The 41,712-nt window shown below is 65.5% G+C and carries 36 protein-coding genes and 1 pseudogene; 27 read left to right on the top strand and 10 right to left on the bottom strand.

The annotated features are described in order from the left end of the window. Nucleotides 1-340: 340 nt before the first annotated feature. Nucleotides 341-877, top strand: a complete 537-nt coding sequence (locus BVH03_RS11055; protein WP_075961203.1) for a sterol desaturase family protein — start codon at nt 341-343, stop codon at nt 875-877. On the opposite strand, the gene crtB is transcribed toward BVH03_RS11055, so the two are convergent. The 5 genes from crtB to fni are packed head-to-tail and all read right to left on the bottom strand — an operon-like array spanning nt 759 to nt 6,727. After that, complete coding sequence (gene crtB / locus BVH03_RS11050) at nt 759-1,757, bottom strand: 15-cis-phytoene synthase CrtB (RefSeq protein WP_075961202.1); 999 nt, start codon at nt 1,755-1,757, stop codon at nt 759-761. The genes BVH03_RS11055 and crtB overlap by 119 nt on opposite strands. Beyond that, nucleotides 1,754-3,244, bottom strand: coding sequence for a phytoene desaturase (locus BVH03_RS11045; protein ID WP_075961201.1), 1,491 nt, complete (start codon nt 3,242-3,244; stop codon nt 1,754-1,756). The genes crtB and BVH03_RS11045 overlap by 4 nt, the downstream gene beginning before the upstream one ends. After that, entirely contained in the window at nt 3,241-4,407 is a 1,167-nt protein-coding gene (gene crtY, locus BVH03_RS11040) for a lycopene beta-cyclase CrtY (protein ID WP_075961200.1), read from the bottom strand. Before crtY ends, BVH03_RS11045 begins: the two co-directional genes overlap by 4 nt. Next, nucleotides 4,404-5,675 (bottom strand): glycosyltransferase, encoded by a 1,272-nt coding sequence (locus BVH03_RS11035; RefSeq protein WP_075961199.1) that lies wholly within the window; start codon nt 5,673-5,675, stop codon nt 4,404-4,406. Before BVH03_RS11035 ends, crtY begins: the two co-directional genes overlap by 4 nt. Further along, nucleotides 5,672-6,727: a type 2 isopentenyl-diphosphate Delta-isomerase gene (gene fni / locus BVH03_RS11030; RefSeq protein WP_075961198.1), complete on the bottom strand. Its 1,056-nt coding sequence runs from the start codon at nt 6,725-6,727 to the stop codon at nt 5,672-5,674. The genes BVH03_RS11035 and fni overlap by 4 nt, the downstream gene beginning before the upstream one ends. A 248-nt stretch (nt 6,728-6,975) precedes the next feature. On the opposite strand from fni, the gene BVH03_RS11025 reads away from it, so the two are divergent. After that, the gene (locus BVH03_RS11025) at nt 6,976-7,863 is read left to right on the top strand and encodes a polyprenyl synthetase family protein (RefSeq protein WP_075961197.1); all 888 of its coding nucleotides are present in this window, start codon (nt 6,976-6,978) and stop codon (nt 7,861-7,863) included. Here BVH03_RS11025 and BVH03_RS11020 read toward each other — a convergent pair whose 3' ends face one another. Further along, nucleotides 7,864-8,325: a hypothetical protein gene (locus tag BVH03_RS11020; RefSeq protein ID WP_075961196.1), complete on the bottom strand. Its 462-nt coding sequence runs from the start codon at nt 8,323-8,325 to the stop codon at nt 7,864-7,866. It abuts the gene before it with no gap. Nucleotides 8,326-8,531: 206 nt separating this feature from the next. On the opposite strand from BVH03_RS11020, the gene BVH03_RS11015 reads away from it, so the two are divergent. The 16 genes from BVH03_RS11015 (at nt 8,532) to BVH03_RS10940 (ending at nt 28,150) form a co-directional block, all read left to right on the top strand. Then, nucleotides 8,532-9,044: a sigma-70 family RNA polymerase sigma factor gene (locus BVH03_RS11015; protein ID WP_075961195.1), complete on the top strand. Its 513-nt coding sequence runs from the start codon at nt 8,532-8,534 to the stop codon at nt 9,042-9,044. Further along, nucleotides 9,038-9,988 carry a FecR domain-containing protein gene (locus BVH03_RS11010; protein WP_083640039.1) on the top strand — a complete coding sequence of 317 codons (951 nt, stop codon included), beginning with the start codon at nt 9,038-9,040 and terminating at the stop codon, nt 9,986-9,988. Before BVH03_RS11015 ends, BVH03_RS11010 begins: the two co-directional genes overlap by 7 nt. Nucleotides 9,989-10,053: 65 nt before the next feature. Further along, the gene (locus tag BVH03_RS11005; RefSeq protein ID WP_075961194.1) at nt 10,054-12,498 is read left to right on the top strand and encodes a TonB-dependent receptor; all 2,445 of its coding nucleotides are present in this window, start codon (nt 10,054-10,056) and stop codon (nt 12,496-12,498) included. Nucleotides 12,499-12,708: 210 nt separating this feature from the next. Beyond that, a complete protein-coding gene (locus BVH03_RS11000) occupies nt 12,709-14,094 on the top strand; it encodes a diaminobutyrate--2-oxoglutarate transaminase (RefSeq protein ID WP_075961193.1) in 1,386 nt (461 codons plus the stop codon). Between the two features lie 85 nt (nt 14,095-14,179). Beyond that, a complete protein-coding gene (locus BVH03_RS10995; RefSeq protein WP_075961205.1) occupies nt 14,180-15,940 on the top strand; it encodes an IucA/IucC family siderophore biosynthesis protein in 1,761 nt (586 codons plus the stop codon). Then, on the top strand, nt 15,933-17,132 hold the full coding sequence (locus tag BVH03_RS10990) for a type III PLP-dependent enzyme (RefSeq protein ID WP_075961192.1): 1,200 nt from the start codon (nt 15,933-15,935) through the stop codon (nt 17,130-17,132). The genes BVH03_RS10995 and BVH03_RS10990 overlap by 8 nt, the downstream gene beginning before the upstream one ends. Continuing rightward, complete coding sequence (locus BVH03_RS10985) at nt 17,132-18,544, top strand: DHA2 family efflux MFS transporter permease subunit (protein WP_075961191.1); 1,413 nt, start codon at nt 17,132-17,134, stop codon at nt 18,542-18,544. Before BVH03_RS10990 ends, BVH03_RS10985 begins: the two co-directional genes overlap by 1 nt. A gap of 11 nt (nt 18,545-18,555) precedes the next feature. Beyond that, the gene (locus tag BVH03_RS10980) at nt 18,556-20,421 is read left to right on the top strand and encodes an IucA/IucC family siderophore biosynthesis protein (RefSeq protein ID WP_143485944.1); all 1,866 of its coding nucleotides are present in this window, start codon (nt 18,556-18,558) and stop codon (nt 20,419-20,421) included. Continuing rightward, nucleotides 20,415-21,188 carry an HpcH/HpaI aldolase/citrate lyase family protein gene (locus BVH03_RS10975; protein ID WP_075961190.1) on the top strand — a complete coding sequence of 258 codons (774 nt, stop codon included), beginning with the start codon at nt 20,415-20,417 and terminating at the stop codon, nt 21,186-21,188. Before BVH03_RS10980 ends, BVH03_RS10975 begins: the two co-directional genes overlap by 7 nt. 4 nt (nt 21,189-21,192) lie before the next feature. Beyond that, nucleotides 21,193-23,064, top strand: a complete 1,872-nt coding sequence (locus BVH03_RS10970; protein WP_075961189.1) for an IucA/IucC family siderophore biosynthesis protein — start codon at nt 21,193-21,195, stop codon at nt 23,062-23,064. Further along, the gene (locus BVH03_RS10965) at nt 23,054-23,965 is read left to right on the top strand and encodes an ABC transporter substrate-binding protein (protein WP_075961188.1); all 912 of its coding nucleotides are present in this window, start codon (nt 23,054-23,056) and stop codon (nt 23,963-23,965) included. Before BVH03_RS10970 ends, BVH03_RS10965 begins: the two co-directional genes overlap by 11 nt. Next, entirely contained in the window at nt 23,962-24,951 is a 990-nt protein-coding gene (locus BVH03_RS10960) for an iron ABC transporter permease (RefSeq protein ID WP_075961187.1), read from the top strand. The genes BVH03_RS10965 and BVH03_RS10960 overlap by 4 nt, the downstream gene beginning before the upstream one ends. Then, nucleotides 24,944-25,975, top strand: coding sequence for an iron chelate uptake ABC transporter family permease subunit (locus BVH03_RS10955; RefSeq protein WP_075961186.1), 1,032 nt, complete (start codon nt 24,944-24,946; stop codon nt 25,973-25,975). Before BVH03_RS10960 ends, BVH03_RS10955 begins: the two co-directional genes overlap by 8 nt. A gap of 11 nt (nt 25,976-25,986) precedes the next feature. Then, nucleotides 25,987-26,778, top strand: coding sequence for an ABC transporter ATP-binding protein (locus tag BVH03_RS10950; protein ID WP_075961185.1), 792 nt, complete (start codon nt 25,987-25,989; stop codon nt 26,776-26,778). Beyond that, complete coding sequence (locus BVH03_RS10945) at nt 26,775-27,545, top strand: IucA/IucC family C-terminal-domain containing protein (RefSeq protein ID WP_075961184.1); 771 nt, start codon at nt 26,775-26,777, stop codon at nt 27,543-27,545. The genes BVH03_RS10950 and BVH03_RS10945 overlap by 4 nt, the downstream gene beginning before the upstream one ends. Further along, nucleotides 27,542-28,150, top strand: coding sequence for an RraA family protein (locus BVH03_RS10940; RefSeq protein WP_075961183.1), 609 nt, complete (start codon nt 27,542-27,544; stop codon nt 28,148-28,150). The genes BVH03_RS10945 and BVH03_RS10940 overlap by 4 nt, the downstream gene beginning before the upstream one ends. Nucleotides 28,151-28,298: 148 nt before the next feature. Here BVH03_RS10940 and BVH03_RS10935 read toward each other — a convergent pair whose 3' ends face one another. Further along, the gene (locus tag BVH03_RS10935; protein ID WP_075961182.1) at nt 28,299-28,610 is read right to left on the bottom strand and encodes a hypothetical protein; all 312 of its coding nucleotides are present in this window, start codon (nt 28,608-28,610) and stop codon (nt 28,299-28,301) included. Beyond that, on the bottom strand, nt 28,600-29,376 hold the full coding sequence (locus BVH03_RS10930) for a VacJ family lipoprotein (RefSeq protein ID WP_075961181.1): 777 nt from the start codon (nt 29,374-29,376) through the stop codon (nt 28,600-28,602). Before BVH03_RS10930 ends, BVH03_RS10935 begins: the two co-directional genes overlap by 11 nt. A 164-nt stretch (nt 29,377-29,540) precedes the next feature. Between BVH03_RS10930 and BVH03_RS10925 the strand changes: the two genes are divergently transcribed. Both BVH03_RS10925 and BVH03_RS10920 read left to right on the top strand, forming a co-directional pair. Continuing rightward, nucleotides 29,541-30,254, top strand: coding sequence for a response regulator (locus BVH03_RS10925; RefSeq protein WP_075961180.1), 714 nt, complete (start codon nt 29,541-29,543; stop codon nt 30,252-30,254). After that, nucleotides 30,251-31,597, top strand: a complete 1,347-nt coding sequence (locus BVH03_RS10920) for an ATP-binding protein (RefSeq protein ID WP_075961179.1) — start codon at nt 30,251-30,253, stop codon at nt 31,595-31,597. Before BVH03_RS10925 ends, BVH03_RS10920 begins: the two co-directional genes overlap by 4 nt. Before the next feature lie 20 nt (nt 31,598-31,617). On the opposite strand, the gene BVH03_RS10915 is transcribed toward BVH03_RS10920, so the two are convergent. Then, nucleotides 31,618-32,802, bottom strand: a complete 1,185-nt coding sequence (locus tag BVH03_RS10915; RefSeq protein ID WP_075961178.1) for an N-acetylmuramoyl-L-alanine amidase — start codon at nt 32,800-32,802, stop codon at nt 31,618-31,620. 164 nt (nt 32,803-32,966) lie between these two features. Between BVH03_RS10915 and xth the strand changes: the two genes are divergently transcribed. The 6 genes from xth (at nt 32,967) to BVH03_RS10885 (ending at nt 39,145) form a co-directional block, all read left to right on the top strand. Then, nucleotides 32,967-33,767 carry an exodeoxyribonuclease III gene (xth, locus tag BVH03_RS10910; RefSeq protein ID WP_075961177.1) on the top strand — a complete coding sequence of 267 codons (801 nt, stop codon included), beginning with the start codon at nt 32,967-32,969 and terminating at the stop codon, nt 33,765-33,767. 150 nt (nt 33,768-33,917) lie between these two features. After that, nucleotides 33,918-35,228, top strand: coding sequence for an MmgE/PrpD family protein (locus BVH03_RS10905; RefSeq protein ID WP_075961176.1), 1,311 nt, complete (start codon nt 33,918-33,920; stop codon nt 35,226-35,228). A gap of 9 nt (nt 35,229-35,237) precedes the next feature. Then, complete coding sequence (locus BVH03_RS10900; protein WP_075961175.1) at nt 35,238-36,587, top strand: LLM class flavin-dependent oxidoreductase; 1,350 nt, start codon at nt 35,238-35,240, stop codon at nt 36,585-36,587. Between the two features lie 4 nt (nt 36,588-36,591). Continuing rightward, entirely contained in the window at nt 36,592-37,488 is an 897-nt protein-coding gene (locus BVH03_RS10895; RefSeq protein ID WP_075961174.1) for an ABC transporter substrate-binding protein, read from the top strand. Next, on the top strand, nt 37,485-38,387 hold the full coding sequence (locus BVH03_RS10890) for an amino acid ABC transporter permease (protein WP_075961173.1): 903 nt from the start codon (nt 37,485-37,487) through the stop codon (nt 38,385-38,387). The genes BVH03_RS10895 and BVH03_RS10890 overlap by 4 nt, the downstream gene beginning before the upstream one ends. Further along, complete coding sequence (locus tag BVH03_RS10885; protein WP_075961172.1) at nt 38,384-39,145, top strand: amino acid ABC transporter ATP-binding protein; 762 nt, start codon at nt 38,384-38,386, stop codon at nt 39,143-39,145. The genes BVH03_RS10890 and BVH03_RS10885 overlap by 4 nt, the downstream gene beginning before the upstream one ends. Before the next feature lie 42 nt (nt 39,146-39,187). Here the strand turns inward: BVH03_RS10885 and BVH03_RS10880 are convergent, their stop codons facing one another. Then, nucleotides 39,188-40,294 carry a YheT family hydrolase gene (locus BVH03_RS10880; RefSeq protein ID WP_075961171.1) on the bottom strand — a complete coding sequence of 369 codons (1,107 nt, stop codon included), beginning with the start codon at nt 40,292-40,294 and terminating at the stop codon, nt 39,188-39,190. A 190-nt stretch (nt 40,295-40,484) separates the two neighbouring features. Here BVH03_RS10880 and BVH03_RS10875 point away from each other — a divergent pair. Further along, a pseudogene (locus tag BVH03_RS10875) lies at nt 40,485-41,442 on the top strand (GNAT family N-acetyltransferase). Nucleotides 41,443-41,712 lie beyond the last annotated feature (270 nt).

The raw sequence follows: 41,712 nt of genomic DNA, 5'->3' as shown, positions 1-41,712 counted from the left end.
TGCTCACCTGAAAGGTTGGTCGCGACCTTTCGAATCGTACAAAAGCAAACGCCCCGAACAATGTCGGGGCGTCTGATGGGATCACTACCTGCATCAGCGAGTTTTCACACGCTCTGCATGGCCCGGTTTTTTATGGCCTGCACTTTGTTGACCTGGGCCGTACGGCTTTCACCATCTGCGGATACAATCGCCACAGCCCTGGCAGCTGCAAACAGATGGATCGGATGGCCGAGCGCAGGGTCGATAACAGACGCCGATGCGCAGCGATCTCGCTTGGTCACTGCCCAGCAAGTTGGCAAACTGCTTCTCTACCTCTTCAGCTCTCGCGCACCGGTACCCGATGATCATCAACGCACTGGTTTTTCTTGCCACCCTCACCGCCATGGAAGGCGTGGCCTATCTCGCCCACAAATACGTGATGCACGGTTGGGGCTGGGGCTGGCATCGCTCTCACCACGAGCCGCGCGAAGGCTGGTTCGAGAAGAACGACCTGTACGCCGCGGTGTTCGCCGGGCTGGCCATCGTGCTGATTGCTCTGGGCACCCAGGGTTGGCACCCGCTGGAGTGGATCGGCGCGGGCATGACCGCTTACGGCTTTCTGTATTTCGTCGTGCACGACGGCCTGGTGCATCACCGCTGGCCGTTTCGTTTCGTACCACGCAGCGGATATCTCAAGCGCCTTTATCAGGCGCATCTGATGCACCACGCGGTGGAGGGCAAGGAGCGCTGCGTGTCGTTCGGTTTTCTCTATGCGCCAACTACGGCGCGTCTGAAGGCGCAGCTGCGGGCGATGCATGATGGCCCGCTGCGCAAGCCGGATGCGGACGTTGCCACAGCTCAGCGGAACGAGCCGGCCAGCGCGCGAAGCGACTCGTGATCGCCTGCCAAAGGCCGATCGCCACCGCGCCGATCTTTTCCGCCTTGGAGGTGGAAATCCGCTCGTCCCAGGCGTGATCACCGGCTTCCAGCACCTTCATGCCAATCTGCCGATACACCCCCGCTGCCGTCGCCACCGCCCAGGCCGAGCGCCAGGGCAGGGCGCTCAGGCCTGCCTGAGCGCTGGCGTAGTAGGGCTCGGCCAGTTCGACCAGGCGCTGGCCGAGCATCGCCACCGCCGGGCGGTGATGGATATCCGCGACCCGGTCACGGGGCACCTGGTATTGCTCCAGCCATTGCTCGGGCAGGTAGCAGCGGCCCACGGCGGCATCGTCGATGATGTCACGGGCGATATTGGTCAGCTGGAACGCCAGGCCGAGGTCGCAGGCGCGATCCAGCGTCGCCTCGTCACGCGTGCCCATCACCCGCGCCATCATCAGGCCCACCACGCCGGCGACGTGGTAGCAGTACTCGAGGGTGTCATCGATGCTCAGGTAGCGGCGCTCCAGCACATCCATCTCGAAGCCAGCCAGGTGCTCGAGGGCGTGCTGTTGGGGGATGTCGTGGGCCAGCACCACCTGGCGAAAGGCGGCGAATGCCGGGTCGTCCAGAACGGCGCCGGCATAGACCGCTTGGGTCTGCGCCTTGAGATGTGCCAGACGCCGCTCGGCTTCTTCACGGCTGATGGAGACGGCGTCGTGTCCGGCCTCCTGACCGTCGATCACGTCATCGCAGTGGCGGCACCAGGCGTAGAGCATCACTGCACCGCGCCGGGTCTGCTCGTCGAACAGTTTGGAGGCGGCGGCGAAACTCTTCGAGCCTACGGCGATGCTCTGGTTGGCATGCTCGATCAGCGCGTCGTCCTGCGGCGCGCCCGTCATGGCAGCAGGTCCTCGAGCATCAGGCTGGCAGTGGCCTTGGCCGAACCGATCACGCCGGGCACTCCTGCGCCCGGGTGCGTGCCGGCGCCGACCAGATATACGTTATTGAGCTGGGCATCACGGTTGTGCGGGCGGAACCAGGCGCTCTGCTGCAGCACCGGCTCCAGCGAGAACGCCGAGCCCTGGTAGGCATGGAGCTCGTCGCGGAAGTCGTCAGGGGTGAAGATCCGGCAGGTCACCAGATCCTCACGCAGCCCCGGCATGTAGTGCTCTTCGAGGTAGGCGAGGATGCGATCCCGGTAGCGCGGGCCTTCCACGCTCCAGTCGATGGGCGCGTTGCCCAGGTGCGGCACCGGCGACAGCACGTAATGGCTGGAGCAGCCCTCGGGCGCCAGGCTCGGGTCGGTCACGCAGGGCGCATGCAGATAGAGCGAGAAATCCTCGGCCAGGGTCTGGCCCTTGAAGATTTCTTCGATCAGCTCGCGATAGCGCGGCCCGAAGCACACCGTGTGGTGCTGCAACTGGGGTTGTGGGCGCTTGAGGCCGAAATGGATCACGAACAGCGAGTTGCTGAAGCGTTTGCCCTTCAGGCGCTTGCCTTCCTGGCGCCCACGCGGGTGGCCGGCCAGCAGCTTATCGTAGGTGTGCACCACGTCGCCGTTGGAGGCCACGCTGTCGGCCTTGAAAAGACGGCCGTCCTGCAGGCGTACCCCAGTGGCGCGATTGCCCGTGGTGTCGATGGCCGCCACGTCGGCATTGAGTTCCAGCTGGCCGCCCAGGTCCTCGAACAGCTTGACCATGCCCTGCACCAGTGCGCCGGTGCCGCCCTTGGGAAACCACACGCCCCATTCGCGCTCCAGTGCGTGGATCAGCGTATAGATCGACGAAGTGGCGAACGGGTTGCCGCCTACCAGCAGCGAGTGAAAGGAGAACGCCTGGCGCAGTTTGTCGTGCTCGACGAAGCTCGACACCATCGAATAAACGCTGCGCCACGCCTGCAGGCGGGCCAATTGCGGGCCGACCTTGAGCATGTCGCCAACCGACAGGAATGGCACCGCGCCGAGCTTCAGGTAGCCTTCCTTGAACACGGCCTTGGAGTAGGCGAGGAAACGCTGGTAACCGGCCACGTCAGCCGGATTCAGGGTGGCGATCTGGCGATCCAGCTCGGCCTGGTCGTTGGCATAGTCGAACTGCGTGCCGTCTTCCCAGCACAGCCGATAGAACGGCGTAACCGGTAGCATCTCGACGTAATCAGCGAGCTTGCGACCGCTGAGAGCGTAAAGCTCCTCGATGGCGCTGGGGTCGGTGATCACCGTCGGGCCGGCATCGAAGGTGAAGCCCTGGTCGCGATAAACGTAGGCACGGCCGCCCGGCTGGTCACGCTTTTCCAGCAAGGTGGTCTGCACGCCGGCGCTCTGCAGGCGGATGGCCAGGGCCAGCCCGCCGAAACCCGCGCCGATGACGATGGCTGTTTTCGCTTGGTTCATGAACGCGTCTCGAAATGCCGAGGCGAGTGGCGCAGGGCCGCCCGCATGGCTTGATCAACAGGGACCGGCGGTTTGCCGATGAGAATTCGTGCGCGGTCGTACCAGGGGTTGCTGGCGGCGTAGAAACGCTCGATCAACCCGGCTGGCAGGCCGTAGAAACGTTGCATCACCTGCCAGCGGTCCTGCGGCCGACCGGCCAGGAACAGCATGCGGTTGAGCAGGCGATAGAAGCCCTGGTTACGCCATTCGCCACGGGCGTGCTCGCGCAAGTCGCGGGCCAGGGTGGCGGCATCTTGCAATCGATAGTTCACCAGCCACTCGGCCAGGCGCACGGCATGGGGGAGGGAATAGCCGGTGGTGCAGTGGAACAGCCCGGCGCGCAGGCCCGATTGCGGCTGGCCGGCGGCCTCGTCCCAGAACGCGTCGAAATCGCCGGCCAGGGTGATTGGCAGCACGCCCTGTTCCTCGCGCAGGCACTCGGCCACCTGCCAGCCATGCTGCTGCGCATATGCCGCGATGTGCTCGCGAAGCTGTTCGGTCGTGGCGCGGTGCTGGTCGACGTAGTGGGTGTCCTCGATCAGCAGCGTGTCGGCGGAAAAAGGCAGCACGTAGACGAACCGGTAGCCATCGCCCTGGGGCACTCGTGCGTCCATGATGATCGGCGCGGTCAGGCCGTGGGGCCGCTCCAGGCGCAGCAGCTGGCCGACGAAGGCCTGCTGGCCGAGTACCAGGTGGTTACTGGGGCGTGCACCGCGCCCGTCGATGACTGCACGTGCTTGCAGACGCTCGCCGTTTTCCAGGGTGACGTGAGTCGGGCTGATTTCGGTGATGCGGCAGCCGAGCCGCAGCCCGTCGCCCAGCGCCGGGGTCAGCACCTCGGCGAAACGTTCGCCGGTGATGCTCGCGTAGCCGCTGTTGAGGGCTCGCGACAGATAGGGGAACTGCACCTGGTAGCTGGGCCAGCGCTTTACCACCAGTGGCTCCAGCCAGCGGTGCTGGGTTTCGCTCAGGTCGCCGTCATGGAACGACCAGGTGTGATTACCGCCCAGGCTTTGCCGTTCTTCGATGCACAGTACCTTGAGGTCCGGGCGTTGCTGCTGCAGGCGCCAGGCGATCAGGCCGTTGGCGAGGCCGCCGCCGGCGAGAATCAGGTCATGGCTCATAGGGTGTGCGCCTGTGCGGTGGCATGGCTGACCACGGCAGCCTCGACGATATCGGCGGCCCGGGTGACGCCGCCGGCCCGCTGCAATTCATCGATCAGCGCATCGAAGCCCGGCAGCGGGCGCGCGAGCAATTCGCGCAGCGCCGCTTCGATACGGGCTGCGCTGGCACGTCGGCTCAGCTGGGTGCCGATCCCACGGTGCGCCACTCGCGCCGCGACGCCCGGCTGGTCGAAGGCGATCGGCATCACCAGCATTGGCGTACGCGCGACGATGGCATCCATCACGGTGTTCAGGCCGCCGTGGGTGATCACCGCGTCGGCGCGTTCCAGCGCCCATTGTTGCGGCGCGAAGTCGGTGACCCAGGTGGCGCCGCCGTCTATCAGGCGGCGCTCCTGGGCCGCATCGAGTTTGCCGCAGTGAGCGATCAGCAGTTGAGCGTCGAGGCGCCGACAGGCGTTGGCGATACGTTCGAACAGTTTGAAGCGGTCGCCCTGCAGGGTGCCCAGGCTGGCGAACAAGAACGGACGCGCGTCATCGATGGGCCATTCGCCCTGATGGGACGCAAGCGCGCCACGCAGCGGGCCGACCGCATGGAAATGCGCCGGCAACTGGCTGCGCGGAAAATCGAAACCGGCCAGGGTCTGGCTGATCTGCGCCAGCGGCGACAGGCAATCGTGCAAGTCCGTGCGCGGTGCAACGCCAAGGCGCAGCGCCGCCGAATGGATCACCTTGCCCAGTGGCTTCATCAGCCAGTCGTACACCTGGGTGCTGCCGCGGTACATGTGCTGGCTGCGCTCGTCGGTGCCGTAGGCGAAGGGCATCACCGGCAGGGGCAGGCCCGGCTCACGGTTGACCGGCAGTGCGCACGCCACCGAAATGAAGGGCAGGCCCAGGCTTTCCGCGACCAGTCCGCCGGCCGGCTCCATCTGGTCGCAGAGCAGGGCATCCACGCCGTTGTCGGCCAGGGCCTGGGGCAGCTCGTTGCAGAGCATGGCGGTGGTCGCGCCCATCTGCTTGATGATGCGCCGCAGGCCCCAGGGCGTATCGGGGTGGGCAGCCTGGTGCAGGGTGCGTTCCAGGCTGCCCGGTGGGTGACTGTTGGCGCCCACCGAGCGAAAGGCCACACGCGGGTCGCTGAGCCAGTGGGCGGCATCGGACTGATGAAAGAAGGTTACCCGGTGGCCGCGCCCGATCAGCTCGACGGCGAGGGCCTGCAGGGCCTGGAAGTGACTGTAGTAAGGCGGTGCGACAACGGCGAAGTGGGTCATGCTTGAGTCGTTCGCAAGGGGCCGTTTGGCAGCAGCGGCGCCTGGCGCAGTGCCGCCAGGTTGGCCGAGCCAGTGCAGAAGCAGGCGGTGCGCAGTTGGCGGATGACGATCTGGAAGTGCTCGACCACCGCCTCGGTCGACAGCGTGGCACCGGGCAGTGCGCCGGCCGCCTGGCCGACGATATCGGCGCCCAGGCGAATGGCCTTGGCGGCATCCACGCCATCGCGCACGCCACCGGAGGCGATCAATGCAACATCCGGTAATGCATTGCGTATCGCCTGCACGGCGCCGGCGGTGGGGATGCCCCAGTCGGCGAAGGCCATGGCCACGGCGCGGTCTGCGGCATTGGCCGCTCGCTCGCCTTCCACCGCCGCCCAACTGGTACCGCCGGCGCCGGCCACATCGATGACCTGCACGCCGGCCTCGACCAGTGAACGGGCCACCGCGGCCGACAGGCCCGCGCCGACTTCCTTGACGATCACCGGCACTTCCAGGCTGTCGACCACCCGGGCGATCTGCGTCAGCACACCACGCCAGTCACGGTCGCCCTCGGCCTGTACCGCTTCCTGCAGGGGGTTGAGGTGAATGATCAGGCCATTGGCCTGCAGGGCGTCGACCGCGCGGCGCGCCAGGTCGAGGCCGTCGGCCTCCAGCAACTGGGCAGCACCGATATTGGACAGCAGCACGATATCCGGGGCCAGGCGGCGCAGTTCGCGGGTCAGCCCTTGGTCGTTACCGGTCTGCAGGCTGACGCGCTGGGAGCCGACGCCCATGGCGATGCCCAGTTCCTGGGCCGCTTCGGCGAGATGTCGGTTGATGGCTTCGGAGCGCGCCGCGCCGCCGGTCATGGAGCTGATCAGCAGCGGTGCCTGCAACGCGGTGCCCAGCAGCGAGGTGCGCAGGTCGATGGCGGCGTGATCCAGTTCGGGGAGGGCGCAATGTTCGAATTGCACCTGCGACCAACCGGCGCTGATAGTGGCAGCGGCCTTGTGCCGATCCAGAACGATATCCAGATGATCATCCTTACGCCGACTAAGGTCGCTATTATTCATGCAGGCTCCATTGCGCCGGAATCATTTTGGTGTGCACACGGTCTTTGCAGAACGTAATAATCGAATAGCATGTCGATATCATCCTGCCCTGCCGGGCAGATTATCAGGCAACCGCTGGCATTAGACGTTCCAACATTACAAATCGGCTTTGGCTAAGATGATTTAGATGTCAGGATCGTACAAGGTCGTGACCCTCGGTAGGTAATACGTGCTCGCGTGCCGAGGCATACAGAAGAAGAGAATGAACGATGACAGCCTATGCGACTGCAACGATCGACAGCGGATTCACCGAACACCTGATGCAGCTGCGTGCGGCCGTCGACGATCGACTCGACGAATTGCTGCCGCCTGCCAGCAACGAGCGCGATCTGGTCGCTGCGGCGATCCGCGATGGCGCCCTGGCGCCGGGCAAGCGCATGCGCCCGCTGCTGTTGCTGCTCGCCGCCAATGGCCTGGGCGCCAACCAGCGTCAGGCGCTGGATCTGGCCTGCGCCATCGAGATGGTGCATGCCGCCTCACTGATTCTCGACGACATGCCCTGCATGGATAACGCTCAGCTGCGCCGTGGCCGACCTACCGTGCACCTGACGTTCGGTGAGGACATCGCCATCCTCGCCGCCGTGGCGCTGCTCTCTCGGGCTTTTGGCGTAGTGGCGTCGATCGATGGGTTGCGCCCGCTGGTGCGCACCCAGTTGGTGGAAATTCTCGCCAACACCATCGGCTCCCAAGGGTTGGTGCAAGGGCAATTGCAGGACCTGCGCGACGGCAAGCACGCGCGCAGCGAAGAGGAAATCGCCGCCACCAACAACCTCAAGACCGGGGTGCTGTTCAGCGCCATCATGGACATGGCTTTTCTGATCAGCGAGGCGCCCAAGCCCATGCGGGTAGTGCTGCAGCGCTTCGCCATCGAGCTGGGCCACGCCGTGCAGCTCTACGACGACCTGCAGGACATCAACCCCGCAAGCGACAAGGATCAGGGCAAGGACGACGGCAAGTCGACGCTCCTGGCCCTGCACGGTGAGCAGAAGGTGCGCGAGCGCCTCGACGGCCACCTGGCGCGGGCGCACATCTGCCTGGATGAGGCCTACCGCGGCGACATTTATATCGGCCGCTTTCTCGGCATGCTGTTCGGCTGATTACTGGGGCAGCGCTTCGAGCGCTGCCTGCAGGGCTGCGGCATCGCTGAAACGCTGTTCGCGCACCACGGTGCCATCTTCCACTTCCAGCCACTGCACGGTTTCGCGATCACCGTCGTAACGGCTGGCGACCCGGCCGGTCTGGTCGAGCATGATGCGGTACTTGGCCGAGCGCATGGCCGGCACCGCGACCATCTTGGCCAGCGACGGCATCTTCTCGATATCGGCCACGTAGACCACGTGGCGAGCGTCCAGGAAACCCTCCGGTTTCTCTTCCAGCGCGCCGTTCACCAGGCGAGCGGTGGACATGCTGCGCGCCACCAGCACCACGCGGGCGTTGTCGTCCAGGGTGTAGGCCTTCTCGAATTGATCCAGCAGGGTCCAGCGTGTCGGCGCGGGCGCATCGGTGGCCCAGGTAGAAGAACAGACAACACTGAACAACAGGACGCAAAGTCGTCTCATGGCAAGCCGCTCGGTAAAAAAGTGGCAGCACAATAGAGCGCCGTGGCCACCCTTGCCAAATGTTTTGCGCGCGAGTCCGAGGCAGAGCGCTGGCCGCGGGTAATCCTCACTGGCAACACGCAGCAAATCCGCATCCAAGACTACCTTTCGGGATAATTGTTAATTAGAATCGATCTCGTTATTGATCTTTCGTAACAGGTGTTTGCATGGGTGGGTTGGCTGTATCGAGTGAACGAGCGTTCAACGATCTGTACCGGGAGCATCGCAGCTGGCTGGAGCAGTGGCTCAGCCGCCGCATGGGCAACGGCTGGGACGCCGCCGACCTGAGTCAGGATGCCTTCATGCGCGTGCTGGCCGGTTCCCACGCGATCGGCGAGTTGCAGGAGCCGCGTGCCTATCTGAAAACCATCGGCAAACGCCTGCTGATCAACCTCTATAAACGCCGCAGCCTGGAACAGGCGTATATCGATGCGCTCGCGCAATTGCCCGAAGCCTGTGCGCCGTCGCCGGAAGAGCGCTGGCTGGTGCTGGAAACCCTGCAGGCCCTCGACGAGTTGCTCGATGGCTTGCCCCACGTGGTGCGCCGGGCCTTTCTGCTCAGCCAGCTCGAAGGTCTGGGTTATCGGGATATCGCCGAGCGCCTCGAGGTTTCCGAGCGCAGCGTCAAGCGTTACATGGTGCAGGCGTACGAGCACTGCCTGCTGGTCGAGCTGTGCTGAAACGGGAAGTCAGTGACGACACCCGCCGCGTCGCTCGCTCGGCGGCGCGCTGGCTGGCGCTGATCGAGTCCGGCGAGGCCAGCGAGCGGGATCACCAGGCGCTGCAGCGCTGGCGTGACGTGCACGCCAGCCACGAGCACGCCTGGCAGAAGATCCAGGCGCTGCGCTCGCGTTTCGGCGGGCTGCCACCGGAGCTGGCGATGGCCAGCCTGGATCGGCCCGATCAGGGGCGGCGGCGCATGCTCAAGGGCATGCTCGGTTTCGCCACCCTGGCGCCTGCCGCCTGGTTAATCAGCCGAGAATTGCCGCTCGACGCCTGGCGCGCCGACCTTGCCACACGGGTTGGCGAGCAGCGCCGGCTGACCCTGGCCGATGGCAGCGTGCTGGATATCAATACCGATTCTGCGCTGAATCTGGATGCCGGTGGGCGCCGGCTGACCTTGCTGCGTGGCGAGGTATCGCTGCGAGTGGCGGGCGGCGCGCCGTTCATCATCGAAACCGCCCAGGGTAGGGCGATGCTCGATGCTGGGGAGATCTGCGTGCATCAGCATGGCGACGCTTGCCAGTTTTCGCTGTTCAGTGGAACAGGGCAGTTGCAGCCGGACGCCTACGACACCCTGGCACTGCAGGCGGGGCAGCGGCTGACCCTACACGGCGGCCGCGTCGCATCCACCCAGGCGTTCGACGTGCGGCAGCTGGGTTGGCGCGACGGCGTGCTGATGGCCAACGATCAACCGCTGGGTGACTTCCTGCGCGAACTCGATCGTTATCGCCCAGGCGTGTTGCGCTGGTCGCCGGCCCTGGAAGCGTTGCGGGTGACCGGCAGTTTCCGCCTGGCCGACACCGATCAGATTCTCGATCTGCTGGCCGCCAGCCTGCCGCTGGACGTGCATAAACGCACCCGTTACTGGGTCACGTTGGTGCCACGCGAAAAAATTGTCTGAAGGCTGTCCCTTTTTTCTCACTCGCCTGTCATGGGAAGTAGTGAATTAAAAAGAGAGCGTCTGCCATGCCATCACTGACACGTCATCGGCCTCGTCTGGTGTCTTCGATTTCCTACTCCACCGTGTGCCTGAGCCTGATGCTCGGGCTGGGCAACATCGCGCCACTGGCCGCCCATGCACAAACCGCCGAGCGCACCTACCGCGTGCCGAGCAGCAGCCTCGGTGAGGCCCTGAGCCGTTTCGCCAGCCAGGCTGGGGTTAGCCTGTCGGTGGATCCGGCGCTGGTCAGCGGCCGCAGCAGCCAGGGGCTGTCCGGCACCTACAGCGTCGATGAAGGCTTCGCGCGTCTGCTGCAGGGCAGCGGCCTGCGCCTGCAGCCGGTCAGCGATTCGGCCTATACCATCGCGCCGGCCGCCGACCGTGCCGACACCATGGAAATCGCCCCCACCGCCATCACCGGGGTGACCATTCCCTCGGAAAGCCTGGAGGGCGAGCGCTACGCCGGTGGCCAGGTCGCCCGTCGCAGCTCTCAGGGGCTGCTGGGCTCGCGGGATTTCATGGAATCGCCGCTGAGCATGACCACCTACACCAGCGAGGCGGTGAAGAACACCCAGTCACGCACCCTGGCCGACCTCACGGCCAGCGACCCGGCGGTACGCTCCACCAACCCGGCGGGCGGTCGTTTCGAGCAGTTCACCATTCGCGGCTTCAGCCTGTTCAACAGCGACGTGTCCTACGGCGGGCTGTACGGCATCATGCCGACCTATTCCATCGACATGGAGATGGCCGACCGCGTCGACATCCTCCGCGGCCCGACCCAGCTGGTCAACGGCATTTCCCCGCGCGGTAGCGTCGGCGGCGGCATCAACGTCGTGCCTAAGCGCGCCACCGACAAACCGATCACCGAATTCACCGGCAGCTACGCCTCGGACAGCCAGGTGGGTGGCGCGGTGGACGTAGGCCGGCGTTTTGGCGAGGACAACCGCTTCGGCATCCGCTTCAACGGCGTCAAGCAATCCGGCGATACCGAATGGGATCATCAGAAGGTCAACCGCGAGATGGCCGTGGTGGGCCTCGACTTCCGCGATGAGCGCCTGCGCCTGTCGATGGATGTAGGCCATACCGAGCGCGATACCGATGCGCCGCAGGAGCGGGTGCTGGTTGGCGCCAATGCCCCGGTGCCGAGGGCCGACGACGTGCGTCATAACTACGCCCAGGCCTGGAGCAAGGCCGAGACCCGCGACACCTTCGGTGCGCTGCGTGGTGAATACGATATCGATGATTCTTTGATGGTTTATGGGGCCGTAGGTGCGCGCAAGAGCAATCACGACTTCCTGCGTCACAACGTTTCGATCACCAATGCTGCGGGAGATTTCAGCATCCAGCCCCGTGACTTCACCCGCGACGAAGACGTACGCACCGTCAACGCCGGTGTGCGTAAGTGGTTCCAGACCGGTCCGGTGAGCCACGAGGTCAATCTGGCTGCCGATTATTTCTCGATGGACTTCGAGAACGGCGGTGGGCGTTACGCCAACCGCCCAGGCAATCTTTACAACCCGATCACTACGCCAGAACCGACCGCACGAACCCGGACTGATGCGAAGATCTACACCGAGAACCGCTTCAGCGGCGTTGCCTTGTCCGACACCATGGGCTTTTTCGAAGACCGGATGCTGCTGACCCTCGGTGCGCGCTGGCAGCGGGTGAAGGTCGACGACTGGGAGAATGGCATCAAGGGCGAAACGTCCTACGACGAGGAAAAGTTCTCTCCGTCGGTTGGCGTGCTGTTCAAGGCTACCGATCAACTGTCGCTCTATGCCAACTACATGGAAGGCTTGAGCCAGGGCAAGATCGCGCCGTCGACCTCCAACAACGAGGACGAAATCTTTGCGCCCTTCATCAGCCGCCAGCTCGAAGCCGGTGCCAAGTATGACATGGGTAAGTTCGCGCTGACTGCCGCAGTATTTCGCATCAAACAGCCTGCTTACGAAACTGCGGCGCCACAGCCAGGTCAGACGCTGGGCACCTTCGGCCCTAGTGGTAAACGGGTTAACGATGGTATCGAATTGAACGTGTTCGGCGAGCCCATCGACGGATTCCGGCTGCTCGGCGGTGTGATGTACATCGACAGCAACCTGGAAGACACCAACAACGGCGGCGCCACCGACGGCAATCGCGCCCCGGCGACGCCCAAGTACAACGCCAACCTCGGCGCCGAATGGGACGTGCCAACCTTGGAGGGCCTGACTCTGACTGCGCGCAGCATGTACAGCAGTTCTCAATATCTGGATCAGGCCAATACCAAGGAAATTGACTCCTGGACGCGCTATGACGTGGGCGCGCGCTATGCCTTCAAGGTCAACGAGACCGATGTGACCCTGCGCGGCACCGTCGAGAACGTAGCCAATTCCCGGGACTGGATCTCCGCTGGCGCCTCGGACGACAGCGAGCCAGGCCTCACGCTCTCGACCCCACGTACCTTCGTGCTGTCGGCAACCCTCGGCTTCTGACCCGTCTTAGCACCTCCACAGCGAACGCCCGGCAACGGGCGCCCGCTGAACACAATAAAACCAACCATTCAGGGATGAAGCGGGACGCCTCGCAGAAGGCGCACCCGCATTCGGTATGACCTGCCGTTACTGACCGCCTTACTGATGAGTGCAGTGCTGACGACTTTCAACGGCTCCACCCGGAGCCTCGAACAGATAGAGGCGAGCACCATGTTGAGTGAACGTACCCTGCCGCTGGAGCGATCCGATCGCCAGGCGGTACACAGCAACAACGCGGATTACCTGGCACGCCAGGACCGCTTCGAATCCAATGTGCGCAGCTACCCGCGCAAGCTGCCCCTGGCCATCGCCAAGGCGCAGGGCGTGTGGGTGACCGATGTCGAGGGGCGCCGCTACCTCGATTGCCTGGCCGGGGCCGGAACCCTGGCGCTGGGCCACAACCATCCGGCCATCGTCGACAGCTTGTCGAGCTTCCTGGCCTCCGGGGTACCGATGCATACCCTGGACCTGACCACGCCGCTGAAGGACGCCTTCAGCGAAACCCTGCTGGGCGTGCTGCCGGCCAACGGCTATTGCCTGCAGTTCTGCGGGCCGTCTGGCGCCGATGCGGTGGAAGCCGCGCTCAAGCTGGCCAAGACGGTGACCCGGCGCAGCAACGTGATCGCCTTTTCCGGCGGCTACCACGGCATGACCCATGGCGCCCTGGCGGTGACCGGAAACACCGGCCCGAAGGATGCCGTGGCCTCGCTGATGCCCGGCGTGCAATTCATGCCGTACCCCCATGAATACCGTTGCCCGCTGGGCATCGGTGGCGAGGCGGGCGTGCAGGCGTTGTCCCATTACTTCACCCAGTTCATCGAGGACGTCGAAAGTGGCGTCAGTCTGCCGGCGGCGGTGATCGTCGAGGCGGTGCAGGGCGAGGGCGGTGCCAACCCGGCGCCCGATACCTGGCTGCGCACCTTGCGCGAGGTGACCCAGCGCCACGGCATCCTGTTGATCGTCGATGAAGTGCAGGCCGGCTTCGGCCGCACCGGGCGGATGTTCGCCTTCGAGCACGCCGGTATCGAGCCGGACATCATCGTCATGTCCAAGGCGGTCGGCGGCGGCCTGCCGCTGGCGGTGCTGGCCATCAAGCGCGAGTTCGACGCCTGGCAACCCGGTGCCCACACCGGCACCTTCCGTGGCAACCAGATGGCCATGGCCAGCGGCATGACCACCCTGCAGATCATCCAGCGCGACGAATTGGCCGACCAGGCCCGTGTGCGCGGCGACTGGCTGAAGGCGCGTCTGAATGCTCTGCGCGAGCGTTATCCGGCGATCGGCCAGGTGCGTGGCCGCGGGCTGATGCTGGGGCTGGAAATCGTCGACGAGCGCCAGAGCGCTGATGCACAAGGCGCCCATCCCATGGACGCCGCGCTGTCGGCGGCCATCCAGAGCGAATGCTTCAAGCAGGGCCTGCTGCTCGAGCGCGGCGGCCGACAGGGCAGCGTGATTCGCCTGCTGCCACCGTTGATCATCGATGAGGCGCAGTGCGCCGAGGTGGTCGCTCGTTTCGAGCGCGCGCTGGTCGCAGCGCTGGGAGGTGCCCGTGGCTGAGCAAACCGCACGCGCCACGCGTGCCTACCCGACCGCTTTCGAGGAAGCCGCCAACGTCACACGCATCGACTCGGTGCGCGGCAGCATGGCTCGGGTGATCAGCGAAATGGTTGCTACCCATGCCTTGCTCAACTGCCTGATCAAGGAATTCGCGCTGCCGGAAAACCGCGCCCGCTATGCCTGGCCGACCCATGTGCGCGGCATCGCGCCGGCCAATTACCTGCGCGCGATGCAGGGCAAGGGCCTGCCGCTGTTGATCGACCTGCCGGGTGATTGCCAGTTTCTGGTGCTGGTGGATCGTCGCGACCCGCTCGGCAGCCAGCGTTACCTCAGCGATCTGTATAAGCGCGAGGGGGATGGCGACTGGCATTGCCCGCCCTTCGCCGAGTTCGCCGCGCACCTGCTCGAGGCCTGCCAGCAGCTGACCGGCTCGCGCAATGACGAGTTGCTCGAACAGGTGATGCAGAGCCAGGGTGTGACCGCCGCCATCGTCGATCACGCCCTGCAGAGCGAGGGCAACGACCCGCTGCGTGACTACCTGGCCAGCGAGCAGGGCCTCTGGTTTGGCCACCCCAACCACCCGGCGCCCAAGGCTCGATTGTGGCCCGAGCACCTGGGCCAGCAGACCTATGCGCCGGAGTTCCGCGCACGGGTACCGCTGCATGTGCTCGAGGTTCCGCGTGACGGCTTGCAGCTGCGCGGCAATGGCCTGAGCGACGAGCAGGTGCTGGCCGGTTTCGCCGACCAGCGCCTGGCGCGCAGCGGGCGGGCGGTGATCGGCCTGCACCCGGTACAGGCCGAGCTGTTCCTGGCCGATGCGCGGGTCAAGGCGCTGGTCGCCAGCGGCGAGATCGTCGACCTCGGCCAGAAAGGCCCGCTGGCCAGCCCGACCGCGTCGATGCGCACCTGGTACGGCGAAGGCCGCGACTACTTCCTCAAGGGCTCGCTGAACGTGCGCATCACCAATTGCGTGCGCAAGAACGCCTGGTACGAGCTGGACAGCGCGCTGTTCATCGACCGCCTGTTCAGCCGCCTGCAACGTGAGCACGAGGCGACCATTGGTGGCGCCACCCTGGTCAGCGAGCCAGGTGCATTGAGCTGGGCGCCGGCAGGCAGCAGCGCCGAGGATGCACACTGGTTTCGCGAGCAGACCGGCGCCATCCTGCGTGAAAACTTCTGCCGCCACGCCGCGCCGCAATCCTGCCTGATGGCCGGCACGCTATTCGCCCGCAACCTGCAGCTGCGCCCGCTGATCCAGGGCTTCCTGCAACAACCGGGCGCTCGCAAGCCGAGCGACGATTACCTGCTGGACTGGTTCGAGGCCTACCAGGCGTTGTTGCTGCGCCCGGTGCTGGCGCTGTTCTTCAACCACGGCGTGGTGCTCGAGCCGCACCTGCAGAACGCCGTGCTGGTGCACGACAACGGCTGGCCGGCGCAGTTACTGCTGCGCGACTTCGAAGGCGTGAAGCTCACCGACCACCTGGGTGTGAATCACCTGGAGGAAGGCTTGGCCGAGCGCGTTCGTCAGTCGCTGACCTACACCCGCGAGCAGGGCTGGAAGCGCATCAGCTATTGCCTGTTCGTCAACAACCTCTCCGAGGCGATCCTGGCGCTGAGCTGGGAGCGACCGCACCTGGCCGCCGCCATGTGGCAGCGGGTCGAGCGGCAGTTGCAAGCGCTGCGCCGCGAGCTGGTGCGCCCGGCGCCCGAGCTGGAGGCCTTGCTGGCCGGTGAGCCGATCGCCTGCAAGACCAACCTCAAGGTACGCCTGTCGGCCCAGGCCGATCGGCATGCCGGTTACGTCAGGCTGACGTGCCCGTGGGCAGAGGAGGTGAGCCATGGATAAGCTGCCCGCCAGCGTACTGGATGCCATCGAACAGGCCCGCAGCCGTGCGGCCGATCCCATGGCGGTGTTCGTCTACGACCTCGACGCCCTGGCGCAGCACGTGCGCGAGGTGATGGCCGCGCTGCCGGCCGGTGTCGAGCTGTTTTACGCGATCAAGGCCAACAGCGAAGCGCCTATCCTGCGCACTTTGGCGCCGTTGGTAGACGGCTTCGAGATTTCCTCCGGTGGCGAGATCGAACGGCTGCAGGCGGCGTCCAGCGACCGGCCCTTCGTGTTTTCCGGGCCGGGCAAGCTGGACTCCGACTTCCGCGCCGCGCTGAACCAGGGCGTGGCGGCCATTCATGTCGAGAGCCTGGGCGAAATCGAGCGCCTGCAACGCATCGCCGCCGAGCTGGGCCGGGTGCAGGCGGTGTTCATCCGCATCAACCCGGAGCTGCCGGCCACGCTGTCCAGCCGCCTGGCCATGGCCGGCACGGCGACGCCGTTCGGCCTGGACGAGGCCGAGGCGCCAGAGGCGGTCAAGCGGGTGGAGGCCAGCAGCCACCTGCGCCTGCAGGGCTTTCATGTGCATGCGATGTCCCACCAGCAGCAGGTCGAGCGCCATGAACAGCTGCTCGATCTGTACCTGGAGCGCTGGGCACAGTGGAAGGCCCTGGCCGCTCGGCCCGAGACCGTTACCCACTTGAACGTCGGCGGCGGCATTGGCGTCGACTACCTGAGCGGCGAGCGCTTCGACTGGCCACGCCTGTGTCGTCACCTGGAGAGCCGCCTCGGGGCGTTGGCGGATGCGCCGGTGGTGCGTTTCGAGCCGGGGCGCTTCATCAGCGCGTACTGCGGCTATTACGCCATCGAGGTGCTGGACAGCAAATCCAGCCACGGCCAGCACTTTCTGATCTGCCGCGGCGGCACCCACCAGTTCCGCCTGCCGGTCGCCCAGGGCCACGATCATCCGGTGATCCATCTACCGGCGGCAGGCCGTGAACCGAGCGGCGTGTCGCGGCCCTATAGCGTGGTCGGCCAGCTGTGCACGCCCAAGGACGTGCTCAGCCGTGGTCGTCAATTGGTCGATCCGGCCGTTGGTGACCTGCTGGTGCTGCCCATGGCCGGCGCATACGGCTACAACATCTCCCACGCCGACTTCCTTTGTCATCCACGACCGGAGCAGGTGTTCGTCGGCCGAGGTGATGGCTGATGCTGGCGTCGCGTCGCCTGGTGGTCGTGGCGGTGATTCTTGGCACCACCACCGTGAGCCTCAACAACACCTCGTTGAACCCGGCATTGCCGGCCTTCATCGAGGCGTTCGCGCTGGGCCCGGTGATGGCCACGTGGATCGTCGCGGCGTTCATGGTGAGCATGGGCATGACCATGCCGCTGACGGGCTACCTGGCCCAGCGCGTAGGTCGCAAGTCAATGTACCTGGGCGGTCTGGCGCTGTTCATCGGCGGCTCGCTGCTCGGCGCCATGGCTGGCTCGATCGCCTGGGTGATCGCGGCGCGGGTGGTGCAGGGCATCGCCAGCGGGCTGATGATTCCGCTATCGCTGGCGATCATCTTCTCGGTCTATCCGAAAGGTGAGCGCGGCGCGGTGACCGGCTTGTGGGGCGCAGCGGTGATGCTTGCCCCGGCGGTCGGGCCGTTGTGCGGCAGCCTGGTGCTGCAGTGGTGCGACTGGCGCGCACTGTTCCTGGTCAACGTGCCCATCGGCCTGCTGGCCTTCGGCTTGGGCGTCAACGTGCTGCCGAAAAGCGAGGCGGGCGCCGCCAAGGCGTTCGACCTGGGCGGCTACCTGCTGGTCGCGGTCGGTATCGGCGTACTGATGATCACCGTGGGGCGGCTGCATGACCTGCAAGCGCTGTTTGATCCGTTCAACCTGCTTGGCCTGCTGCTGGCGGCGTTCTGCCTGGTGGCGTTCGTGCGCCATCAGTTGCGTCACCCGGCGCCCTTGCTGGAGCTGCGCATCTTCGCCCTGAAGGCCTACCGTTCCAGCGTGGTGATCGCCGTGGTGCAGTCCATCGGCATGTTCGAGTGCCTGGTGCTGGTGCCGCTGCTGGTGCAGATGGTGATGGGGCACAGCGCCATCTGGACCGGTATCGCACTGCTCTGTACCGCCTTGTCGGCCAGCCTGTTCGGCCACTTCGGCGGCCAGTTGCTGGATCGTCACGGGCCGCGTGGCATCGTCTGCGCCGGTTTGCTGTTGACCGGCCTGGCGACCTTCGCCCTGGGTACCATCGACCACGATGTCGGCATGCTCGCCATCTGCCTGCTGATGGTGGTGCGCGGCGCTGGCCTGGGGCTGTCCTACATGCCGGTGACCACCGCCGGGCTGGACGTGCTGCCCGAGGCGCTGATCACCCAGGGCGCGGCGATGAACAACATCTCCCGGCGCCTGCTGTCGTCCCTGGCCATCGTGCTGGCGTCGCTGTGGCTGCAGGTTCGCCTCGGGAATGACTGGGGGGCAGCCCATGCCGGCACTGCCAGTGCCGTTGGCGAAGTGTTCATCGCCACCGCCGTGCTGATCCTGCTCGCCCTGCCGTTCGCCTGGCGTTTTCCCCTTTCTAACGATGGCGCCGAGCCCGGCTCGGCCCTGTCCGAACACCGTTCATGAGGTGTCTATCCATGTCTTCGTTTTCTCCCCTTCGTGTGCCCGAACTGATCGCCCATGCCCATGCGTGGCCGACCCCGGCCAACCCGCAGCGCTACCGCCAGGTGTCGCAGCGGGTGGTCGGGCAACTGCTGCAAACCTTGCTCTATGAGGATGTACTGGGTTATCGCCAGGAGCCCCTGGGCGACGATCGCCAACGCTTTATCGTCGCCGGCACTGACGAGCAGGGCGCAGCGGTCGAGTACCGCTGCGATGGCCTGCTCAGCGACAGCTTCGCCATCATCCGCCTGGACTCGGCCACCCTGGAGCGTATCGACGCCGAGGGCCAGGTCAGCCAGCCGGATCTGCACCAGGCCATCGCCGAGCTGCTCGGCGAGCTGGCCGATGGCCCGCACATGCCGCGCTTCATCCAGGAACTGGAGCAGACGCTGCTCAAGGACCTGCAGTCGCGCAGCCAGGATTACCGGCCCGCTGCGGCGCCACACAGCCTGGATGCCGACAGCCTGGAGCGGCACTTCATGGATGCCCACAGCTACCACCCGTGCTACAAGTCGCGTATCGGCTTTTCCCTGGATGACAACCGCCGTTATGGCCCGGAGTTCGGCCAGCCGCTGGCGGTGGTCTGGCTGGGCATCGCGCGCAAGCTCGGCTCGGTGAACCAGTCGCAAGGCATCGACCTGCAGCGCTTTCTCGAGGATGAGTTCGGCGCCGGACGCTGGGTCGAGATCGACCGGGCACTGGCCGAGCAGGGCCGCGCGCTGGCCGACTACTGGCCGATTCCCGTGCATCCCTGGCAGTGGGAGCAGGTCATCGTGCCGAACTTCCAGGCCGAGCTGGCCGGCGGCGAGTTGCTGTACCTGGGCACGTCCGGCCCGGATTACCGCCCCCAGCAGTCGATCCGCACCCTGGCCAACGTCGAGCAGCCCACAAGGCCCTACGTGAAGCTCGCCCTGAGCATGACCAACACGTCGAGCACGCGCATCCTGGCGCGGCACACGGTGCTCAACGGGCCGATCATCAACGACTGGCTGCAACGGCTGATCGCCAGCGACGCCACCGCCCAGAAGCTGGGTTTCGTGGTTCTCGGTGAAGTGGCCGGAGTCAGTTTCGACTACGCCCAGTTGCCTGCCATCCGCCAGAGCCAGACCTACGGCACCCTGGGCGCGATCTGGCGGGAAAACCTCAGCCGTTACCTGAAGCCGGGCGAGCAGGGCGTGCCGTTCAACGGCCTGAGCCATGTCGAGAACCGCTATGGCGAAGGCGAGCAGCGGCCGTTCATCGATGCCTGGATCGCTCAGTACGGCCTGCACGCCTGGGTGCAGCAACTGCTGCGCGTCAGCGTGGCGCCCATCGTGCACATGCTGTATGCCGAGGGCATCGGCATGGAATCCCACGGGCAGAACATCGTGCTGATCCACCGCGACGGCTGGCCAGAACGCATCGCCCTGAAGGACTTCCACGACGGCGTGCGGTACTCGACGGCGCACCTGGCTCGCCCGGAACTGGCGCCCGAGTTGGTGCCGCTGCCGGCGAGCCACGCCAAGCTGAACCGCAACTCGTTCATCCTCACCGATGACCTGAACGCGGTGCGCGACTTCTCCTGTGACGCGTTCTTCTTCATCTGTCTGGCCGAGATGGCGATCTTCCTGCGTCAGCACTATGGCCTGGACGAGGGCGAGTTCTGGCGCATGACCGCACACGTGGTGCTCGACTATCAGCGCGAACACCCGCAACACGCCGCGCGCATCGAAGCATTCGACGTATTCGCCGCCGAATACGAGGTGGAGGAGTTGACCAAGCGCCGACTGCTGGGCGACGGCGAGCGGCGTTTCAAGCGTGTGCCCAATCCCTTGCACATCCATGGGCCACGCACATGCTGAGAACCAACCGACTCAAGCAGCAATTGGCTGCCGGCGAGGCGGTACGCGGGTTGATCGCCTCGATTCCGTCGGCGGCGTCCATCGAGCTGATCGCCGAGGCTGGCTACGACTTCGTGATCATCGACATGGAGCACGTGCTGATCAACCCGGAAACCGTCGAGCACATGATCCGCACCGCCGAGAGCTATGCCCTCACGCCCCTGGTGCGGGTGCCGGACTTCGCGCCCAAACGCATGTTGCGCCTGCTCGACGGCGGCGCCCAGGGCATCGTCCTGCCGCAGGTCGAGCGCCCCGAGGAACTGAGCGCGGCGATCCGTGCCTGCAAGTATCACCCGCTGGGTGAGCGCAGCCTGAATGCCGGTCGCCCCGGCGCCTTCGGCAAAGCCAGCCTAGCCGAGTACGTCACCGAGGCCAACGCCCAGATCATGGTCGTGGCCATGGTCGAAAGCGTCGAGGGCGTGCGCCGCGCCGCGGAGCTGGCCGCCGTGCCGGGGCTGGACATGATCCTCGAAGGCGCTGCCGACCTGTCCCAGTCGTTCGGCGCGCCGTGGCGGATCGACCAGCCGCCGGTGCAGCAAGCGCTGCTCGACACCTGGCGCGCCGCCCAGGCAGCCGGCATCCCGTACTGCGCCATTCCACGCCACCCCGACGACCACCTGCGGTGGCTCGAACGCGGCGTCAACACTTTCGTGCTGGGTGACGAACGCGGCATCGCGTTTCGCGCCCTCCAGGCCAAGCTGGCCGCCACCTCGACGCGAGGAAACTGATTCCATGACTCACACCAACCACTCGATTGCCGCTGACCTGGTGATGCAGGACCTGGTCGACTGCCTGCTGGCCGAAGATTTCTTCGGCGCCCTCGACAGCCACCTGGTCGAGCCCGCGACCTGGCGTGCTGCGCACCCGGATTCGCCATTGGCTGATCTGCAGGTGCCGCACAAGATCTGGCACTGGCTCTACGACGCCGCCGAACAGCGCGGCCTGGCGGTCGCCCTGCGCGCCGGCATCACCCAGGCCTGGGAAAAGGTGCCCGGCACCCCGGTGCTGGACGTGCAGGGGCAGAAAAGCCGGCCACTCAGCACGGATGCCTTCATGGCCCTGGCCCTGAAAGGCGTGAAGGTCGATGCGGTCGATAACGACAAGGGCATTGAGCTGTTCATGGACGTGCTGCGCACCAGCGTCGGGCAGACCGCGCTGTCCCTCGACCACCAAGTGCCGACCGAAGGCCTGCTGGAAAAGGACGGCGCCGCGTTCTTCCTGGCCATGGAACAGTGGGGCTCGCTGCGCGACCGGCCGTTCCATCCCCTGGCCAAAGCCAAGCAGGGCCTGGATGACGACCAGTACTGCGAGTACCAGGCCGAGTTCGACCAGCCCCTGGTGCTGAACTGGGTAGCGGTGGCCAAAAGCTGCCTGACCTTTGGCGCCGGTATCGATGGCCTGGAGAATTGCCAGCCGGCGCAGTTCATCCTCGAGCCCGGGCAACGGGCGCAGCTCGACGCCGAACTGCGCGCCATGGGCATCGCCGACAGCCACGTCGCTTTGCCCGTTCACCCCTGGCAGCTGGAGCAGGTGTTGCCTGCGCAGCTCGGCGCGGCCTTCGAGCGTGGCGAGTGCCGGCGCCTGAGTTTTCGGGATGGCCGCTTCAACCCCACTTCGTCGCTGCGGTCGCTGGCCTGCGCCGCGGCACCGGCCGATCACATCAAACTGCCGATGGCGGTGTATTCCCTCGGCGCCTCCCGCTACCTGCCGGCGGTGAAGATGATCAACGGCGGGCTGAGCGAGGCGCTGCTGCGCCAGGGCCGCGAGCGCGACGAGGTGCTGCGCGAGGCGCTGCACATCTGCGACGAGAGCAAATGGTGGGGCTACATGCCCGACGGGGGTACCTTGTTCGACGAAGCGCCGCGCCACCTCTCGGCCATGGTCCGGGGCTACCCGCCAGCGCTGCTCGCAGACCCCGCCAAGCGCCTGCTGCCCATGGCCGCGCTGGGGACGCCATTGCCCGACAGCGACCGGCATTTCTTCGACGACTGCATTCGCCAGCGCGGTCTGCCAAGCGGCCCGGCGTCGGTGCTGCAACTGTTCGGCGAGCTGTGCACCTTGTTCTTCGACGTCAACCTGCGCATGTTCCGCCTCGGCATGCTCGGCGAGGTGCACGGCCAGAACGCCGTGCTGGTATACGACGCCGGCACGGTCAGCGGGCTGTTGCTGCGTGATCACGACTCGCTGCGCCTGTACGTGCCCTGGCTGGAGCGCAACGGCATGCTCGACCCGCAGTACCGCATCAAGAAGGGCCATGCCCAGACGCTGTACCATGAGCGCCCCGAGGACCTGCTGTTCTGGCTGCAGACCCTGGGCATCCAGGTCAACCTGCGCGGTATCATCGATACCCTGGAGCGCGTTTACGACGTACCGGCCGTGCAGGCCTGGCAGGTGTTGCGTGATGCCCTGAGCGAGCGGATCGCCGCTGTGCCGTTCGACGACGAAGCGCGCGCCGTGCTGCGTGGCCAGTTGTTCGAGTCCGAAACCTGGCCGCAGAAACTCCTGCTGCGCCCGATGATCGAACGGGCCGGTGGGCCGGGCAGCATGCCGTTCGGCAAGGGGCTAGTCGTCAATCCATTACAAAGGATCGAGTTTGCAACCTAGTGGATCGTTGTCCAGGCGCACGTTGATGCGCCTTTCCCTGGGCGTTATCGCTGCCGGTGCAATGCCCCTGGCCAAGGCCGGGCCTGCACCGCAGCGCATCATCACCTTGTTTCAAGGCGCCACCGACACTGCGGTGGCGCTTGGCATTCGGCCGGCCGGCGTGGTCGATTCGTGGAGCGAGAAGCCCATGTATCGCTACCTGCGCCCGGCGCTGGCAGGCGTGCCTCATGTCGGCCTGGAAACCCAGCCGAGCCTGGAGGACATCGCCTTGCTCACCCCGGACCTGATCGTCGCCTCGCGCTTTCGCCACGAGCGGGTCAAGGGGCTGCTCGAACAGCTGTGCCCGGTGGTGATGCTCGACGAGGTATTCGAATTCCGCCACACCCTGCGCGTGATGGGCGCCGCCACGGCGCGCGACGGCGAAGCGCAGGCCTTGCAAGACCGCTGGGACGCCCGCATCAGCGGGTTACGCGCGCGCCTGGCCACCAAGTTCGGCGCGCGCTGGCCGCTCAGCGTTTCGGTGCTGGACGTGCGTGAAGACCACGTGCGCAGCTACCTGCCCGACAGCTTCGCCGGCAGCGTGCTGGCTGAGCTGGGCTTCGTGTGGAACCGCCAGAGCCGCGATGCCACCGGTGTTTCCATCAAGCTGCGCAGCCGCGAAAGCCTGCCGGTGGCCGACGCCGACGTGTTCTTCGTGTTCGGCCGTGCCGACAGCCCGGCGGTGCAGCGCCATTACCAGGCGATTATCCATCACCCGCTATGGCAGCGCATGAGCGCGCCCAAAGCCGGGCAGGTGTGGTGGGTGGATGGCGTGGCCTGGATATTTTCCGGCGGCATCCTCGGCGCCAACCGCGTGCTCGATGATATCGAACGCACCCTGCTGCAGGACGCCGCGGCATGACGGCGTGGAGCAAACTGATCATTGCGTCGATAGTGCTGCTGGTTTGCTGCATGCTGAGCCTGTCCACCGGCCCCAGCTGGATCGCCCCGCGCACCGTGTTCAACGCCTTGCTGCATGGCGACCCGCTGAACGTCGATCACCTGCTGGTCAATACCACCCGGCTGTCACGCACCCTGATGGCCGTGGTGATCGGTGCCAGCCTGGCGGTGGCCGGCGCGCTGATGCAGGCCATGACCCGCAACCCGCTGGCCTCGCCGGGGCTGTTCGGCATCAACGCCGGAGCGACCTTCGCGTTGATCGTCAGCCTGTCGCTGTTCTCCCTGAATGCGCCTGAGCAATGGCTGTGGAGCGCCTTCTGTGGCGCCGCCGTGGCCGGTGCGCTGGTGTGGACGGTGGGCAACAGCGGGCAGGGCGCGCTCAACCCGTTGCGCATGGTGCTCGCGGGGGCGGCGATCACCGCGCTGTTCACGGCGTTCAGCCAGGCGCTGCTGGTGATCGACCAACAAGGTTTGGATACCGTGCTGTTCTGGCTGGCCGGTTCGCTCAGCGAGCGCAGCCTGGCCACCGCCGTGCCGCTGCTGATCTGCGCACTGCTGGCGCTGCTGGTGGCCTGCCTGCTCGGCGCCCAGGTCAACGTGCTCAATGCCGGTGTGCAGATCGCCATTGGGTTGGGCCAGCGCACCGGCCTGATCCGCCTGCAGCTCGGCGTGCTGGTGGTGATGCTGGCCGGCAGCGCGGTGGCCCTGGCCGGCAGCATCGGTTTCATCGGCCTGATCGTGCCGCACATGGTGCGCCGCCTGGTCGGCATCGACCACCGGGTGATGTTGCCTGGCTGCGCGCTGCTCGGCGCCACGCTGCTGCTGGTCGCCGACATGCTCGCCCGGGTGGTGATCCTGCCCCAGGAAGTGCCGGTCGGAGTGATGACCGCGTTGTTCGGCGCACAGTTCTTTATCGCCCTGGCAAGACGCGGAGGTCGACATGCATAGACCGTGCATCCTGCGCTGGCGCGGTTTCTCGCGGCGTGTCGAAGGCTCCGGGACATTGCGCCTGCTGCTGGCCGTGCTGTTCAGCCTTATCGTGCTGGTTCTCGGCCTGTGCCTGGGCAAGGTCATGCTCTCGCCGCAGCGGGTCGCTGCCGTGCTGATGGGCGAGGGCGGGGCCGGGCTGAGCTTTATCGTCGAGCAGCTGCGCCTGCCGCGCCTGCTGCTTGGCGCGTTGATCGGTGGCGCCCTGGCGGTGTCCGGGTTGATCCTGCAGGCCATCGTGCGCAACCCGCTGGCCTCGCCGGATCTGCTTGGCCTGTCCAGCGGCGCCAGTGCGGCGGCGGTGCTGTACCTGTCGGCCTTCACGGCGACCTGGGGCATGGGCGGCTTGCCGCTGGCGGCGATGCTCGGTGCCGGCAGTGCCGCGTTGGCGGTCTACGGCCTGGCCTGGAAGCAGGGCACGTCACCGCTGCGGCTGGTGCTGATCGGTGTCGGTGTGTCGGCCATGCTGGCGGCGGCCACGACTTTCATGCTGGTGTTCAGCCCGCTGAGCACCACCTTGTCGGCCTATGTATGGCTGACTGGCAGCGTGTATGGCGCGGGCTGGCACGAGGTCAAGGCGCTGGCGGGTGTGCTGCTGTGCCTGCTGCCGGTCCTGGTGCTGCTGTCGCGCCACGTGGTGGTTCAGCAACTCGACGAGGGCCTGGCCCGCGGCATCGGCGTACGTGTGCAGTGGCTGCGCGCCGCGCTGCTCGCGGTCAGCGTGGCCCTGGCCGGTTCGGCCATCGCCTGGGGCGGCGCCATGGCCTTCGTCGGCTTGATCGCCCCGCATATCGCTCGCCAGCTGATCCCCATCGGTTTCGCCGCGCAGGCCTGCATGGCGGCGCTGGTCGGTGCCAACCTGGTGATGCTCGCCGATCTGGCGGGGCGCACGCTGTTCCTGCCGCTGGACCTGCCCGCCGGCATCTTCGTCGCCGTGTTCGGCACCCCGTATTTTCTTTATCTGCTGATCAAGCAGCGGCAGTGAGGACCCCTGACATGACCGCCATCGCCAGCCGCAACCTGACCCTGGCCTACCAGCGCCAGCCGATCATCGACAATCTCGACCTGGCGTTGCCGCGCGGCCAGGTGACGGTGTTGATCGGCAGCAACGGCTGCGGTAAGAGCACGCTGCTGAAATCCTTCGCGCGGCTGCTCAAGCCGCAGGCCGGCACGGTGATCCTCAACGGCGCCGACATTCAGCGCAAGCCGACCGCCGCCGTGGCGCGGGAACTGGCGATCCTGCCGCAGATGCCGGTGGCGCCCGAGGGCATCAGCGTGCGCCAGTTGGTCGCCCTGGGGCGCTACCCGTACCAGAGCTGGATGCAGCAGTGGTCGGCCGAGGACGAAGCCGTGGTGGCCCGCGCACTGACCCGTACCGGCCTGGATGCGTTGGCAGAGCGGCCGGTCGATGCGCTGTCCGGCGGTCAGCGCCAACGCGCCTGGATCGCCATGACCCTGGCCCAGGAAACCGAGTTGGTGCTGCTCGACGAGCCGACCACCTTTCTCGATCTGGCCCACCAGATCGAGGTACTGGACCTGCTGCGCGAGCTCAATCGCCAGGAGGGCAAGACCATCGTCATGGTGCTGCACGACCTCAACCTGGCCTGCCGCTACGCCGACCACATGGTCGCCGTGCACCGGCGCACCGCCTACGCCCAGGGCAAGCCGGCGGACATCCTCAGCGAAGAACTGGTCAAGACGGTGTTCGACCTGGATTGCCGGATCATTCCCGACCCGTTCTTCCACACGCCGCTGTGCATTCCCTTCGGCCGGGACATTCCGCGATGAATTTGAGCGACGCCGAATGGACCAGCCTGTGCGGCGCGCTGCGCTTGCGTCGCGAAAGCGAGCGCGATCTCGCGCGCAGCCTGCCGGCCAGGGAACTGCTGGACGAAGCCACCTGCACGGCGCTGCTGGACAGGCTCGGCCCGGTGATTCTCTCGCCGTCGCGGCGCATCACCGCCTCGCTGCTGGGCAAGCGCCAGTCGTTCCTGCTCACCGGCGCCTGCCTGTATGGCATGTCCGCCTACGACAAGGGGCTGGAGCTGTCGCTGGACAATACCTTCATCGAGTACGGCCACGACGATGGCCTGTGGACCTCGTCGCTGCCGCTGCGCAGCCTGTCCGTCTCGCGGCCCGAACCCGGTGCGCGTGATACCTGGCGCGAGGCGGTGGTCGGGCAGCTGTTCGCCGGTTTGCTGCAGCCGCTGTGGGAGAGTTTCTACCGGCTCACCGGCGTGTCGCGGCGCATTCTCTGGGAGAACACCGCGGTGCGCGTCTATTCGCTGTACGAGCGGCGCCTGGCCAAGCTCGAATGCGCCGCGACGCGCCAGCGCTGCGCCGAAGATTTTCGCTGGCTGACCGAGGAGGCATCCGGCAGCCTGTTCGGCCTCGACTACAACCCGCTGGAGCATTTCAACCGGCCGCTGACGCGGCTCGATGACGGCGCCCGCGCCATCCGTTTTCGCCGCACCTGCTGCTTTTACTACCAGGCCAGCGACCCGGTGGAATATTGCTCCACCTGCCCATTGATCCGACCCAAGGCCCCGCGATGACCATCGAACTCGTTCCCGCTGCTTTGATCGACGCCTATCGCGGCATCGCCGCGTCGACCATCGGCCACGTACTGCAGGAAGGGCACATCCATGGCCTACCGCCGCTGGTGGCCGATGTGCACATCGTCGGCCGCGTCAGCACCGCGCAGATACACGCACCGGACGGCAGCGTGCTGCGCGATGCGCTGATCGCCAGCCAACCGGGCGACGTGCTGGTGATCGCCAACAGCGGCGAGGCGAACTGCGCCTGTTGGGGCGAGCTGCGAACTATCGCTGCACGCATCAAGGGCCTGGCCGGCGTGGTGATCGACGGCCCGGTGACCGACGTGCGCGCACTGCGAACGCTCGGCCTGCCGATCTTCTGCGGCGGTGTCAGCGCCTATACCACGCGCTCGCTTGGCGGAGAGGGTGCGGTGAACGTACCGGTGACGGTACGCGGTGTGTGGGTGCAGCCCGGTGATCTGCTGGTCGCCGATGACGATGGCATTTACGTGCTGCCGTCCGAACAGGCCGGCGAGTTACTGGAACGCCTGCAGAGCAAAGAGGCCGCCGATACGGCTCGGCGCGCGGAGTTGCAGGCGCGGTTGGAGCAGTCGGAGGGCTAGGGTCTGCAGACCCATGGGTGATCCAAACACCTGTGGCAGCGCGCGGAGTCGGGCGAAATCACGGGCATGGCCCGTTCGCACGGGGCACGCGCAGTATGCTTGTGCAGAGGGCGGTTCCCGCCCGCTCCCGGACGATTGAACGACGGATTCACTCAACCAAACGCTTCAGCCTTCCGGCTTGCCAGGACGTAGGGTGAACACCGCTCTTGGCGTCCGCCACGGCGATATCGGGTCCGTGCCCCTGGCTGATCATCCAGCGCAGCAGGCTGACCAGCGACACCTTGTGATCACGTCTGGCGCCCCTGCTGGACTGGTCTTCGCCATACAGCTCGGTGTAGCGGCTGAGCACCAGGTGGCGGCCGTCGGCATCCAGGTGTAATTCAAGCTCGCGGTAATGCAACGTGGCCCTGTCCGGTGCCCTGATTCGCCGGTGCAGTACCAGCACGCCTTCAGCGCTCATCGCTCGCTCCGCAGAGATCCGCCTGCTCGCCGAGCTTGCCCTCGGCAACGAAGTGCGCACGTTGCTCGGCCACGGCGTCGCGCAGGGCCAGGTAGTAATCAGGCTGCTTTCTCAGCTCGTCGGTCAGCGGCAATGCCTCGGCGCGACCATCGACGATACCGCCGACGGTGTCCACGGTGCTCAGTGTCTCAAGGGTGTCGCTGTTGTTGCCGAATGGCGAGACCGCGAAGCTCAATACCTTGCCGGTGGCGTCACGCAGGTTGCCGGTGCCCAGCAGCGGCAGTTCGAGGATCGGACCGTTGGCAATGTTCCATACACCGAAGGTCTGGCCGAAGTCCGCTTGGTGGCGTTCCATGCCCATGCGTCCAGATACATCGATCAGACCGAGGATGCCGACCGTGGTATTGACCGCGAAACGGCCTACCGTGGTGACCGAACGCCCGCCGTTGCCTTGCAGCAGGTCGTTGATGAACACCTTGGGCTCGCCGAAGTTGGCCACGAAATTGTGTACGCCACCCTGCACGAATCCAGGCAGGTGCCGATAACCGCGGGCCACGGGGGCCAGCAGGTAATCGTCGACGCTGCGGTTGAACGCGAAGATGCCGCGGTTGACCGACTCGGCCGGGTCATGGGGGGCGGCCAGCGTGCCTTGGCAGAGTTGCGTGGCGGAAGGTACGGGCGAGCTGGCACAGCCTGCGGTCAGGCTCACGGCAGCTGCCAGCGAGAGCGTACGGGCGAAGGGACGAGCGAGAGCGGTGTTCGGCATGGGCGATCCTCTATGGAAACTGCGCCGATGCTGCCTGGCAGTTTTTGCCCGAGCGTGTCCGCAATATTGCGAAATCGCCGCTTTATTGCCGAATTGAAATATATGACGCGCCCGCGCCAATGGTTTTAGATAGCCGCTCCAGAACTGCGCGCAGCGAGCCCCCCGTGAATCACCTATTGCTGGTGGACGATGACCTCGAAGTCCTCGCCCTCCTGAAGAAATTCCTCGAGCAGCACGGCTATCGCGTCGCCGTGGCCAGTGACGGCGCCGGCCTCTGGCAGGCAATGGCGCGCCAGCAGCCCGACCTCGTGATCCTTGACGTCATGCTGCCGGGGGAGAGCGGCCTGGTGCTCTGCCAGCGCCTGCGCAGTGAGCACTCGGTTGCGGTGATCATGCTCACCGCCATGGGCGAACTCAGCGACCGCGTGGTAGGTCTGGAATTGGGCGCCGACGATTACCTCACCAAGCCGTTCGATGCCCGCGAGCTGCTCGCCCGGGTACGCGCCGTGTTACGCCGCACCGGTGAACTCAGCAGCGTGCTCAACCACAAGCCACGCCCGACCCTGGAGTTCGCCGGCTGGCAGCTGGACGTCACACGCCGTGAACTGCGCTCGCCGGACAAGGTGATGATTCCGCTCTCCGGCGGCGAATTCGAATTGCTGCTGGTGTTCGCCGAACACCCCCGGCGGGTGCTGAGCCGCCAGCAATTGCTGGACATGACCCGTGGCGACGCGTTCGAAGCCTTCGACCGCAGTATCGACGTACAGGTCAGCCGCTTGCGTCGCAAGCTGGAGGGCGATGTCAGTGGCGCGCCGATGATCCGCACGGTGCGCAACAGTGGCTACCTGTTCACCCCCAGTGTGCTGGTGAAGCGATGAAATGGCCGCCCAGGGTCGGCCGCTCCGGCGACACGGTGGCGCGCTGGATCGCGCTGACCACGCTGACCGCGATGCTCACCGCGTTGCTGCTGACCTGGCTGCTGAGCCAACTGGCCGGCGTATGGGCGCGCCCACCGTTGCTGCAGACCGGCCTGCTGGAAAGCCTCGCCAGCATCAGTCGTATCATCGATGCGGCGCCACCCGAGCAGCGCCCGGCCATCGCCAGGTCCGCCAGTGGCGCGATCTATACCACCACCTGGCTGCGTCGTTTCGAGGATGCCGGGTTGCCTGCACCGGACGATGAAGCGGACTTTCGCTCCGGCGAAGGCTTTCTGCGCAGCCAGTTGCGCAACCCCAACGCCAGGATCATCGGCTACGAACCCGCCGACTGGCCAGCCGATGATCCCGGTGCGGAATACGTCTTGATGGTCGAGCTGCGCGACGGCTCCTGGGTGAAATTCTCTGCATTCACCCGCAGCTGGGGCCTCGATGAGCTGCCACGCAACCTGATCGTCATCGCCCTGGTGCTGCTCTCGACCATCATTGTGGCCCTGATCGCCACCTGCCACCTGGCCGCGCCATTGGAACGTTTCGCCCGTGGTGCCCGGCGCTTCGGCAGTGATTTCCGCGCCCCGCCCATCGCCGTCGAAGGGCCGCGAGAAATCCGCCAGGCCATCGTCGCCTTCAACGCCATGCAGGCCCAGTTGCAGCACTTCATCCATGACCGTACGCAGATGCTGGCGGCGATTTCCCATGACCTGCGCACGCCGCTGACGCGCATGCGCCTGCGCGGTGAATTCATCGACGACCCCGAGCAGCAGGCCAAGCTGTTTCGCGATGTGGACGAGATGCAGGCGATGGTCAACAGCGCCCTGGAGTTCTTCCGCGACGACGCCCGCCTGGAACCGGCGACCGCCTTCGACCTCGCCGGGTTGCTGCATACGTTGGTCGATGACTATCGGGATGTCGGTGTCGACGTACAGCTGAGTGCGCAGGGGCGGGTGGTGTATGTCGGTCGGCCGATCGGTATCAAACGCATGCTCGGCAACCTGCTCGACAATGCCATCAAGTACGGCCACGAGCCGGCGGTCATGCTGGAGCAGGGCAGCCGCGCTGTACGAATTCGCGTGCTCGATCGCGGGCCGGGTATCGCCCCGGCGTTGCAGGATGAAGTGTTCAAACCGTTCTTTCGCATCGAGGGTTCGCGCAACAAGCACACCGGTGGCGTCGGCCTCGGGCTTTCTGCAGCACGGGCCATCGTGTTGGAGCACGGCGGCAGCCTGACGCTGCGCAATCGCCCTGCTGGCGGGCTGGAAGTGCGGGTCGAATTGCCATTCGCCTGAGTACTGTCAGTGGAAGCGAGTCAGCTGAGCGATCCGCCCTTCTGGCTCGCCAGATAGGTGCCAGTCGGTGGGCTGGCTAAAAAGTGCTTCTGCAGTCCATCGAAGATCGCCTGGGCGACGCGCTTCTGGTGCAGCGGGTCGCAGAGTTTGCGGCAGTCGGCCGGGTTGGAGATGAAGCCGGTTTCCACCAGGATGGATGGGATAACCGGGGATTTGAGCACCGCGAAGCCGGCCTGCTCGACGCGTTTCTGATGCACGCCAGCCACCTTGCCGACATTATCGAGGACCGTCTTGCCCAATCCCAGGCTGGTACTGATGGTGGCGTTCAGCGACATGTCGAGCAGCACGCCAGCCAGCACCGGGTCCCTGTTCTTCAGGGACAGCAGCTCGCGGGCACCCAGCAGGTCCGCGCTGTTCTCACGCTCGGCCATCCACCGCGCGGTGGTCGACGTGGCACCGTTTTCCGAGAGGGCGAACACCGAGGCGCCCGACGCACTCCTGCGCGGCGCGGCGTCGGCGTGCACGGAAATGAACAGGTCGGCATTGTGACGGCGAGCGACTTCCACGCGTTTGCGCAGCGGCACGAAGACGTCCTGATTACGCACCAACTGTGCCTTGAAACCACGCTGGCGGTTGAGCTTCTGGGCCAGCAGGCGGGCAATGGCGAGTGCCACCACCTTTTCCTGCTCGCCGTTGCCGCCCAGGGCGCCGGGGTCCTTGCCGCCATGCCCAGCGTCGATCACCACGACCACGTCCCGTTGCCCGGCAGTGGTTGCCCGCTGAGGTTCGACGATCCCCTGCGGCGCGAGCGCCATGTCACGTAGATCGACCACCAGGCGATGCCCCTCGCTGCCGTTGGGGCCGAGCAGAAAGCTTTCCACCCTGGCCGGCTGCTTGAGGTCGAGCACGATGCGCGTACCGCCGGCCTGAGGGCCGCTGCGAATGGCGCTGAGCAGCCGGTTGCCGGCCGACAGTTCGTTCAGGTCGGCGGCTGTAGCGGTATCTGCCAGATCGACGACCAGTCGCTCCGGCGCCTTCAGCGAGAAGATCTGGTATTTCGCTGGGCCGCTCATGTCGAATACCAGCCTCAGCTTCTCGCCATCGTCCCAGGCACGGGCGTGCATGACTTTCGGGGTAGCGGCGGCTATGGCCCAGGGTAGGGTGAGGCCTGCCAGGGCCAGGTGGAGGAGGTGACGTCTGTGCATGGTCGTTTGATCCCAGGCTATGCAACTTCAAATGTTATATTATTGCATTATTGGGCGCTGCGTAAGGGCGTTCGAGCAGATGGCGTTGCCGGCATCCACATTCATCGCACCGGCTGCGCGGTCCGCAGGTCACAGCTTCAGGATGACCGCGCGGAGAACCACCGATGAAGCGCTTGCGAATCGCCACCTACAACATCAATGGCATCAACGCCCGGCTGCCCAATCTGCTGGATTGGCTGAAGCGCGAGCAGCCGGACGTGGTGTGCCTGCAGGAACTCAAGACGGCCGACAAGTCGTTCCCGGCCAGGGATATCGAAGCGGCCGGGTACGGTGTGGTGTATCAGGGGCAGGCATCCTGGAACGGCGTGGCGATTCTCGGCCGTGATACCCAGCCATTGGCGATCCGTCGCGGCCTGCCAGGCGCCGAGTGGGATGCCCAGGCGCGCTACATCGAGGCCGCGGTGCAGGGCGTGATGGTGGCCTGCCTGTACCTGCCCAACGGCAACCCGCAGCCCGGACCGAAGTTCGATTACAAGCTCAGGTGGTTCGAGCAGCTGATCGCCCATGCGCAGACGTTACAGGCCAGCGACCATCCGGTGGTGCTGGCCGGCGACTTCAACGTGGTACCCACGGATTTCGATATCTACAGCACCCGCTCGTGGCTCAAGGACGCTCTTTTGCAACCCGAAAGCCGCGCCTGTTTTCAACGCTTGCTGGATCAGGGCTGGGTGGACGCGCTACGCACGTTGCACCCGGATCAGCAGCTCTTCACCTTCTGGGATTACTTGCGCCACCACTGGCAGACCAACTCAGGACTGCGTATCGACCATCTGCTACTCAACCCAGCGCTGGCGCCGTACCTGCAGGCGGCCGGCGTGGACACCTGGGTGCGTGGCGAGGCGCGCCCCAGCGACCATGCGCCGGCTTGGATCCAGCTGAGCAGCCGCAAAAAACGTAGCAGGTGACGCGGTGCTCATATCGGATGGTTGTTTTCTTATTCGCTTTGGAAATATGTAAAGAGTTTTTTCATATTTGCGGCCACCATGGTCGGATAGGAAAATGCTCGATTGACCAATTTATTGATACAGGTCAAAGCCTTACATTAAAGGTGCCTTTTGAACACATCCCTCAGCGGCCAATTGGCCAGAACGCTTGCCGACTGCCAGCCCGGATCTGACGAGCGCGAACGCGCCCGCGAGGGCGTGATCGATTACTTCGCCTGCCTGCTGCCCGTGCAGCTCGGTTTGCTGCGGGACTCGGGGCTGACCTCGGTTCGCAAGGTGTTTCCCGCCGCGCGTAGCACGGAGAATCATGCCCTGCAGCTGGGTTACATGAGCCACGCGCTGGATTTCGACGACTACCATGCGACGTTCCGCGGCCACCCGACCACGGTGGTGCTGTCGACGTTGCTGGCCGTGCTCGCGAATCAGCCGCGCCTGGCGGTCGAGGATTTTCTCGATGCCTATGTCATCGGCGTCGAGCTGGCCGGGCGCCTGGGCAAGGCCATCGGTACCCGCCATTACGCCGCGGGGCTGCACAGCACCGCAACGCTGGGTGTGATCGCCGCGACCGGCGCTGCCTGCCGGCTGCTGCGCCTGACGCCTGAGCAAAGCGAAATCGCCCTCGGCCTGGCCGCGACCCAGGCTTCGGGCCTGCGCGCCCAGTTCGGCTCCGCGGCCAAGGCCCTGCATGCCGGCCTGGCTGCGCGGGGTGCGGTCAACAGCGTCGAACTGGCCCGAGCCGGTTTTGCCGCACAGCGCCACGGCGTGCTGGAGGCATTTCTGGCTGCCCTGGGTTACGGCGTCGAACGCCCGGATGATCTGCTGGCCGAGTGGGGCGCACCCTGGCGAATCATCGCGCCCGGCCTGGAGTTCAAGCGCTATCCCACCTGCGGTGGAACCCACAGTGCGGCGGAGGCTGCGTTCGTGCTGCGCGGGCGGCTGGGCGGCGACCTGCATGCGGTGCAGCATATCGAGGTGAGCTTCCCGCCGGGCGCCGACACCGCGCCCAACATCATCGCGCCGGTCAATGGCGTGCAGGCGCGTTTCAGCCTCGAATACGTGATCGCCGATGCGTTGCTCAACGGCGCCATCTCCCTCGAGCGTTACGGCGAAGAGCCGGTCGATACCCGGATCGCCGCGCTGGCAGCACGGGTAAGGCGCCTACCGGACCCGAGTGCGCCGGCCGATGAACTCGATCCGGATCGGCGCTTTCACCGCGTTACGCTGTTCATGGCCGATGGCACGTCCCACAGCCACTGCGTGACTCGCCTGGAAACCGCCGCCGCGCCCACCGATGTGCTGGCCAAGCTGCGCACCAACCTTCTATCCCTGCCCGAGGCGCGGCTGGCCGCGATCAGCGGGGATCTGCAACTCGCTGACGATGCCGCGCTGCATCGCCTGGCTTCACTCATTAGCTGTCAGTAAGGATTCGTTATGTCCATGCAACCTGCTTCACCCCGTCAACTGCGCCTCGGTCTGTTCGTGCAGGCGCTGGGGCACCATGTGGGCGGCTGGCGTGCCGAGGGCGCGAAAGGCTCGCCCACCGATATCGACTGGTTCACCTGGATCGCCAAGAAGGCGGAAGAGGGCAAGTTCGACATGTTCTTCGTCGGCGACGCCCTGGCCACCAGCGTGCATCGCCTGCCCTCGACCATGTCGCGCCTGGAGCCGCTGACGCTGCTCTCGGCCCTGGCCGTGCAAACCAAACACATCGGCCTGGCCGCCACCGCATCCACCACCTTCGACGAACCGTTCCACCTGGCCCGCGCGCTGTGTTCGGTGGACCACATCAGCCGTGGCCGCGGCGCCTGGAACGTGGTCACCTCGTTCTCTCTCGACGCGGCACGCAATTTCAGCCGCGAAGACCTGCCGTCCCACGCCGACCGCTATGAAATGGCCCGTGAATTTCTCGATGTGGCCTTCAAACTGTGGGACGGCTGGGAAGAGGGCGCCATCGTCCGTGAAAAGGCCACCGGCCGTTACTCGGACGAAAGCAAGATCAACGCGGCCAACCATAGGGGCAAGCACTTCCAGGTGCAGGGCCCGCTGAACATCGACCGTTCGCCCCAGGGCCGTCCGGTGATCATCGAGGCCGGTTCGTCGCCGGCTGGCCAGCAGTTGGCCGCGCAAACCGCCGAAGTGGTGTTCACCGCAGCATCGTCGCTGGAGGAGGGCCAGGCCTTCTACCAGAGCCAGAAGCAATTCGTGCGCGACGCCGGTCGCCAGCCCGACCACCTGCTGATTCTGCCGGGGGTGATGCCCATCGTCGGTCGCACCCGTGAAGAGGCCCAGGAAGTCTGGAACCAGCTCAACGAACTGGTGGACATCGACAACGGCATCGAGCAGCTGTCGGCGCGTTTCGGCGTGGACATGACCGCCTACCCGCTGGACGGCCCGGTGCCGGAAATCCCCGCCACCGAAGGCAGCCAGAGCCGCGTCAAGCTGCTTACCGAGCTGGCCGCCCGCGAGAACCTGACCCTGCGCCAACTGGCGGCGGTGGCTGCCGGTTCGCGCGGTCACCGCGTGGTGGTCGGCACCGCCGAGGATATCGCCGATGACTTCCAGCACTGGCTGGAACAGGGCGGCGCCGATGGTTTCAACATCATGCCGGCTGTGCTGCCCGACCAGCTCGATCTGTTCGTCGAGCTGGTGATTCCCGAGCTGCAGCGCCGCGGCCTGTTCCGCACCGATTACCAATACAGCACGCTGCGGGAAAACCTCGGCCTGCCGTCCGTTGATGAAAACTTTGCCGCCGTTGCCCCGTTGGCAACCGAGAAGGAATAAGCCCATGAAACGTTCTGCACTGACCGCTGCCGCCTTCGCGCTGTTGCCCCTGACCAGCGCTTTCGCCGCCGACAAGGGCGTGCCCTTCAACGCCACCGCCAAGCCCGAGGCCGATGCCGCGCTGCATGACAGCCTGCCCGAAGCGATCAAGAAGCGTGGCAGCATCATCGCCGGCACCAACCCGAACACGCCGCCGACCACGTTCTACCAGGCCGACAACAAGACCCTGGCCGGGCGCGAGATCGACATCATCAGCGCGGTTGCCGATCGCCTCGGCGTGAAGCTGGACCTGCGTGACACCGGCGGCTTCGACAACATCATTCCGGGCCTGAAATCCGGGCGTTACGACGCGGCGATCTCCAACATCGACGCCAATGCCAAACGCCTGGAGCAGGTCGACTTCGTCGGCTACTACAACGCCTCCAAGCTGGCCCTGGTCGGCCGTGCGGATTCCGACAAGGGGCCGTTCAACAGCTTTGCCGAGCTGTGCGGCCAGACCGTCGGCGCCGGCGCCGGCACTTCCCAGGTCACGCGCCTGCAGCAGGCCAGCGAGGCGTGCGTGGCCGATGGCAAGCCGGCCATCAAGGTGCCGATCTTCCCGGATCGCCCAGCCGGCGTGCAGGCAGTGATCAGCGGCCGCGTGCCTATGTTCTTCGGCCCGTACGAAGGTCTGCGCTACCAGGCCAGCCAGGTGAAGGCGCTGAAACTGGCCGGTGAGATCACCATCGAGGACACCATCGTATCCATCGCCCTGGCCAAGGATTCGCCGCTGGGCAAGCCGATCCAGGCAGCGCTGAACTCGCTGATCAAGGACGGCACCTACCAGCAGATCCTCGACAAGTGGGAAATCGGCTTCGGCGCCGTCGAATCCGCCGGCCTCAACGCAGAAAACCTCAAATGAGCCAACGGCCTGACGACGACATCGCCGGGCTGCGCATCGTCAAGCACCGTCACTGGGGGCGCTGGCTCAGCGCCCTGATCGTGCTGTTGCTGCTGTCGCTGGTGGCCACGTCGATGGTCAACAACCCGCGTTTCGAATGGGACGTGGTGGCGCAGAACCTGACGGAAGAGTCGATCCTCGCCGGCGTGCTGATGACCATCGAGCTGCCGGTCATCTCGGTGGTGTTCGGCTTCGCCGGCGGCACGTTGCTGGCCCTCATGCGGCTGTCTTCCAACCCGGTGCTGGTCAGCGTCAGCTGGGCCTACACCTGGTTCTTCCGCGCCGTGCCGATGCTGGTGCAGCTGTTTCTCTGGTACAACATCGCGGCGCTGTATCCGCAGCTGTCGCTGAGCCTGCCGCTGGTGGGCGAGGTGTGGAGCGCGGAAACCAACGAGATCATCAGCCCGTTCAGCGCGGCGGTGCTGGCCCTGGTGATTCACCAGTCCGCGTACGCGGCGGAAATCATCCGCGCCGGCATCCAGAGCGTCGGCCAGGGCCAGCTGGAAGCCGCCAAGGCCCTCGGCTACCGGCCTGGGCAGATCTTTCGCCAGACCGTGCTGCCCCAGGCCATGCGCACCATCCTGCCGCCGGCCGGCAACGAGGTGATCGGCCAACTGAAAACCACCGCGGTGGTGTCGGTGATCGCCCTGCAGGACGTGCTCTATTCGGCGCAGATCATCTACCAGCGCACCTATGAGGTGATCCCGCTGCTGCTGGTCGCCACCCTCTGGTACCTGGTGATGACCTCGGTGCTGTCGGTGCTCCAGCATTACATCGAAGTGTGGTTCAGCCGTGGCAATGGTCCGGCGCGCGGCAGCTGGCTGCGCCGCAACAAAGGCACGCAGGAGTCCGAGTCATGAGCGAGTCCATCCGCCTGCGTGGCGTGCACAAGCAGTTTTCCGGTAACACCGTGCTGCACGGCATCGACCTGGACATCGCCGCCGGCTCGGTGACGGTGATTCTCGGGCCGTCCGGTTCGGGCAAGTCGACCTTGCTGCGTTGCATCAACCACCTGGAAAAGCTCGACGGCGGCACCATCCACGTCGGCGACACGCTGATCGGATATTGCCGCAAGGGCCAGGCGCTCTACGAACTGCCGGAAAAGGCCGTCGCCCGGCAGCGTCAGCGCATCGGCATGGTGTTCCAGCAGTTCAACCTGTTCCCGCACCGCACGGTGCTGCAGAACATTGCCGATGCACCGATCCGCATCCTCGGCCAGAAACGCGCCGAGGTGGAGGCGCGCGCCATGCAACTGCTCGATCAGGTCGGCCTGGCGCACCGTGCCCAGGCCTGGCCGCGCGAGCTGTCCGGCGGCCAGCAGCAGCGCGTGGCGATCGCCCGGGCGCTGGCGATGCAGCCCGACGTGATGCTGTTCGACGAGCCGACCTCGGCGCTAGACCCCGAGCTGGTCGGCGAAGTGCTGCAGGTGATGAAGCAGTTGGCGCACTCGGGCATCACCATGGTGGTGGTCACCCATGAAATCGGCTTTGCCCGCGAGGTAGCGGACAACATCGTGTTCATGGACAACGGCAAGGTGGTGGAGGCGGGCGATGCCCGTGCCTTGCTGGACAACCCGCAGCATCCACGGCTGCGCGAGTTCCTGGCCAGCGTGCTGTGACACGTCGCCTGGCAGTGAGCACAGTGCTCACCGCCAGGGGCATCATCCCGCCCGGCCTGCGTGCACGGCCTGCAGGAACTCCTCCGCCAGGTGATGGGCCCAGGGCCTGGCGGTAAGCCCCGACAGGTACGCGCAATGGCTGCCGCGCGAGGTGACGGCCAGCAGCGTTCTGGGCAGGCGCACCATGGCGTGTTCATGTTCGCGTACGTTGTCCGCCACGCAGACGGGATCGTCCTCTGCGTTGAGCACCAGCAGCGGCACGCTGATCCGCTCCATCAGCGCAACCGGATTGCAGCCATCCAGATAGGCCTGCCAACTGTCGTAGCCGGCGCACTCGTACAGGTGCTGGTGAAACTCATCCAGGCTTTGCGCTCCTTCGAGCCGCGCCAGACTGGGCCAGGCCGCCAGCGCTTCGCGGTTGCGCGTCACGAACTGGCGTACCAACCTTCTCGCCATCACCCGACTGTAGGGTGCTCGCGAGCGGGCGAACGCCACCTCGATGTCGTAACCCGGGCAATAGGCGAAGGCACCCTGCAGTTGCGTGTCATCGCCTTGCTCGCCTAGGTAGCGCACCAGCAGGCCAGTACCGGCGGAAATACCGGCGGCGTAAAGCGGGGAGTGCGGGTGGCGTTCGCCGATCCGCCGCAATTGCTCGCGCAGGTCTTCGGTATCGCCCATGGTATTGAAGCGCGGGCTGGTCAGCGGCAACTCGCCGTGTCCGCGACGCTCGCACAGCACGATGCGCCAGCCGGTGAGGCGCTGCATGTCGCGCACGAACACCCGCATGCTCTGCGGTGTACCGGTGATGGTGTGCAGCACTGCCAGGGTCGGCGTGCGGGCCGGCAAGTCGGCGCCCAGCCAATGCAATGCCGTGGTGCCACCGTCGCTCATGCGCAGCATTTCGACCCGCTCATAGACCAGGCGAGGGGAGAGCGCTTCCTGGATACCGGCGACGAAAATCTGCAGGTGCCCGTTGACGGCCCAGGGGGTGGCCCAGAAGCGCTGCTTCAGGCGTGGCAGCCTGGCGAGCAACTCGGCATTGTGGGCCTTGGCCTGGTAGATCAGCTGCGGCCGACGCGCGACGACGCCCAGGTAGTAGGCGGCGAAGCCGACCAGAAATACGCACAGCGCGACCATCGTGGTTGTCATTCAATGCCCCCATGAGCGTCTTCAGCCGGGCAATCTTACCGGCTGCGGCGCTGGGTTGCTGGGCGAATGAAGGCGGGTGAGGGCAGTGGTAGCGCGCTATCTGCCCATAAGACGGGCCAGATCGAGCGCCCGGACGGGTCGGAATTACTCGCCTGATGCTTTAAACTAGCCGGTTATCGTAAGAACCGTCATGGCCATAGCCATGAAGGGCTTCAAACCTTCAAATATGTGTGGTGAAGATGACCAAGCCTTTCATTTCGCTGTGCCCGGAAATCACTCGGGCACATGCGTTGAAGCTGATGGACTGGTTGGAAGATGATCGCGTTACCTGCTACCTGAGCGATTCACGCGATGTCTCCCGGTCCATCGAACACGCCATCGATCGGACGCAATTGCCGATCCTGACCCATCTGTTCAACCGCGACGGCCGCTTCTTCATGGCCTATGATCGCCACGACGACCCGGTGGGTTTCGTGCGCCTGATCAATAATGGCGCCGAGTGCGAGATCGTCCTAGCCATCGGCGACAGCGAAAAATGGGGTCGCAACCTCGGCACCCGTACCATCCGCGAAGGCATGAAACTGGCGTTCCTCGACATGCGCGCCGGGAAGCTCATCGCCAAGATTCACCCGGACAACCAGCGCTCGCAGAAAGCCTTCCTGCGCAGCGGCTTCGAACTCGAAAGCGAAACACCAACCATGACCTCATGGGCCATGACGGCCGGGCGCTACCTGCAGCTACTGCGCGAAGATGCCTTCCGCGATGCACCCGGGATCTACATCACCGAAATGGACAAGGCCAAGCTCGACAACCTGATCGCACTGGAGGAAGGCCCGGTCGCCCAACTCGAACACGAGCTCGAACGCGCCATTGTCGTCGAGCCGGACCAGGTGCCCAGCACCGTCGTCACGATGAACACCAGGGCCCTGGTGCAACTGGACGACGAAGAAATCGAAGTGGCCGTGGTTTACCCCGAAGACGCCAACAGCAGCGCCGGCAAGCATTCGGTCTGTTCCGACCTTGGCGCCGCCATCCTGGGCTATCAGGAGGGAGACGCCATCGATTGGCGGATTGCGGGCCGCACGCGGCAGATCGAGATCAGGAAGGTGCTTTATCAGCCGGAGGCGGCTGGGGATTTCCACCTTTAGCACCAGATGGAAGTATCAGCGTCACTGGATGTCTGTTGAACAGAAGAGCCGCAGGGAGGTGGCTCGTCTGGTTGGTTGTAGGCTGGGGAGGCAGAGTGAGGTGCAGGGTGAGCAAGCGTGACAGCTCGTAATACGTAATTTAACATAATATACATTATGCGAAGCCTACGAGAATGCCCAGGCGGCAATCACCACAACGGCGATCACAGGGATATGACACAGCATGAACAGCTTGAGGTCTTGCCACTCGCGTTCCTGGCGGGCCTGGAT

Source organism: Pseudomonas sp. PA15(2017) (assembly GCF_001945395.1).
Taxonomy (GTDB): Bacteria; Pseudomonadota; Gammaproteobacteria; order Pseudomonadales; family Pseudomonadaceae; genus Aquipseudomonas.
This window is presented reverse-complemented; position numbering and strand designations above follow the sequence as displayed.

Excerpts from the sequence above, each read along its gene's own strand:
- BVH03_RS11055 (WP_075961203.1), top strand. The coding sequence starts at position 341 with ATGATCATCAACGCACTGGTTTTTCTTGCCACCCTCACCGCCATGGAA.
- crtB (WP_075961202.1), bottom strand. The coding sequence starts at position 1,757 with ATGACGGGCGCGCCGCAGGACGACGCGCTGATCGAGCATGCCAACCAG.
- BVH03_RS11045 (WP_075961201.1), bottom strand. The coding sequence starts at position 3,244 with ATGAACCAAGCGAAAACAGCCATCGTCATCGGCGCGGGTTTCGGCGGG.
- crtY (WP_075961200.1), bottom strand. The coding sequence starts at position 4,407 with ATGAGCCATGACCTGATTCTCGCCGGCGGCGGCCTCGCCAACGGCCTG.
- BVH03_RS11035 (WP_075961199.1), bottom strand. The coding sequence starts at position 5,675 with ATGACCCACTTCGCCGTTGTCGCACCGCCTTACTACAGTCACTTCCAG.
- fni (WP_075961198.1), bottom strand. The coding sequence starts at position 6,727 with ATGAATAATAGCGACCTTAGTCGGCGTAAGGATGATCATCTGGATATC.
- BVH03_RS11025 (WP_075961197.1), top strand. The coding sequence starts at position 6,976 with ATGACAGCCTATGCGACTGCAACGATCGACAGCGGATTCACCGAACAC.
- BVH03_RS11020 (WP_075961196.1), bottom strand. The coding sequence starts at position 8,325 with ATGAGACGACTTTGCGTCCTGTTGTTCAGTGTTGTCTGTTCTTCTACC.
- BVH03_RS11015 (WP_075961195.1), top strand. The coding sequence starts at position 8,532 with ATGGGTGGGTTGGCTGTATCGAGTGAACGAGCGTTCAACGATCTGTAC.
- BVH03_RS11005 (WP_075961194.1), top strand. The coding sequence starts at position 10,054 with ATGCCATCACTGACACGTCATCGGCCTCGTCTGGTGTCTTCGATTTCC.
- BVH03_RS11000 (WP_075961193.1), top strand. The coding sequence starts at position 12,709 with ATGTTGAGTGAACGTACCCTGCCGCTGGAGCGATCCGATCGCCAGGCG.
- BVH03_RS10995 (WP_075961205.1), top strand. The coding sequence starts at position 14,180 with ATGGCTCGGGTGATCAGCGAAATGGTTGCTACCCATGCCTTGCTCAAC.
- BVH03_RS10990 (WP_075961192.1), top strand. The coding sequence starts at position 15,933 with ATGGATAAGCTGCCCGCCAGCGTACTGGATGCCATCGAACAGGCCCGC.
- BVH03_RS10985 (WP_075961191.1), top strand. The coding sequence starts at position 17,132 with ATGCTGGCGTCGCGTCGCCTGGTGGTCGTGGCGGTGATTCTTGGCACC.
- BVH03_RS10980 (WP_143485944.1), top strand. The coding sequence starts at position 18,556 with ATGTCTTCGTTTTCTCCCCTTCGTGTGCCCGAACTGATCGCCCATGCC.
- BVH03_RS10975 (WP_075961190.1), top strand. The coding sequence starts at position 20,415 with ATGCTGAGAACCAACCGACTCAAGCAGCAATTGGCTGCCGGCGAGGCG.
- BVH03_RS10970 (WP_075961189.1), top strand. The coding sequence starts at position 21,193 with ATGACTCACACCAACCACTCGATTGCCGCTGACCTGGTGATGCAGGAC.
- BVH03_RS10960 (WP_075961187.1), top strand. The coding sequence starts at position 23,962 with ATGACGGCGTGGAGCAAACTGATCATTGCGTCGATAGTGCTGCTGGTT.
- BVH03_RS10955 (WP_075961186.1), top strand. The coding sequence starts at position 24,944 with ATGCATAGACCGTGCATCCTGCGCTGGCGCGGTTTCTCGCGGCGTGTC.
- BVH03_RS10950 (WP_075961185.1), top strand. The coding sequence starts at position 25,987 with ATGACCGCCATCGCCAGCCGCAACCTGACCCTGGCCTACCAGCGCCAG.
- BVH03_RS10945 (WP_075961184.1), top strand. The coding sequence starts at position 26,775 with ATGAATTTGAGCGACGCCGAATGGACCAGCCTGTGCGGCGCGCTGCGC.
- BVH03_RS10940 (WP_075961183.1), top strand. The coding sequence starts at position 27,542 with ATGACCATCGAACTCGTTCCCGCTGCTTTGATCGACGCCTATCGCGGC.
- BVH03_RS10935 (WP_075961182.1), bottom strand. The coding sequence starts at position 28,610 with ATGAGCGCTGAAGGCGTGCTGGTACTGCACCGGCGAATCAGGGCACCG.
- BVH03_RS10930 (WP_075961181.1), bottom strand. The coding sequence starts at position 29,376 with ATGCCGAACACCGCTCTCGCTCGTCCCTTCGCCCGTACGCTCTCGCTG.
- BVH03_RS10920 (WP_075961179.1), top strand. The coding sequence starts at position 30,251 with ATGAAATGGCCGCCCAGGGTCGGCCGCTCCGGCGACACGGTGGCGCGC.
- BVH03_RS10915 (WP_075961178.1), bottom strand. The coding sequence starts at position 32,802 with ATGCACAGACGTCACCTCCTCCACCTGGCCCTGGCAGGCCTCACCCTA.
- xth (WP_075961177.1), top strand. The coding sequence starts at position 32,967 with ATGAAGCGCTTGCGAATCGCCACCTACAACATCAATGGCATCAACGCC.
- BVH03_RS10900 (WP_075961175.1), top strand. The coding sequence starts at position 35,238 with ATGTCCATGCAACCTGCTTCACCCCGTCAACTGCGCCTCGGTCTGTTC.
- BVH03_RS10895 (WP_075961174.1), top strand. The coding sequence starts at position 36,592 with ATGAAACGTTCTGCACTGACCGCTGCCGCCTTCGCGCTGTTGCCCCTG.
- BVH03_RS10890 (WP_075961173.1), top strand. The coding sequence starts at position 37,485 with ATGAGCCAACGGCCTGACGACGACATCGCCGGGCTGCGCATCGTCAAG.
- BVH03_RS10885 (WP_075961172.1), top strand. The coding sequence starts at position 38,384 with ATGAGCGAGTCCATCCGCCTGCGTGGCGTGCACAAGCAGTTTTCCGGT.
- BVH03_RS10880 (WP_075961171.1), bottom strand. The coding sequence starts at position 40,294 with ATGACAACCACGATGGTCGCGCTGTGCGTATTTCTGGTCGGCTTCGCC.